This is a genomic window from Bradyrhizobium sp. Kon58 (assembly GCF_055807455.1).
The window spans coordinates 223,447-280,694 of sequence record NZ_JBVVOT010000003.1 but is presented as its reverse complement, the minus strand read 5'-3'; the positions used below and the strand labels follow the sequence as shown (position 1 = coordinate 280,694).

At 63.5% G+C, this 57,248-nt stretch carries 54 protein-coding genes, 1 tRNA gene and 1 pseudogene (2 of these 56 only partly in view); 27 read left to right on the top strand and 29 right to left on the bottom strand.

Annotation, left to right across the window (positions count from 1 at the left end; all coding sequences use genetic code 11):
• From AC0L20_RS07775 to greA, 3 genes are all read left to right on the top strand, one after another.
• Positions 1-316, top strand: the 3' portion of a protein-coding gene (locus AC0L20_RS07775) for an MFS transporter (RefSeq protein ID WP_473288058.1). Its footprint begins 854 nt before the window's first position; 316 of the gene's 1,170 nt are visible here — the last part of the coding sequence; its start codon lies beyond the left edge, outside the window; the stop codon is at positions 314-316.
• A gap of 145 nt (positions 317-461) precedes the next feature.
• On the top strand, positions 462-3,926 hold the full coding sequence (carB, locus tag AC0L20_RS07770; RefSeq protein WP_473288057.1) for a carbamoyl-phosphate synthase large subunit: 3,465 nt from the start codon (positions 462-464) through the stop codon (positions 3,924-3,926).
• Positions 3,927-4,138: 212 nt separating this feature from the next.
• Positions 4,139-4,612 (top strand): transcription elongation factor GreA, encoded by a 474-nt coding sequence (greA, locus tag AC0L20_RS07765; RefSeq protein WP_007596674.1) that lies wholly within the window; start codon positions 4,139-4,141, stop codon positions 4,610-4,612.
• Between the two features lie 88 nt (positions 4,613-4,700).
• On the opposite strand, the gene AC0L20_RS07760 is transcribed toward greA, so the two are convergent.
• Entirely contained in the window at positions 4,701-5,180 is a 480-nt protein-coding gene (locus tag AC0L20_RS07760) for an Lrp/AsnC family transcriptional regulator (protein ID WP_007596676.1), read from the bottom strand.
• A 265-nt stretch (positions 5,181-5,445) separates the two neighbouring features.
• On the opposite strand from AC0L20_RS07760, the gene trxB reads away from it, so the two are divergent.
• The 5 genes from trxB to AC0L20_RS07735 all read left to right on the top strand — a co-directional run bounded on the left by trxB (position 5,446) and on the right by AC0L20_RS07735 (position 9,415).
• Positions 5,446-6,411, top strand: a complete 966-nt coding sequence (trxB, locus tag AC0L20_RS07755; protein WP_354169327.1) for a thioredoxin-disulfide reductase — start codon at positions 5,446-5,448, stop codon at positions 6,409-6,411.
• A 5-nt stretch (positions 6,412-6,416) separates the two neighbouring features.
• Positions 6,417-7,340 carry a LysR family transcriptional regulator gene (locus tag AC0L20_RS07750; RefSeq protein ID WP_007614700.1) on the top strand — a complete coding sequence of 308 codons (924 nt, stop codon included), beginning with the start codon at positions 6,417-6,419 and terminating at the stop codon, positions 7,338-7,340.
• 462 nt (positions 7,341-7,802) lie between these two features.
• Positions 7,803-8,711, top strand: a complete 909-nt coding sequence (locus AC0L20_RS07745; RefSeq protein ID WP_473288056.1) for a 4-hydroxy-tetrahydrodipicolinate synthase family protein — start codon at positions 7,803-7,805, stop codon at positions 8,709-8,711.
• Positions 8,712-8,869: 158 nt separating this feature from the next.
• The gene (locus AC0L20_RS07740; protein WP_473288055.1) at positions 8,870-9,136 is read left to right on the top strand and encodes a hypothetical protein; all 267 of its coding nucleotides are present in this window, start codon (positions 8,870-8,872) and stop codon (positions 9,134-9,136) included.
• A gap of 132 nt (positions 9,137-9,268) precedes the next feature.
• Entirely contained in the window at positions 9,269-9,415 is a 147-nt protein-coding gene (locus AC0L20_RS07735; RefSeq protein ID WP_473288207.1) for a hypothetical protein, read from the top strand.
• Positions 9,416-9,492: 77 nt separating this feature from the next.
• Here AC0L20_RS07735 and AC0L20_RS07730 read toward each other — a convergent pair whose 3' ends face one another.
• Both AC0L20_RS07730 and AC0L20_RS07725 read right to left on the bottom strand, forming a co-directional pair.
• Positions 9,493-10,170, bottom strand: a complete 678-nt coding sequence (locus tag AC0L20_RS07730) for a ParA family protein (protein ID WP_007596685.1) — start codon at positions 10,168-10,170, stop codon at positions 9,493-9,495.
• Between the two features lie 448 nt (positions 10,171-10,618).
• Entirely contained in the window at positions 10,619-10,981 is a 363-nt protein-coding gene (locus AC0L20_RS07725) for a hypothetical protein (RefSeq protein WP_473288054.1), read from the bottom strand.
• A 322-nt stretch (positions 10,982-11,303) separates the two neighbouring features.
• On the opposite strand from AC0L20_RS07725, the gene AC0L20_RS07720 reads away from it, so the two are divergent.
• The 3 genes from AC0L20_RS07720 to AC0L20_RS07710 are packed head-to-tail and all read left to right on the top strand — an operon-like array spanning position 11,304 to position 14,341.
• Complete coding sequence (locus AC0L20_RS07720; RefSeq protein ID WP_473288053.1) at positions 11,304-12,470, top strand: CaiB/BaiF CoA transferase family protein; 1,167 nt, start codon at positions 11,304-11,306, stop codon at positions 12,468-12,470.
• A gap of 2 nt (positions 12,471-12,472) precedes the next feature.
• Positions 12,473-13,396, top strand: coding sequence for an HpcH/HpaI aldolase/citrate lyase family protein (locus tag AC0L20_RS07715; RefSeq protein ID WP_473288052.1), 924 nt, complete (start codon positions 12,473-12,475; stop codon positions 13,394-13,396).
• A gap of 6 nt (positions 13,397-13,402) precedes the next feature.
• Positions 13,403-14,341, top strand: a complete 939-nt coding sequence (locus tag AC0L20_RS07710; RefSeq protein ID WP_473288051.1) for an AEC family transporter — start codon at positions 13,403-13,405, stop codon at positions 14,339-14,341.
• Between the two features lie 240 nt (positions 14,342-14,581).
• Here AC0L20_RS07710 and AC0L20_RS07705 read toward each other — a convergent pair whose 3' ends face one another.
• From AC0L20_RS07705 to tenA, 3 genes and pseudogenes are all read right to left on the bottom strand, one after another.
• Positions 14,582-14,857, bottom strand: coding sequence for an antitoxin Xre/MbcA/ParS toxin-binding domain-containing protein (locus AC0L20_RS07705; RefSeq protein ID WP_473288050.1), 276 nt, complete (start codon positions 14,855-14,857; stop codon positions 14,582-14,584).
• A gap of 84 nt (positions 14,858-14,941) precedes the next feature.
• The gene (locus AC0L20_RS07700) at positions 14,942-15,745 is read right to left on the bottom strand and encodes a hypothetical protein (RefSeq protein ID WP_473288049.1); all 804 of its coding nucleotides are present in this window, start codon (positions 15,743-15,745) and stop codon (positions 14,942-14,944) included.
• A 94-nt stretch (positions 15,746-15,839) separates the two neighbouring features.
• A pseudogene (gene tenA, locus AC0L20_RS07695) lies at positions 15,840-16,512 on the bottom strand (thiaminase II).
• Between the two features lie 234 nt (positions 16,513-16,746).
• Here tenA and AC0L20_RS07690 point away from each other — a divergent pair.
• The 3 genes from AC0L20_RS07690 (at position 16,747) to AC0L20_RS07680 (ending at position 19,744) form a co-directional block, all read left to right on the top strand.
• Entirely contained in the window at positions 16,747-17,478 is a 732-nt protein-coding gene (locus AC0L20_RS07690) for a hypothetical protein (RefSeq protein ID WP_473288048.1), read from the top strand.
• A gap of 622 nt (positions 17,479-18,100) precedes the next feature.
• Positions 18,101-18,715, top strand: a complete 615-nt coding sequence (locus AC0L20_RS07685; RefSeq protein WP_473288047.1) for a hypothetical protein — start codon at positions 18,101-18,103, stop codon at positions 18,713-18,715.
• 9 nt (positions 18,716-18,724) lie between these two features.
• Positions 18,725-19,744, top strand: coding sequence for a hypothetical protein (locus tag AC0L20_RS07680; protein WP_473288046.1), 1,020 nt, complete (start codon positions 18,725-18,727; stop codon positions 19,742-19,744).
• A gap of 104 nt (positions 19,745-19,848) precedes the next feature.
• Here the strand turns inward: AC0L20_RS07680 and AC0L20_RS07675 are convergent.
• Together AC0L20_RS07675 and AC0L20_RS07670 are read right to left on the bottom strand one after the other, a co-directional pair.
• A tRNA-His gene (locus AC0L20_RS07675) sits at positions 19,849-19,925 on the bottom strand.
• A 194-nt stretch (positions 19,926-20,119) separates the two neighbouring features.
• Positions 20,120-20,551, bottom strand: coding sequence for a phasin (locus AC0L20_RS07670; RefSeq protein WP_456767805.1), 432 nt, complete (start codon positions 20,549-20,551; stop codon positions 20,120-20,122).
• Positions 20,552-21,240: 689 nt separating this feature from the next.
• Here AC0L20_RS07670 and AC0L20_RS07665 point away from each other — a divergent pair.
• From AC0L20_RS07665 to AC0L20_RS07655, 3 genes are all read left to right on the top strand, one after another.
• The gene (locus AC0L20_RS07665) at positions 21,241-24,699 is read left to right on the top strand and encodes a PAS domain-containing sensor histidine kinase (RefSeq protein ID WP_473288045.1); all 3,459 of its coding nucleotides are present in this window, start codon (positions 21,241-21,243) and stop codon (positions 24,697-24,699) included.
• Between the two features lie 196 nt (positions 24,700-24,895).
• Positions 24,896-26,044 (top strand): AI-2E family transporter, encoded by a 1,149-nt coding sequence (locus tag AC0L20_RS07660; protein ID WP_473288044.1) that lies wholly within the window; start codon positions 24,896-24,898, stop codon positions 26,042-26,044.
• 125 nt (positions 26,045-26,169) lie between these two features.
• Entirely contained in the window at positions 26,170-26,664 is a 495-nt protein-coding gene (locus tag AC0L20_RS07655; RefSeq protein WP_018453569.1) for an MAPEG family protein, read from the top strand.
• A 3-nt stretch (positions 26,665-26,667) separates the two neighbouring features.
• Here AC0L20_RS07655 and AC0L20_RS07650 read toward each other — a convergent pair whose 3' ends face one another.
• The gene (locus AC0L20_RS07650; protein ID WP_473288043.1) at positions 26,668-28,740 is read right to left on the bottom strand and encodes a BTAD domain-containing putative transcriptional regulator; all 2,073 of its coding nucleotides are present in this window, start codon (positions 28,738-28,740) and stop codon (positions 26,668-26,670) included.
• Positions 28,741-28,822: 82 nt separating this feature from the next.
• Here AC0L20_RS07650 and AC0L20_RS07645 point away from each other — a divergent pair, with 82 nt between their 5' ends.
• The 3 genes from AC0L20_RS07645 to AC0L20_RS07635 all read left to right on the top strand — a co-directional run bounded on the left by AC0L20_RS07645 (position 28,823) and on the right by AC0L20_RS07635 (position 30,757).
• On the top strand, positions 28,823-29,011 hold the full coding sequence (locus AC0L20_RS07645) for a hypothetical protein (RefSeq protein ID WP_473288042.1): 189 nt from the start codon (positions 28,823-28,825) through the stop codon (positions 29,009-29,011).
• Positions 29,012-29,053: 42 nt separating this feature from the next.
• Positions 29,054-29,281, top strand: coding sequence for a hypothetical protein (locus tag AC0L20_RS07640; RefSeq protein WP_473288041.1), 228 nt, complete (start codon positions 29,054-29,056; stop codon positions 29,279-29,281).
• 570 nt (positions 29,282-29,851) lie between these two features.
• Complete coding sequence (locus tag AC0L20_RS07635) at positions 29,852-30,757, top strand: hypothetical protein (RefSeq protein ID WP_473288040.1); 906 nt, start codon at positions 29,852-29,854, stop codon at positions 30,755-30,757.
• A gap of 86 nt (positions 30,758-30,843) precedes the next feature.
• On the opposite strand, the gene AC0L20_RS07630 is transcribed toward AC0L20_RS07635, so the two are convergent.
• The 11 genes from AC0L20_RS07630 to AC0L20_RS07580 form a co-directional block, all read right to left on the bottom strand.
• Positions 30,844-32,016, bottom strand: coding sequence for a thiolase family protein (locus AC0L20_RS07630; RefSeq protein ID WP_473288039.1), 1,173 nt, complete (start codon positions 32,014-32,016; stop codon positions 30,844-30,846).
• A gap of 153 nt (positions 32,017-32,169) precedes the next feature.
• On the bottom strand, positions 32,170-33,759 hold the full coding sequence (gene serA / locus AC0L20_RS07625) for a phosphoglycerate dehydrogenase (protein ID WP_473288038.1): 1,590 nt from the start codon (positions 33,757-33,759) through the stop codon (positions 32,170-32,172).
• 220 nt (positions 33,760-33,979) lie between these two features.
• Entirely contained in the window at positions 33,980-35,152 is a 1,173-nt protein-coding gene (locus AC0L20_RS07620; RefSeq protein WP_473288037.1) for a phosphoserine transaminase, read from the bottom strand.
• A 79-nt stretch (positions 35,153-35,231) separates the two neighbouring features.
• Complete coding sequence (locus AC0L20_RS07615) at positions 35,232-35,438, bottom strand: hypothetical protein (RefSeq protein WP_007614735.1); 207 nt, start codon at positions 35,436-35,438, stop codon at positions 35,232-35,234.
• Positions 35,439-35,594: 156 nt separating this feature from the next.
• A complete protein-coding gene (locus tag AC0L20_RS07610; protein ID WP_473288036.1) occupies positions 35,595-36,059 on the bottom strand; it encodes a GNAT family N-acetyltransferase in 465 nt (154 codons plus the stop codon).
• A 25-nt stretch (positions 36,060-36,084) separates the two neighbouring features.
• Positions 36,085-36,675, bottom strand: a complete 591-nt coding sequence (locus tag AC0L20_RS07605; protein WP_473288035.1) for a glutathione S-transferase family protein — start codon at positions 36,673-36,675, stop codon at positions 36,085-36,087.
• Between the two features lie 69 nt (positions 36,676-36,744).
• Entirely contained in the window at positions 36,745-37,572 is an 828-nt protein-coding gene (locus tag AC0L20_RS07600) for an outer membrane protein (RefSeq protein WP_473288034.1), read from the bottom strand.
• Positions 37,573-37,740: 168 nt separating this feature from the next.
• Positions 37,741-38,574, bottom strand: coding sequence for an outer membrane protein (locus AC0L20_RS07595; RefSeq protein WP_456767791.1), 834 nt, complete (start codon positions 38,572-38,574; stop codon positions 37,741-37,743).
• A gap of 234 nt (positions 38,575-38,808) precedes the next feature.
• The gene (locus AC0L20_RS07590) at positions 38,809-40,056 is read right to left on the bottom strand and encodes an MFS transporter (protein WP_473288033.1); all 1,248 of its coding nucleotides are present in this window, start codon (positions 40,054-40,056) and stop codon (positions 38,809-38,811) included.
• Positions 40,057-40,363: 307 nt separating this feature from the next.
• Positions 40,364-41,707, bottom strand: a complete 1,344-nt coding sequence (glmM, locus tag AC0L20_RS07585; protein ID WP_027565344.1) for a phosphoglucosamine mutase — start codon at positions 41,705-41,707, stop codon at positions 40,364-40,366.
• A gap of 220 nt (positions 41,708-41,927) precedes the next feature.
• On the bottom strand, positions 41,928-42,095 hold the full coding sequence (locus AC0L20_RS07580; protein ID WP_473288032.1) for a hypothetical protein: 168 nt from the start codon (positions 42,093-42,095) through the stop codon (positions 41,928-41,930).
• 144 nt (positions 42,096-42,239) lie between these two features.
• Here AC0L20_RS07580 and AC0L20_RS07575 point away from each other — a divergent pair, with 144 nt between their 5' ends.
• Positions 42,240-43,376 carry an alpha-hydroxy acid oxidase gene (locus AC0L20_RS07575; RefSeq protein WP_027520331.1) on the top strand — a complete coding sequence of 379 codons (1,137 nt, stop codon included), beginning with the start codon at positions 42,240-42,242 and terminating at the stop codon, positions 43,374-43,376.
• Positions 43,377-43,499: 123 nt separating this feature from the next.
• Here AC0L20_RS07575 and AC0L20_RS07570 read toward each other — a convergent pair whose 3' ends face one another.
• The 8 genes from AC0L20_RS07570 to AC0L20_RS07535 all read right to left on the bottom strand — a co-directional run bounded on the left by AC0L20_RS07570 (position 43,500) and on the right by AC0L20_RS07535 (position 52,434).
• Positions 43,500-44,123, bottom strand: a complete 624-nt coding sequence (locus AC0L20_RS07570) for a single stranded DNA-binding domain-containing protein (protein WP_473288031.1) — start codon at positions 44,121-44,123, stop codon at positions 43,500-43,502.
• A gap of 15 nt (positions 44,124-44,138) precedes the next feature.
• A complete protein-coding gene (locus AC0L20_RS07565) occupies positions 44,139-44,765 on the bottom strand; it encodes a hypothetical protein (RefSeq protein WP_473288030.1) in 627 nt (208 codons plus the stop codon).
• Between the two features lie 65 nt (positions 44,766-44,830).
• Complete coding sequence (locus tag AC0L20_RS07560) at positions 44,831-45,664, bottom strand: shikimate dehydrogenase (RefSeq protein ID WP_473288029.1); 834 nt, start codon at positions 45,662-45,664, stop codon at positions 44,831-44,833.
• A 93-nt stretch (positions 45,665-45,757) separates the two neighbouring features.
• Entirely contained in the window at positions 45,758-47,512 is a 1,755-nt protein-coding gene (locus AC0L20_RS07555; protein WP_473288028.1) for a SulP family inorganic anion transporter, read from the bottom strand.
• A gap of 109 nt (positions 47,513-47,621) precedes the next feature.
• Complete coding sequence (locus AC0L20_RS07550) at positions 47,622-47,894, bottom strand: helix-turn-helix domain-containing protein (protein WP_027520336.1); 273 nt, start codon at positions 47,892-47,894, stop codon at positions 47,622-47,624.
• 360 nt (positions 47,895-48,254) lie between these two features.
• Positions 48,255-50,303: an elongation factor G gene (locus tag AC0L20_RS07545; RefSeq protein ID WP_456767784.1), complete on the bottom strand. Its 2,049-nt coding sequence runs from the start codon at positions 50,301-50,303 to the stop codon at positions 48,255-48,257.
• A 152-nt stretch (positions 50,304-50,455) separates the two neighbouring features.
• Positions 50,456-50,935, bottom strand: coding sequence for a DUF992 domain-containing protein (locus tag AC0L20_RS07540; protein ID WP_473288027.1), 480 nt, complete (start codon positions 50,933-50,935; stop codon positions 50,456-50,458).
• 296 nt (positions 50,936-51,231) lie between these two features.
• On the bottom strand, positions 51,232-52,434 hold the full coding sequence (locus AC0L20_RS07535) for a pyridoxal phosphate-dependent aminotransferase (protein WP_007596745.1): 1,203 nt from the start codon (positions 52,432-52,434) through the stop codon (positions 51,232-51,234).
• Between the two features lie 598 nt (positions 52,435-53,032).
• Between AC0L20_RS07535 and AC0L20_RS07530 the strand changes: the two genes are divergently transcribed.
• The 6 genes from AC0L20_RS07530 (at position 53,033) to AC0L20_RS07505 (ending at position 57,071) form a co-directional block, all read left to right on the top strand.
• Positions 53,033-53,683 carry a glutathione S-transferase family protein gene (locus tag AC0L20_RS07530; RefSeq protein WP_007596746.1) on the top strand — a complete coding sequence of 217 codons (651 nt, stop codon included), beginning with the start codon at positions 53,033-53,035 and terminating at the stop codon, positions 53,681-53,683.
• Positions 53,684-53,838: 155 nt separating this feature from the next.
• Positions 53,839-54,015, top strand: coding sequence for a hypothetical protein (locus tag AC0L20_RS07525; RefSeq protein WP_456767782.1), 177 nt, complete (start codon positions 53,839-53,841; stop codon positions 54,013-54,015).
• Positions 54,016-54,052: 37 nt separating this feature from the next.
• Positions 54,053-54,247 carry a hypothetical protein gene (locus tag AC0L20_RS07520; RefSeq protein ID WP_473288206.1) on the top strand — a complete coding sequence of 65 codons (195 nt, stop codon included), beginning with the start codon at positions 54,053-54,055 and terminating at the stop codon, positions 54,245-54,247.
• Positions 54,248-54,376: 129 nt separating this feature from the next.
• The gene (locus tag AC0L20_RS07515) at positions 54,377-55,189 is read left to right on the top strand and encodes a PAS-domain containing protein (RefSeq protein ID WP_473288026.1); all 813 of its coding nucleotides are present in this window, start codon (positions 54,377-54,379) and stop codon (positions 55,187-55,189) included.
• A gap of 208 nt (positions 55,190-55,397) precedes the next feature.
• Positions 55,398-55,853 (top strand): GNAT family N-acetyltransferase, encoded by a 456-nt coding sequence (locus tag AC0L20_RS07510; protein WP_473288025.1) that lies wholly within the window; start codon positions 55,398-55,400, stop codon positions 55,851-55,853.
• A gap of 276 nt (positions 55,854-56,129) precedes the next feature.
• Positions 56,130-57,071, top strand: coding sequence for an aldo/keto reductase (locus AC0L20_RS07505; protein ID WP_473288024.1), 942 nt, complete (start codon positions 56,130-56,132; stop codon positions 57,069-57,071).
• An 18-nt stretch (positions 57,072-57,089) separates the two neighbouring features.
• Here the strand turns inward: AC0L20_RS07505 and hmuQ are convergent, their stop codons facing one another.
• Positions 57,090-57,248, bottom strand: the 3' portion of a protein-coding gene (gene hmuQ, locus AC0L20_RS07500; RefSeq protein ID WP_473288023.1) for a heme-degrading protein HmuQ. It continues 165 nt past the right edge of the window; only the last 159 of its 324 coding nucleotides appear in the window; its start codon lies off the right edge, out of view; it ends in the stop codon at positions 57,090-57,092.

Here is a 57,248-nt window from a genome sequence, read left to right as displayed (position 1 = left end):
GATGCCGGGACAGGCGCATTATGCGGTGCTGGGCGCGATCTTCCTCTGGGGCATCTCGGGATGGGCGTTCTACCCGGCTCAGGTCGCCAGCATCATCCGGATCGAGCCGCAGGCCTCGATGATCGCGCTCTCACTCAACGCCTCGGCCATGTATCTCGGCTTTGCGATCGGCGGAGCCGTGGGCGGCGCCGTGCTCGCGGCGTGGAGCCCGGCGGATCTGGGCTGGGTCGGCGGATTGAGCGTTTCGGCGGCTCTTCTGGTCCATCTCGCCCGCGGCTGGCAGGCCCGGCCAAAACCGGTCAAAATTGCCGGTTGATGGGCGTTTTTCGGGGTTTCGCCGCCCTGAAAACTGGTCTAAGACCCACCCCGCGCGCGAGGGGGGACCACCGCGCTCTCGGCCAAAGGGACGCGCAGCAGGCGCGCCCTTTTTTTGTGCCCAAATTCCACTTCGGCGAGAGTTGATGCCCAAACGTACAGACATCACCACCATCCTGATCATCGGCGCCGGTCCCATCGTGATCGGCCAGGCCTGCGAGTTCGACTATTCGGGCACCCAGGCGGTGAAGACGCTGAAGGAAGAGGGCTATCGCATCGTCCTCGTCAATTCCAATCCGGCCACCATCATGACCGACCCGGAATTGGCCGATGCGACCTATATCGAGCCGATCACGCCCGAGATCGTCGCGAAAATCATCGAGAAGGAACGGCACGTCATTCCCGGCGGCTTCGCGCTGCTGCCGACCATGGGCGGACAGACCGCGCTGAACTGCGCACTCTCGCTGCGCCAGCAAGGCACGCTGGAAAAGTTCGACGTCGAGATGATCGGCGCGACCGCGGATGCGATCGACAAGGCCGAGGACCGCCAGCTGTTCCGCGAGGCCATGACCAAGATCGGGCTCGAGACGCCGAAGTCGCGGCTCGCCAACGCCTCCGCCCTGAAGAAGTCCTTCCGCGACAAGTACCAGGCCGATCGCGCAAAGGCATCAGGCGCGGAGCTCGCAGAGCTGGAGCGGCAGTGGACGCTCGGCGAGAGCGACCGCCGCAAGCGCTATCAGGAATATGCGCTCGGCCAGGCGCTGATGGCGCTCTCCGAGATCGGCCTGCCCGCGATCATCCGCCCGTCCTTCACCATGGGCGGCACCGGCGGCGGGATTGCCTACAACAAGGAAGAGTTCCTCGACATCATCGAGCGCGGCCTGGATGCGTCTCCTACCAACGAAGTGCTGATCGAAGAATCCGTGCTCGGCTGGAAAGAGTACGAGATGGAGGTGGTGCGCGACAAGAAAGACAATTGCATCATCGTCTGCTCGATCGAGAACCTCGATCCGATGGGCGTGCACACCGGCGATTCCATCACGGTGGCGCCGGCGCTGACGCTGACCGACAAGGAATACCAGATCATGCGCGACGCCTCGCTGGCGGTGCTGCGCGAGATCGGCGTCGAGACCGGCGGCTCCAACGTGCAGTTCGGCGTCAACCCCGAGGACGGCCGCATGGTCGTCATCGAGATGAATCCGCGCGTGTCGCGTTCCTCCGCCCTGGCTTCGAAAGCCACTGGATTTCCGATCGCAAAGGTCGCCGCCAAGCTTGCGGTCGGCTACACGCTCGACGAAATCGCCAACGACATCACCGGCGGCGCCACGCCGGCCTCGTTCGAGCCGACGATCGACTATGTCGTCACCAAGGTGCCGCGTTTCGCATTCGAGAAATTCCCCGGTGCCTCCACCACGCTGACCACGTCGATGAAGTCGGTCGGCGAAGTCATGGCGATCGGCCGCACCTTCCAGGAAAGCCTTCAGAAGGCCTTGCGCGGGCTCGAGACCGGCCTCACCGGCCTTGACGAGATCGAGATCGAAGGTCTCGGCCGCGACGACGACAAGAATGCGATCCGCGCTGCGCTGGGCACGCCGACGCCGAACCGGCTGCTCCAGGTCGCGCAGGCGATGCGGCTCGGCTGGTCGGACGAGGAGATCTTCAATTCCTGCAAGATCGATCCGTGGTTCCTCAGCGAGATGCGCGGCATCGTCGAGATGGAAGCGAAGGTCCGCAAGAACGGCCTGCCGGGCAACGCCTTCGGCATGCGCACGCTCAAGGCCATGGGCTTCTCCGATGCCAGGCTCGCGGTGATCGCGGAGACGACTGAGGCCGAGGTCACGGCGAAGCGCCACGCGCTCGGCGTTCGCCCGGTCTACAAGCGCATCGACACCTGCGCGGCCGAGTTCGCTTCGCCCACCGCCTACATGTACTCGACCTATGAGGCGCCGTTCGCGGGCGCGCCTGCGGACGAGAGCTCGCCGTCCGACAAGAAGAAGGTCATCATCCTCGGCGGCGGCCCGAACCGCATCGGCCAGGGCATTGAATTCGACTATTGCTGCTGTCACGCCTGCTTCGCGCTCCACGACGCCGGCTACGAATCCATCATGGTCAACTGCAACCCGGAGACGGTGTCGACCGACTACGACACTGCCGACCGGCTCTATTTCGAGCCGCTCACCGCCGAGGACGTGCTGGAGATCATCGCGAAGGAACGCACCAACGGTACGCTTCACGGCGTAATCGTGCAGTTCGGCGGCCAGACCCCGCTCAAGCTCGCGCGTGCGTTGGAAGCCGCCGAAGTGCCGATCCTCGGCACCTCGCCCGACGCCATCGACCTTGCGGAAGACCGCGACCGCTTCAAGCGGGTGCTCGACAAGCTGCGGCTGAAGCAGCCCAAGAACGGCATCGCCTATTCGGTCGAGCAAGCGCGCCTGGTCGCGACCGATCTCGGCCTGCCGCTGGTGGTGCGCCCGTCCTACGTGCTCGGCGGCCGCGCGATGCAAATCATCCGCGAGGAGAACCAGCTCAGCGATTACCTGCTCGGCACGCTGCCGGAGCTGGTGCCGGGGGACGTCAAGGCGCGCTACCCGAACGACAAGACCGGCCAGATCAACACCGTGCTCGGCAAGAATCCGCTGCTGTTCGACCGCTATCTGTCCGACGCGACCGAGATCGACGTCGACTGCCTCTGCGACGGCAAGGACACCTTCATCGTCGGCATCATGGAGCACATCGAGGAAGCCGGCATCCATTCCGGCGACAGCGCCTGCTCGTTGCCGCCGCACTCGCTGGACGACAAGATGATCGGGGAGCTGGAGCGGCAGACCCGCGAGCTGGCGCTCGGCCTCGACGTCGTCGGCCTCATGAATGTGCAATACGCCATCAAGGACGGCGAGATCTACGTGCTCGAAGTCAATCCGCGCGCCTCGCGCACGGTGCCCTTTGTCGCCAAGGTGGTCGGTACGCCGGTCGCGAAGATCGCGGCGCGTATCATGGCCGGCGAGAAGCTTGCCGATTTCAAGCTGAAGAAGGCGAACTTCGATCATGTCGGCGTGAAGGAATCGGTGTTTCCGTTCGCCCGCTTCCCCGGCGTCGATACCGTGCTCGGCCCCGAGATGCGCTCGACCGGCGAGGTCATGGGCATCGATCGCTCCTTCGCGGTGGCGTTCGCCAAGAGCCAGCTCGGCGGCGGCACGCGGGTGCCGCGCAAGGGCACGGTGTTCGTCTCGGTCCGCGAGAGCGACAAGACGCGCATCACCGAGGCCGTTCGCGAGCTGCATTCGCTCGGCTTCAAGGTGCTGGCGACGTCGGGCACGGCCCGCTTCCTGACCGACCAGGGCATCCCGACCGAGAAGGTGAACAAGGTGCTGGAGGGCCGGCCGCACATCGTCGACGCCATCACCAATGGCGAGGTCCAGCTCGTCTTCAACACCACCGAGGGCCCGCAGGCGCTCGCCGACAGCCGTTCGTTGCGGCGCGCGGCCCTCTTGCATAAAGTACCGTATTACACCACTCTTTCCGGGGCCGTGGCGGCCGCGCAGGGCATCCGCGCCTATCTGGGCGGGGACCTTGAGGTTCGGACCCTGCAGAGCTACTTTTCGGAAACCTGATCGCGAGCGGGAGGCCCAACCTTCCGCTAAGTGATTGGCGATGAAGCCACTATGACCGGAGGAACTGTCCGGCCATATGGTTGTTCTGTTCCGGCGCCAAGCCCATATGAACGTTCGGCGGCACGCGCGTTGAGCCCCCGGACAGACTGACGAATCAAGTTGCGTGCGCGTTGACATGTCAGGGCGCGCGCGACCGAAGGACGAGAGAAGAGATGGAAAAGGTACCGATGACTGCGGGCGGCTTTGCCGCGCTCGGGGAAGAACTGAAGAAGCGCCAGTCGGAGGACCGTCCGCGGATCATCGAGCATATCGCCGAGGCGCGCTCGCACGGCGACCTGTCGGAGAACGCGGAATACCACGCCGCGAAGGAAGAGCAGTCCCACAATGAAGGCCGCATCGCCGAGCTCGAGGACAAGCTCGCGCGCGCCGACATCATCGACATCTCGAAGCTGTCCGGCGACACCATCAAGTTCGGCGCCACCGTGACGCTGGTCGACGAGGACACCGAAAAGAAGACGGTGTGGCAGATCGTCGGCGAGGTCGAGGCCGACGCCAAGAAGGGCCGCATCTCCATCACCTCGCCGCTCGCGCGCGCGCTGATCGGCAAGAAGAAGGGCTCAACCGTCGAGGTCAACGCACCCGGCGGCGCCAAGGCTTATGAGATCACCAAGGTGGAGTGGCGGTAACGATTCGCCGTTGCGTGTGATTTGAAAAGGCCGCGCACTGCGCGGCCTTTTTTGTATCTGCGTGTTGCTCGCAATGACGGAGGAGACGTTACCTTCTTCCCCTCACATCGAGCGGCACGGCCGCCTCGTATTTCGAATTGTGCAGCACCAGCGACGTCCGCACGTTGCGGACGTGCGGGGCGGCGGTCAAATGGGTGACGAAATCCTGGAAGGTGGCCATGTCGGGTGCGACGCATTTCAGGATGAAATCGACTTCGCCCGACAGCATCCAGCACTCGCGCACCAGCGGCTCGGCGCGGACGAACTCCTCGAAGGCGCGCAAATCGGCCTCGGCCTGGCTGGAGAGGTGCACTGCGGCAAACACGGTGACGTCGAAGCCGAGCTTGCGCGCGTCCAAGAGCCCGCGATAGCCATGGATATACCCCTCCTCCTCCAGCGCCCGGACTCGGCGCAGGCAGGGCGGTGGCGAAATGCCGACGCGCTTGGCCAGCTCGACATTCGTGATTCGACCGTCGGCCTGAATCTCGGTGAGAATTTTCAGGTCGATCTCGTCTAGGTTCCGCGACACGTGATTGGAACTCCTGGCCTTTACGGCGGTATTGGTGGGTCTGTCGCAATCCTCATAGCCCAGACCGCGCACTCGGCGCAATTTTATTGCGCGTGCAGCGCAATCGACTTTTGTTCCCTGTTGGAAAAATCCGCCGACAGGGAATGCAATTCTTGCATAGCTCACCAGAAGGCTTAGATTACCTCTGATATTTCAGCGCCTCCGCGAGGCCTCCCGGCACGTTCCGCGCCCGCGCTGCAGTCCCCCGTGAAAGGCATCTGTCGAAATGTCCGCCGCTGTCCATGCAAAGGTCGTCATCATCGGCTCCGGCCCCGCCGGCTACACGGCGGCGATCTACGCCGCGCGCGCGATGCTCGAGCCGATCCTGATCCAGGGCATCCAGGCGGGCGGCCAGCTCACCATCACCACCGACGTCGAGAACTATCCTGGTTTCGCCGACGTGATCCAAGGCCCCTGGCTTATGGAGCAGATGGAGAAGCAGGCGCTGCATGTGGGCACCCAGATCAAGACCGATCTGGTGACCAAGCTCGACACCTCGCAGCGACCCTTTCGCCTGACCTGCGATAGCGGTGACGTCTATCTCGCCGACACTGTCATCCTCGCCACCGGCGCCCAGGCGCGCTGGCTCGGGCTGCCGTCCGAAGCGAAATTCCAGGGCGGCGGCGTCTCGGCCTGTGCCACCTGTGATGGCTTCTTCTACCGCAACAAGGACGTCGTGGTGGTCGGCGGCGGCAATACCGCGGTCGAGGAAGCGCTGTACCTCACCAACCATGCCTCGCAGGTCACCATCGTGCATCGTCGCGATCACTTCCGCGCCGAACGCATCCTGCAGGAGCGTCTGTTCAAGCACCCGAAGATCAAGGTGGTCTGGGACTCAGCCGTCGACGAAATCTGCGGCACCGAGAACCCGAACAAGGTCACCCATGTGCGGCTGAAGAACGTCAAGACCGGCGCCTTGACCGATGTGCCGACCGACGGCGTCTTCGTCGCCATCGGGCACGCCCCGGCGACCGAACTCGTGGCGGGACAGATCAAGCTGAAACCGTCGGGCTATGTCGAGGTCGCCCCGAACTCGACCGCCACCTCGGTCCCCGGACTGTTCGCCGCCGGCGACGTCGCCGACGAGACCTATCGTCAAGCGGTGACGGCGGCCGGCCTCGGCTGCATGGCAGCGCTCGAGGCGGAACGATTTTTGGCCCTGCGCGCCAGCGAGCGCGCGGCAGCGGAATAGACATCATGGCAAGAACACGCGACGGATTTACGGATATGGACTGGGACAAGCTGAAGGTGTTTCACGCCGCGGCGGAAGCGGGCAGCTTCACGCACGCGGGCGAGCAGCTCGGCCTGTCGCAATCGGCGGTGTCACGCCAGGTCTCGGCACTGGAGCAGGAGCTCTCGGTCTCGCTGTTCCACCGCCACGCCCGTGGCCTGATCCTCACCGAACAGGGCGACCTCTTGTTCCGCACCGCTCATGACGTGTTCATGCAGCTGCAGGCGGCGCGCGCGAAACTGACCGACAGCCGCGAGCGGCCGAGCGGCGATCTCAAGATCACCACCACGCCCGGCGTCGGCATCAACTGGCTGATCCCCCGGCTCGGCGAATTCACCGCGCTCTATCCGGAAATCCGGATCTCGCTGATCGTCACCGACGAGGAGCTTGACCTGTCGATGCGCGAGGCGGACGTCGCGATCCGCACCCGCAAGCCGACGCAGCCGGATCTCATCCAGCGCAAGCTGTTCGCGATGGGCTTCCACGCTTATTGCTCGCCCGATTACATCAAGCGCTTCGGCACGCCGCGCACGCTGGAGGAGCTCGACTCCCACCGCATCATCACGCTCTCCGACGGCAACTTCGCGCCGCATCTCCAGAACCGCAACTGGCTGGTCGAAGCGGGGCGCAACGGCTCGGGTCCGCGCGAAGCCTATTTCAGGGTCAACAACATTCTCGGCCTCGTCCGCGCCTGTCAGCAGGGCCTCGGCATCGCGGCGCTGCCGGACTATCTGATCGAAGAGCAGAGCCGCCTCGTGCAGCTGTTCGGCGAATCGGATTCGATCCAGCTCGATACGTATTTTGTTTATCCGGAAGAGCTGAAGACGGTCGCGCGCGTGCAAGTGTTCCGCGACTTCGTGGTGAGCAAGGCGCAGCGCTGGCCGTCCTGATTTCCGCATGTCTGACATGCGGCTTGGACGCTTGATGCATGGCGCGAAGCTAGCCCATAATCTCTACATGCTGAGCCTTCGCGTTGCGCATTTGTCCCCCTCCTCCAGTGGCGCGGGAGTTCAGTAATCCCTCTTGGAAGGTGATTGTGTCGGCCTCACGTGGCCAATACCTTAAGCCGGGCTCGATCGAGCCCGGCTTTTTTTTGACGGATTCGGCCTTCGCCCTCCACGTGTGTTGACAGTTCCATGCTTACCCCGCATCATTTGCGAATGATCACGAAGTCGTGCGCAATCTCCTCGCAGGCAGTCGCCTCGAAAAAAGGCCCCCATCTGGGGACCTCGGATTTTTGCGCGCGCTAACAGCCTTCGTCATCGCGAGCCGAAACTTCGAAAACCCCGCCGCCTGGACGGGGTTTTTTCATGTGCCCTCGTCTCAGGTTTTTCCCGAGAAGGAGATGGAACATGACCGGACTACAGGAACATTTGCACGGGCTCTGGCTGCCGCTGGTGACGCCGTTTCGCGACGGCGCTCTCGACGAGAGGTCGCTGCGCCGGCTGACACGGCATTACAGCGGACCGGCCGTCGACGGCTTCATCCTGGGGGCGACCTCCGGTGAAGGCATGACGCTGCGCGACGCCGAGCTCGAACGCCTCGTCGCCATCGTGCGCGACGAGCTGGCCACCGGCCACAGCAAGATTCCGATCTGCCTCGGACTTTCAGGCGCGGACACTTCGCGGCTGAAGGAGCGTCTCGACGCGACCGCGGACTGGCCGATCGACGGTTATCTGATCGCGAGCCCGTATTATGTGCGGCCGTCGCAGCGCGGGTTGCTGGCGCATTTCGAGGCGCTCGCCGATCACGCCGCCTGGCCACTCGCGCTCTACAACATTCCCTATCGCACCTCGGTCAACATCAGCAACCAGACGCTGCTGCGGCTTGCCGGGCATCCGAACATCATCGGCCTGAAGGATTGCGGTGCGAGCCGCGAGCAATCCATCGCGCTGCTGCGCGATAGGCCTTCGGACTTTCGCGTGCTGACCGGCGAGGATGCGAATTATTTCGAGGCGCTCAGCGACGGCGCTGACGGCGGCATCGTGCTGTCAGCTCATCTCGAGACCGCGACGTTTGCGGCTGTTCATGCCGAGCTGAAGCGCGGCAACCATGATGCGGCGCTGGCGCGCTGGCAGGAGGTCGCGGACCTGACGCGCCTGTTGTTCACCGAGCCCAGTCCCGCGCCGGCAAAATACTGGCTGTGGCGCACGGGTCTGATCGACAGCCCCGAAGTGCGCCTGCCGATGGTCGAGATCGGCAGCGAACTCGCCGTCCAGCTCGACCGCGAGATCGAGCGACGCATGCAAGTCGCGGCGTAGCTGTTCTTTCGCCTCTCCCCGCTTGCGGGGAGAGGCCGATGCGCGAAGCGCGGCGGGTGAGGGGGAGTCTCCGCGGGTCCGACTCTCAATGTGCTTGTGGAGATAGCCCCTCACCCCCACCCTCTCCCCGTAAGAACGGGGAGAGGGAGTGAGAGAGCGTGCCCGTGGTTAACCGCGCCCCAACGGCCTTCGCTGCTGCCGCATGGGGCATCCACGGCTCGTTTACGCAATCGCGCCTATCGTCTTCATTCAAAGTCTTTTCAAATGGGGGAATGATCATGGGGCAGCGCATCCGCCCAACGGCGGCAGACATGTTCGCGTCCGCTGATTTCTTGCGGGGAATTGTGGTGGTGTCGTCGTTCGGCTTCTGGGCGGTGATGCTCGGCCTGATGCCGGTGCTGGTGTTTCGGGTCTGGCTGGCGTGATGGAAGCGCGCGGCCGGATGGTTAATCCGTGGTAGCAGCTGTGTTCAAAAGCGCGCTAAACTGCGACCCGGAATTTTAAAATATCTCACGTAGCGTTCATGCCCATAAAGCGAAGAAATCGCGGGGGCGTTTGTGAATAGTCATAACGAGATGGCGTCGCATTACGACGCTGGAGAGCAGGGCTTCACCACCGAGGACATTCTCTGGGCCGCCGGCATCTGGTCGGTGATCCTCACTCTGTCGCCGGTGATCGTGTTCTACATGCTGATGGTCGCCTAGCGGCAAGTCATCTTCCCAAAAACGCAAAACGCGCGGAGGTCCGCGCGTTTTTCGTCCGGGGAATGATTTATGAAAAATTACGCCGCCTGCTTGTGCATTGCGCCGGAAGCCGACGCCGTGCCGCGAATAGCCTTCACCGAACGTTCGATCGCCGCCCACAGCCTTGCGATCTCCTGAGCCGCACGACTCTCGGCCTGATATTCCCGCGCGCCTTCGCCGTGGCTCAACGCCATCAGCAGATCCGAACGGTTGGTGATCTGGCCGCCCCACACCGGAGCACGGAACTTCGCCAGCGCCTCGCGGGCGATGGTGACGATCGGGCTTTCGGACTCGTCGCGGCGCGCCGGCGCACCGTTGAGCACGACCGCGTAGGGCTTGCGCGCCGCACGGCACATCTGGATGGTTTCCTGCACCGCGTTGACGTCGAACACGCCGGGGCGGGCGGGAATCACCACCATGGTGGCATTGCGGATGGCGTCGTCGACGACGGCCGACAGGTTCGGCGGCGTGTCGATCAACACCCATTCATAACCGTCGCGCTTGGCAGCGGAGACGATGCCGCTGACCGAGTTCACCGCGGACTTGATCGGCGGCTCGTTGGTGCCACGCAGCTTGTGCCACAGCGTGAGCGAGCCTTGCGGATCCGCATCGACGAGCAGGATCGGCTTGGTCGCCTTGATCTGCGCGGCGAGATGCGCGGCCAGCGTACTCTTGCCTGAGCCACCTTTACGCGATGCAAAAACAATAACGTTCATACCTCTGCCTCCAGATTGACCCCAGGCGGCGAAAATGAATCACCGCGGTGATTCGGGAAAGAAAAATTTATCATAAGTTATGCTGGCGCCATGAAATAACAAAGCGCGTTGGCTTTTGAGTCACACTGCTGCGTGCGACGACGGCTTCACGCCGGCAATCGTGCATTTATTGAGCAGTCCGGCGGGAAAAAATGGGATGCAACCTCGCCGCGCAATCCGTTTCGCGACTCGTTTCCATCCCCACATGATCGCAATTGTCGCAAGCGTCCGCACGCGGAGGCGAACAAAAGGAGTCCGGTGGCTGGTGCGGGGCTGATGCCTGGGTCAGTTTGACTCAAGGGGCGAGCGAACGAGGAGCCGGACACGCAAATGCCCGGGACGTCAAACGCACTGCGCGCTGTGGCCGCGGGCATGATCGAGTTTCAAAAAGGGAACGCGGTGCCCGCGCTCAGCCTTCGCTGGCTTTCTTCTTCTTGGCCGGCTTGGTGCTCTTCTTCGCCGTCCGGGCCGAGTTCTTGGGCGCGATGCTGGTCGGCTTGCCGGCGCGGGGCGCCGCCGCCATGCCCGGCTCCGGTCCCGGCCGGAAGAAGGCCCGGCACTGCGGCGAGAGCTGCGACTTCTTCTGGATCATGCAGGCGGTGATGGCGTCGACGTTCGGAACGAACTCGCCGCACAGCCGCATCGCATCGGGGGTGCAGGCCTGCTGCTCCTCCTGGGAGTAGGCAAAGCCTTCACCCGGGTGGATCAGGACGGCCAGGGCCATCCCCATGATCGCAGCAGCGAAAGATTTCTTGAAACGGAACGCCGGCATCGATCCCCCAAATGTCGAGTCGGAGACGATAGTGGGTGAACGGGCGTTCGTTGGCAACCGAGGGGAGATGCGAAAGCCGGGACGTGTGCGGTCTCGGCAACAGGGCCCCCCTAAAACAAAAAACGCGAAAACAACCCCATGCACAGTAGCCAAGTCCATGTACCGATTGAACTTTGCCGATCGCGATTTGCGGATTTTACGAAATGAAGTTTGACTCGTCGGGCAAAACAGGAGCATGATGCCATCATCACAGAACGTGCGTGGGGCGGTCGGCTTGTCTCCTGCGCTGGTCGAAAGCGTGAGCGGGAGCGGAGACGATTGCATGGAGCGAAGTGAGGCGGAGCTGCCGCTGTCGGGCGTGACGGTGGTCTCGCTCGAGCAGGCGATCGCGGCTCCTCTGGCCAGCCGGCATCTTGCGGACTGGGGTGCGCGCGTCATCAAGATCGAGCGGCCGGGGGATGGCGATTTCTGCCGCGACTACGATCACGTGATGAACGGGATGTCGAGCCAGTTCGTCTGGACCAACCGGTCGAAGGAGAGCCTCGCCATCGACATCAAAAGCCCCGAAGGCCAGAAGGTGCTCGAGGCCCTGCTGCCGCAGGCCGACGTCTTCATCCAGAACCTGGCGCCGGGCGCGGCGGAGCGGCTGGGCCTCGATGCCGCATCGCTGCTGCGGAAATATCCCCGGATCATCGCCTGCGACGTATCGGGCTATGGCGCGGGCGGTCCCTACAGCAACAAGAAGGCCTACGATCTCCTGGTGCAGTGCGAGGCCGGCGTCCTCGCCATCAACGGCACCGAGGCCGAGCCCGCCAAGGTCGGACTGTCCGTTGTCGATATCGCCACCGGCATGTACATCCTCAACGGCGTGCTGATGGCGCTGTATCGCCGCGAGCGCACCGGCAAGGGCACCGCCTTCCAGGCCTCGCTGTTCGATTCCATCACGGACTGGATGAGCTATCCCGCCTTCTACACGCAGAGTACGGGCCGGCCGCTGCCGCGCACCGGGGCAAGGCATGCAACGATAGCGCCGTATGGCCCTTTCCGGGTCGGCGACGGCAACACGATCTTCTTCGGCATCCAGAACGACCGGGAATGGCGATCGCTGTGCGCCATCGTGCTTGGCGACGCCGCCTTTGCCGACCACGCCCGCTTCCGCACCAACCCGCTGCGCATGCAGAACAGGGACGATCTGCAGGTCCATATCGAGCAGCGTTTTGCCGCGATGAGCAGCGACGAGGTGCTGCGGCTGCTCGACGAGGCCTCGATCGCCAACGCGCATCTGAATTCGGTCGAGGCTTTCCTGGAGCACGAGCAACTCCGCGCCCGCTCCCGGGTGCAAACGGTGGGGTCTCCGAGCGGACCGGTGATGAGCTTCCTGCCGGCTCTCACCATTCCGGGCCTGTCGCCCCGAATGGATCCGGTGCCTGACGTCGGGCAGCACAACCAATCCATCCTCAGCGAGCTCGGTCTCGCAAAGGAGACCTGACGATGGCGCCTCAGCGGCCGACGCGGGTCTATCTGGCCGTTCCCGCGCATCGCTCCCGTCTCGTCGCCAAGGCCGCGGCGTCGGCCGCAGATGCGGTGTTCATGGACCTCGAGGACGCGGTGCCGCCGTCCGAGAAGAGCGTGGCGCTGGAGGAGGCTGCGCGGGCGTTGTCCGCGCTGGATTGGGGCAACAAGGTCGTCGCCGTCAGGATCAACGCGGTCGACAGCCCCTTCATCGCGCAGGAAATCCGCAAGCTCGCTGCGCTGCCCCGGCTGGATTCGCTGATCGTGCCGAAGGCGGAGCGCCCGAGCGACATCGCCGCCATTGCCGATCAGTTGCGCGCGGCCGCGGCCGGTCGCACTTCCCCTGTTGCGCTCGAACTGCTGATCGAGACCGCGCTGGGCCTCGTCAATGTCGACGCGCTCGCCGCCGCGCACGACAGCGTCGCCGCCCTTCATCTCGGTGTCGGCGATTTCGCGGCGTCGATCGGCGCCCGCTCCTCGGAAATCGGCGCGTCGCCGGACGGCTACCGCCACGTCGGCTCCGCCGAGAGCGGCTATGCCTCCGCCCCGCTCGATTTGTTCGCCTATCCGATGATGCGCCTGCTGGTGGCCGCGCGCGCCTTCGGCCTGCGCGCCATCGACGGTCCGTGCGGCGCGTTCCGCGATGCCAGGCTGACCGAAAGCAGCGCGCTCAAGGCGGCTGCGATGGGTTTTGACGGCAAGCAGGTGATCCATCCCGACCAGATCGAACCGACGCTGCGAGCCTTCGTCCCGTCCGACACTGAGCTCGCGCACGCGCGGCGGGTGGTCGAGGCCATGGAGCAGGCCGAGGCGCAGGGTCAGGGCGCGGTGACGCTCGACGGCAAGATGATCGACTACGCCAATGTGCGCATGGCGCGCAGGATCATCGAGATGGGATCGTAGCGGCGCATGTCTACAGTGCTGATCGTCGCGCCGGTGTTTGCGCTGATCGCGGCCGGTTATGCCGCGGTGCTGTTTCGCTTCGTCTCCGAGACCGCGCACAAGGGCATCGGCGAGTTCGCCTTCAGCATCGCGATTCCCGCGCTGCTGTTCCGCACCATCGTCGTGTCGGAATTTTCCGGTGTCAGCCCGTGGCGGATGTGGGGCGCCTATTACGGCGCGCTCGCGCTGACCTGGATCGCGGCGCTGGCGCTGTCGGCGCTGCTGCGGCAACGGCGCGAGGACCGCGAGGACGGCGTCGTTTTCGCGATTGGCTCGGTCTACGGCAACATCGTGATGCTCGGCATTCCCCTCACGCTCTCGGCGCTGGGCAACGAGGCGGCGGGACCGATGGCGCTGATCCTGTCGGTGAACACGCCGCTGCTGTGGCTCTGCGGCACGCTGCAGATGGAGCTGGTCGACCGCAAGCAGACCGCGTCAGCCGCGTCGCTGATCGTGCCGGTGCTGCTGGATCTCGCCCGCAACCCGATCATGCTGGCGATCGGCTTCGGCCTCGTCTGGCGCCTCACCGGCCTCGGCCTGCATCCCGTCGTCGACCGGACCGTCGAGCTGCTGGCGCAGGCGGGCTCGCCGGCGGCGCTGATCGCGCTCGGGATCAATTTGTTTCGGTTTGAGGTCAAGGGCGAGAAGCTCGGCATCCTCGCGATGAGCGCGCTAAAACTGCTGGTGTTGCCGGCCGCCGCCTTCGTGCTGGCAAGACTGTTCGACCTGCCGCCGCTCGCGGCCGGCGTCGTCGTGCTGTTCGCGGCCATGCCGACCGGCGCGAATGCGTACATCTTCGCGGTTCAGTATCAGCGGCTGGTGAACCCGGTGTCGGGCGCGGTGGCGCTGGGCACGCTGCTGGCGGCGGTGACGTTGCCGGTGGTGGTGATGATCGTGGCGGGGTGAGGTAGGGAGCACGTTCTCGCCCCGGGCGAAACACAGGAAAATGGCTGCTTTTGCAGGTTTCAAAAGGCTACGGTCGGTGGCGTATACTCATACGTATCCGCCAAAAGGGGTTTTGGATACGTATAAAGATACGATGATCGGACAGTCCGCGGCGCAGACCGCGTGACGGCCGAGATGATGCCAGTGACTTCCGACCGCGGCGTCCGAAAGATCGTCGAAATCTGGCCATCCGCCAAATCCTTACGCGAAGATGCCGTGATCGATCCGGTGCAACATCTCCTCGACCACCCGCGCGCCCGCCTCCGTCGCGAGGTAAGCCAGCGGTGTTTCACCGCGAAGCAGCCTCTTGCGCTTGCGCAGCCAGCGGTGCGCCTTCGCCGCATCGCCGAACACGTTTGCGGCGAGATGATCGACTCGCGCCAGCCGCACGGCTTTGTCAGCCTCTTCGACCATCAACGGCTCGCCTTCCGATAGCCATCCCAGCCAATTGGCAGAAAAGCATATCTGTAGGTCCATTCAAGCAAAGTCCGACAGATTGAGAATGTGCTGACGCGGGGAGTTTGGTGCACCGTAATACCACTTCAAATTGGAATCCGCCTTCTAGGCTTGCTGAGGACCCCCAAACGACGCGGCGACAACGTCGAACAGCTCAATGTAAGCGCGGATTCCAAGAACATGATCGCTGGGAGTTGCACACGCTGAGTATAACCAGCTTCCGTAAATGAGACGCTCGAACGGAGAATTTCCTGTCATCTCAAAGGCAAATTCCGGATCATCTTCGTGGAAAATCTTGAATATCAAAGGTGATCCGATACGTTGAGGATCGCCCCCAAGATCAAGGCTAACCTCGAAGACAGCATGGCAATCCAGTTTTTTTTGCCAACGATTGCGGCGATGTGCAAAACCAAGCGTAGTACAGAACTCACCAACAAAAGGAATAATGCCCCGCTTCTTTCCGGTCCATCCTGTCGTTTGGATTCGCAGGCGCTCACCCTCACGCTTCTGTAGCTCTCTTATGAAGGCCATCTCACCATCCCGAAATTCCGCATCAGAATTATTTCTCTTCATGTATTCGAAGAGGCACTTTACAAGCGGCGGGTTCCGGTATGGAAGTTCGACAAAATCTCTGGCAGCAAAAAGTCCGTCCAAAAAGGCAGATCGATATTTCGGTTCAATACTGAATATACGCGAGTCCGAATTAACCTTTCCCGCCGATTGCACCGCTTCTAGTGCGACTTCATCCCAATATCGATGGAGCAGATTAGTCTGATGTCCTCCACAAAATTCGATCATCCTGTCCTGCCGCGCCCTCGGGATTGAAAAGCCGCGCGCCTCAAAGGCAAGCTGGGTTGAAACCCGGCCCGGCCAGCTTGCCAGCACTTCCAGAATGGGATGATCGTCCATTTAGTAAACCTCATCGAAACGCAAAGCGACCAGGTGCCCCCAGAAACATGAAACCAATTGACCTTGGTTTTGGGTTGCTAGACTGCCGAAAGGGCTATTGAACACGCTGGCCCTCGCGCCAGGCCATCTCCCAGAAGTCCGCCTCGAGCCGTGGCTTCCTTGAAGATCACGATCAGCTCCGCCTCGCGCGCCGGCGTGGCGTAGAGATCGGCGAGATGCTCCATGTGCGCCCGCGCTTTGGCGGCGACCTCCTGGTACGGCGCGCCGGCGTATTCGGCGATCCAGACGCGGTAGGCGTTCGTCGCAGCGTCCGCGAGGGGGAGCGAGGCGAGCCGCGTTGCGATCTCCGCGTACCCGATCACGCAGGGGGCAAGCGCCACCTTGAGTGCCAGCAGGTCGCCGCGCATTCCCGCGTCGAGCACGTAGCGAGTATAGGCCAGCATCTCGGCCGCCGGAGGGGCCTGTTCAAGATCGGTCGGCGATAGACCCCAATCGGCACAGAGCTTCACATGCAGGTTCATCTCGACATCAAGGATGGCCGAAAGGCCGGCTGCTGCTTCACGCATGTCGGCGAGCTTGGGCGACTTGTAGACCGCGAGCGCGTAGGCGCGAGCAAACTCGATGAGGAACAAATAGTCCTGAACGAGGTAGTGACGAAACGCCGCTTCGGGAAGCGAGCCGTCCGCCAGTCCGTTCGTGAAGCGATGCTCGGTGTAAGCCCGCCACTCGACGGATGCTGCTGTCTTGAGACGCTCGAAGAAACTCACGATATTTTCGCCTGGCTTGCTTGTCCATAAACGTCTTTGGCAAGCTACCGATAGCGCATTGCGAACTGGGGAGCTACGGTGACGGCGGACAAACTGGCTTTGAGCAGCGTTGCGGATGGGGCACTCCCCGCGTCGGGAGTTTTGTGCACAGTCACCGTAATTCCGAAAGCGATTTAGGTCGACCAAATTTAGGAGTATGTATCTAAGTCATAGACCTCGGGCCACGAAGGTGACATGAGCGGCAACACATCAGACCTCAACCCGGTTCGCGGGTGGCATCCAGGCTTTTTCCGGAAGATCGTGCTCGCGACAACTAACAAGTTGTCAGAGCACGGAATCCCGATTCCGGATGCCGGCTTTTATGAAGCGGTCGCGGAGCGTGGTGAAGAAGTCATTGTTGACGCCATTGCCGAAGCAATTGCTGCAAGCCGCAATGATACCGGTACTGTGATCGCAAATATTCAAGCTGCGCGAGGGCTGCTTGAGAGATTCGGAGATGATCTTTTTCTCGCAACCGAAGAAGCGGATGACCCGCTTCTTGCTCGGCTTGCCGCGTACCTCGTGTTGGAAGGAACCGACGGGTATAACGAAATCCGCTATCAGTGTGCTTGGGGGGCACAAAGTAGCCCCGACTGGGGCACGTTATGGGGCGTCAAACAGAGGATTCGGGATTTCACACCAGCTTTCGTGCTGAAGGTCTGCATGAAGGGTGATTTCAGATGGCTGGGAGTTGAGTGCCATGCACCTAACCGCGCGCTGCCCGAGGACCTTCACACCCGAGTCCGAGCCCGAACAATGGTTGTCTCTGGTATTCCTGTCCTCGCCTTCTCGCCGACCGAAGTCGAGACAGGCGCGTCCGCTTGTGTTGAGGAGATCGGTTACGCAACATCGATTCTCGCACAGGAGCTGCTTGCGATGCACGAGATTGAACCGCAACCGCGGCGGGATTTTCGTCCGCGCAACTAGCCCGTAGGATGAGTGGAGCCTTTGCAATCCCATCTAATCTATTTCGTCGCAGCGTCACACAGTAACAGCGACACCGCCGCAACTTCGTTCCGGGTACATCCTACTTCACCTTCAATCTAGCGGAACGGAAGCAGCCGTTGCTCACGCATTATGACGGGCTCACGGACCGGGCGGCCAAGAAGAGATGGGTTTCGCAAGAGCTCAACTACGAGCTACGAGCACTGGCAGCGCACTTGATCGCTCGCTCATTTTCGGAGAGGCCTAGGGCCGGCTCCGCTACGAGCACATCGAGCACAACTTAGCACCATTCAGCACATCAGCACATCGAGTACAGGGCCGCCCTCCTTAAGGCGCTGTGCTCGCTACATTTTTTTGCCCAAACGCGATCGATCTGACAAAACTCGGTAGGATGAGTTACGCTGGTTCATGAAAATTCGATGGCATGAAGTGCAATTGACTGCAACTCGATCGCGATAAGTAAATATCTAAGTCATTGATTTTATTGAACTTTGCTTTAAATTCCATTTTTAAGCATCGGGATCCAAACTCGATGCCGAGGGAACCTCACCTAGGAGCCGGTCTCCACCCCGGCCCCGCCCCCTCTTTAGGAAGGACGTCTTCTATGGCAGTCGCGCCCACAGTCGCCGCAGGCAAGGCGATCGTCGCAAAGCAGCTTGCCCAGCGCGAAGCGTTGTGGCCGGGAGCAGACGCGTGGCTCTGGCATCGCAAGGCCAACAAAGGCTTTGCCACCATCCCGAAGACTATGCCTCTGATCCTTCGGATCATGGATGACCTGAGTAACGGAAAGCCGCTCTCTTCGACGTATCTCGCCCTCTGGTGCGACACGTGGGACAACTCGATGGTCAATCTGTCGAAGCACCAGGAGATGGCTCATGCCGCCGGGTTCACTGGTCAGCGTGCCGTCTACACATGGCGAACGCGAATGCTTCTGCTCAAGGAGCTGTTCTTCATTGACATCAAACCCGGCAAGTCGGGCGACATCAGCCATGTGCTGATTTGGAATCCGCACCACATCATTCGGATGCATCAGCAAAGAAAAACGCCAGGTCTCACTGAAGCGGCATTCAACGCCCTGCTTGAGAGAGCCCTGGACATCGGCGCCAAGGATATTGTGGAGCCCTTTCCCGTCGTGACCACGCCACCTCCGCAGCCAGCGTCGACTGAAGCACCTTCCGTTGAGACGGCTTCGACCGACGCGAAACAACCGACTACCTGAGCCCCATCCATGTCAAAAAACCCGAAGCGCCTCGCTTCTCAACAAAGAATAGCTGGGTTCGCAAGACGCAGAGGCGGCGCTACTTATCATGACGCCGCCGGAGTTGCAGAAGAACGTCTTTGGCAGCTCAAAGAAGATTACGCGAGTGCACCCTCATCTTACCGGAAGTACCTTCTTGTTGGGATTTGTACCTGCCTCGAAAGCCACATTAAGTACTTCTACGCAGCCGCAGCGGAAGCATTTGACGACTTTCCGGACATGCTGCGAGTACTCTACAAAGACATTCAAGTAGATACTGACACTTTGATATCGGCGACAAGTAAGACGTTCGGCCTTGCAGACATCATCGCAGCAAACATATCCGTCTCGACGCTGGAAAGTTATCGCGAGAGGGCAAGCCACTTCTTTTCTGTGCTTCTTGGCAAACAGCACGATTTTCCCTGGGACTTTGTAAACATCGGCACGAACGGCGACTCCGAATTAAATAGGCAGTATGCGGCGAAGCTTGATCGGCTAGAGCGTGTATTCGATGCGCGTCATAGGTTCATTCACGAGACTGATATACTTGGTTTGCCCGAAGAGAGAGAAGATGACCCGCTTGAGTGCGTAGAGGATGCGCTTTGGTTGATTTCCCAATTCGAAAAGGAGTACGGCGATATCTTGATGAGTCCAAAGTTTGCCTCGATCAAGGACGATGAAGGCATGGAAGAGGCCCTTCACCGAGTGACTAAGGAGATTGAGGGCGCGTTTGAGCACATCAAGGCTCAGTGCGCCGACCGTCAACACGAATCCCTTGGTCACCTCAAGACAGCCTTTTTCGAGTACCTTTGGGCTCGCTGCGATTTTCTGGCCAGCGTGTTCATAGTGCAGCAGAGCGAATGGGCAAAAGCTCAATTCCTAGATCTGGCACCCGCATATAAGCCTATGCTTGCGGACCTCGCGCTCAAGCAAAAATATGCGCTCTCCAAGTATCCCATCGACGAACAGGAAGCTGATTTGCTGAACATGGATGGAGAGGTCAGCGACTAGTCGTGGGGTGCATTTAGGCGGCGCCTGCAACTTCAAGAAACTTGGCTGCAACAGCTGCTTGAGCTCAGATCCGTTCAACAAGCTGCTGGCACGGTTGATTGCACTGGTACAGTTGGGTGGGCTCGAACCACCGACCTCCTGTTCCACAGACAGGCGCTCTAACCAACTGAGCTACAACTGCATCCTTGCGAGCCGCCCGAGGGGCACCCTTGATAGGGCCGGTCACCGAGGGGGGCTGGACGGGGCGGAAACTAGGTGCAACGGGCGTTTTTGGCAAGGCCGCAACACCCTCAAAACGTCCCGCAAACGAGGTTATTTCCAAAGCAAAACCCGGGCTTTCGGCCCGGGTTTCTTAATTGAGACGGCCGCGCCGGATCAGGCGGCGGGGTAGAGCTTCGCGGCGGAGGCCTTGATCGGCTCGACGGTCGCGGTGGCGACGCGCTGGGTCAGCTCGGCCAGCTCCCGGGCCTGGGTCTGGAACGTCTCGAGCTGCGCCTTGGAATGGTTGGTCCACAGCGCGAACGCATCCTGCGGCGCCTTCACGCTGAACAGCTCCTGGGTGAAGTCGAGATGGGCCTTGGTGTTGGCCTTCGCGAACTCCATCAGCTTGGCGGTGTATTCGCTCACGCCCTTGTGGGCGGACGAGAACACGGCCTCGACGGTGCCGTTGTGGGTTTCGGCGGCGTCCTTGAACTTGGCGTAGTTCTCGCGGGCCTGCGACACGCCCTTTTCGGCGAACGCACGCACCTGCTCGGGGACCTCGAACGGAATGATCGAGGCAGAAAACGGATCAGTCGCACCTGTCATGGGTATCCCTCACACTAATGAAAAAACGGAGTGAGCCTTCAGGCGCGCCCGCCGGCCAACCGGGTGACGGGTGCGAAGACTGGAAACACAAAACGAATGATGGCTCGCCCAGCGCCCGAACCAATGCCTGCCTAAAATGTCAACATTGTGCAACGCAACGGGTTTTGGGGTGCGTTGCGCAAATTTAATCTCGGGGAGGATGAGGTTCCCGGGCTGGGGAACCGGTGGTTGAGGTGTTTGGGCGCGACCCAGAAGGCGGTCCGCTCCCTCTCCCGCTTGCGGGAGAGGGTTGGGGAGAGGGTATCTCCGCAATGGGAAAGCCCCAACGCGGAGAGAGCCCTCACCCGCGCCTTCGGCAATAGCCGAGGCTTCGCCTCGGCGTTCCCTAAGAGACGGCCGCCGTAGGCGGCCTGTGCTCTCCCGCAAGCGGGCGAGGTTAGACCGAGCCCGGAGCACCCACCGGTCCAAGCCAGATTCTCCAGCTCACTTCTTCCCCGACGTGCGAATCCTGCGGATGCAGTGTCGGCCCGCCTTGCGGGCCTGGGGACATTAAGGTTATCGCGGCTTTAGGCCTTGGCGCATAGGCTGGGGCCGTGGACCTGCCCGCGGCTGCGGGCGATACTAACCCTTTCTTAAGGCTGCCATTCCCGGCAGCCTGATGCGCACAAGCGGGACGCGAAGCCGGTCGGATGACGAGTTCGGATTTCCAGTTGCGAGGCGTGGGCGATCCCCGGCTGGCCGTGCACGCGACCTCGCCGCTGCCCGCCTGGCTCTGGTCGATCGACGGCACGCGCGTGCTCTGGGCCAATCCGGTCGGCGCAAGGCTGTTCGGCGCGGCCAATGCCACGGCGTTGGCAGAGAAGAACTTCGGTCCGGCCGACAGCCACCGCCGCCAGATCATCCGGCTTGCCGGCCGGTTGCCTCCGAACGGGGCGATCCGGCTCGAACGGCTGCGCGGCTTCGGCGCCCGGCTCGGAACGCTGATGACCTGCGCCTGTGCCCGGCTCGACTTCGCCGATGGCGGCCGCGCCGTGCTCGTCACCGCGATGGACCCGGGCTTGCGCACCATGCCGCTGGTCGAGCGGCTGCTGCGTCTGGTCGACGGCGCCAAGACGCCGATGGCGGCGTTCGCGCCCGACGGTCTGTTCGTCGGCGCCAGCGAAACCGCCCGTACCCTGCTTGGCTTCCGCGATCTAGGCGAAGCCGGCCTCGAACAGGCGCGCAGCGATGCGCTTCGCCAGGGCCGCGCCGAGACGCCGATCGGCATCGGCCAGATGGTGCTGCAGCGGGTCGGCAGCGGGGCCGATATCGGCCTGGTCGCGCTGATCGAGCCTGCGGTGCAGCAGGCGGCGGCTGCGACTGATGATTTCGAACCGGAGGCCGCTGAAGAGGCCGCGCGCGAAGACATTGCTCAGCCAGAGCCTGCGCCGCCGCCTGCTCCAGCCGCGGCGCCGGAGCATGTTCAAGCAGCGCCGTCGCAGGAGGCGCCATCCGAAATCGCGCTGTTCGACGCGTTTGCCGAGCCGGTCGACGCGCCGGAAGCAAGCGCGACGATCGCGCACGAACCGCCCGCGCGCGAGCCGGCGACCGAGATCGTGACGATCCAGCAAGCCGTCGAGGAAGCGGCCGAAGCCGCGCCAGAAACTCCGGTTGAAAACTCGGCCGAAGCCATGGTGTCGCCGCAGGCCGCGCCGACCGTGAGCGGCATGGTCGAACCGCCGTCGGGCCACGAAGAGCCGCCCGCACCGCGTCAGCATCCGCTGCGCTTCCTCTGGAAGGTGGATGCAGAGGGCCGCTTTGCGCTTCTCTCCGACGAATTCATCCACCTGATCGGTCCGCGCACGGCCGCCGGCTTCGACCGCCCCTGGCACGAGATCGCCGACGCATTCGCGCTCGACCCTGAAGGCCGCGTGGCGCAGGCGCTTGCCAGCAAGGATACATGGGCCGGGATCACCGTGAACTGGCCGGCCGACGGCGGCGAGCATCTGCCGGTCGAGCTTGCCGGGCTTCCGGTTTACGACGGCGAACGCAATTTCGCGGGCTTCAGGGGTTTTGGGGTCTGCCGCGATCTCGACGGCCTCAACCGGCTCGATGCGCTCCGGCGTTTTGAGCTTTTGGCCGAACCGGCGGCGCCGCAAAGCCTGTCGGCCGATGTGGTCGAGCCGGAGCCCGAGCCAAAGCTAGAGGCGCCGCCGCCTCCGCCGATCGAGCCGCCCGCGCCTGAGCCTGAGCCTGAGCCTGAGCCTGAGCCTGAGCCTGAGCCTGAGCCTGAGCCTGAGCCTGAAGCTGAACTGCCCGACCCCATCACCGACGCGAATTCACATCCAACCGATCCGGAAACGCCAGTGGAAACGCCTCCCAATGTCCTGCCGTTCCGCGCGCCTGGCGACACGCGATCGCCGACGCTGACGCCGGTCGAGAACAGCGCATTCAACGAGCTCGCCCGGCAATTGTCCGAGCGCCTCGAACGCGACAAGGAAACCATCGCGGCGTCGGCCGAGCCGGCGGATGCCGAGATCACGCCCGAGGCGCCGACGCCGGAGCCCAAGTCTGAGGCTGAACCGCCGCACGCGCCGGCCGAATGGCTGAGCGCGCCCGCGCCGCCCGCACACGGCCACAGCACGCGCGACCGCGCGCTGGTTGATCTGCTGCCGACCGGCATCCTGATCTACCGGCTCGACCGCCTGCTCTACGCCAACCCCGCCTTTCTCGCGCGCATGGGCTATGCCAGCCTGAGCGCACTGGAGAACGCCGGCGGGCTGGATGCGCTCTATGTCGAGCCGGGCGTGTCGGCGGCCAGCAGCACGTCGCAAGCAGGCACGCCTGTCACGATCAGCGCGACGCTCGCCAATGGCGAAGCGCCGCTGCCGACCACCGAGGCGCATCTGCACGCGATCGACTGGGACGGCGAGAGCGCGCATGCGCTGATCTGCGCGCTGCCGCAGGCAGCGGCCGTTGCGCCCGTGATCGCCGAGACCGTCATCGCCGAGACCATTGTCCCCGAGACTTTCCCCACCGCGCCGGAGCCCGACGCCGGCGAGGCGGCGGCGGAAGATCTCGCCGCGATCCTCGACACCACGGCCGAGGGCATCGTCATGTTCGACGCCGAAGGCAACATCCACGCCTGCAACCGCAGCGCCGAGGCGCTGTTCGGCTATGAGGGCGAGGCGCTGATGCAGCAGAATCTGGTGACGCTGTTCGCGCCGGAGAGCCAGCATGTGGTCATCGACTATCTGGAAAACCTCAAGAGCCAGGACATCGCGAGCCTGCTCGACCACGGCCGCGAGGTGCTGGGACGCGAGAAGAAGGGCGGCGTCATTCCGCTCGCGATGATCATGGGCCGCACCAGGCCCGACGGCCCGAACTTCTTCGCCGTGTTCCGCGACCTCTCGCACAGCAAGCAAGGCGAGAGCGAGCTGACACAGGCGCGACGTCTGGTCGAAGGCACGGCGAACGCCAAGGCCGACATGCTGGCGCGGATCAGCCACGAGATCCGCACGCCGCTCAACGCCATCATCGGCTTTTCGGAGGTGATGATCTCGGAGCGCTTCGGCACGCTCGGCAACGAGCGCTACGGCGAGTACATGAAGGACATCCGCGCCTCCGGCGAGCGCGTCATCGCCATCATCGACGACCTGCTCGAGCTGTCGCGGATCGAGACCGGCAAGCTCGACCTCAACTTCGCCAACCTCAACCTCAACGACCTCGTCGAGGCCTGCGTGGTGGTGATGCAGCCGCAGGCCAATCGCGAGCGCATCATCATCCGCACCTCGCTCGGCCACGCGCTGCCGCAGGTGAGCGCGGATGCGCGCGCGATGCGGCAGATCACCATGAACCTGATCTCGAACTCGATCCGGCTCGCCAGCGCCGGCGGCCAGGTGATCGTCTCGACCGCGCTCACCGATCGCGGCGAGGTCGCACTTCGCATCCGCGACACCGGCCATGGCCTCAGCGAGCGCGAAGTCGCCGCCGCGATGGAGCCGTTCCGGACCCCACCGCCTGGCGATGCCGAAGACAATTCAGCGCTGAGCCTGTCGCTGACCAAGGCCCTCGTCGAAGCCAACCGCGCCCGCTTCAACATCAAGAGCGCGGCGAACTCCGGCTCACTGATCGAGGTGGTGTTCGCACCGGCGCTGGCGCAGGCGTAAACCGCGAACGCGATTTCCAGCCGGCGGTGCACGGTGGCGCCCGATGCAGGGCGCTACCTCATTGCGACTTCTTCCCGAGCGGGAACCGAAGCCCCTCGTTGCGGCTTGAAGCCTGGACCCGGCGTTTCTCCTGCTGACAGTTCGACACTGCAGCTCCCGCACCCAGTGACTTCAAATGGCCGAACGAGTGAAATCCGTGGCATCGAAGCAGCGTCCGCCCAAGCGGAGCGACGCCGTGCGGAGCGAGGGCGGCCCGAACACGACTGAGCGAAAGCCGCTGCCCACGGGCGCGGGCGCGCGCATGAACGCACGGGTCGTGCTTGCCCTCGCGCTCGTCGCACTGGCGTTGTGGACGGCGGCGGGATTTCTCCCCGCATTGATCTGGGCCGCGATTCTCGCAACCAGCCTGTGGCCGCTCTACACCAAGTTTGCGGCACGCGTGAGCTCCGGCCGGTCCAGCCTGGCCCCACTGGTCTTCACGCTCGTCGTCGCCCTCATCCTGTTTACGCCGATGTCGCTTGCCGTCTATCAGATCGCGCAACAAGGCGATCTGCTCGTGGGCTGGATGAAACAGGCCGGAGAGAGCGGGATCGAAGTGCCCGATTGGCTCGCCCGCCTTCCGATCGCCGCAGACAGCATCGAGCAGTGGTGGCGCAGCAATCTTTCCGATCCCAAAGCCGCGACCGCATGGCTGAAAAGCGTCAATGCAGACAACGCATCGGAACTGTTTCGAACGTTCGGCGGACAGCTGCTTCATCGCCTGTTTCTTCTGTTCTTTTCGCTGGTGGCCTTGTTCGTCCTGCTGCGCAACGGCCGGTCGATCTCGGGCCGCGTGCTGGAAACCTGCGATCGACTTTTCGGTGAGGCGGGAGAGGGTCTCGCCGAGCAAATGGTCGATGCGATCCGCGGCACCGTGAACGGCACGGTGCTGGTCGCCGCGGGCGAGGGATTATTGATCGGCGTGGCCTATTTCGTCGCGGGCGTGCCGCACGCCATCGTATTCACGATATTGACCACGGCCTTCGCGATGCTTCCCTTCGGCGCCTGGCTGGCTTTCACCGCCGCGGCGGTGGTCCTGGTTTCTGGCGGAGGCAGCGGCTTCGCAGCCGCGGGCGTCTTCTTCTGGGGCGCGATCGTCATGTTGGCCGGCGATCATTTCGTATGGCCGACCCTGGTCGGCGATTCGGCGCGGCTGCCGTTTCTGTTCGCGTTCGTCGGAATCTTCGGGGGCCTGGCTGCCTTCGGCCTCCTGGGCTTGTTTTTGGGTCCCGTGATCATGTCGGCGTTGCTGGTGGTCTGGCGCGAGTGGGTGTTTCGACCTGTCGCGATCGAGAAGCACGGCTGAGTCGCCGCGTAAGCACGCGCCGAAAGCAAAAGGCACGGCGCTGGCGAAGGCGTAAGGCGAGATCAGGCTGGGACTGGACTGGCGGCTGCCTTTACGTAGTGGCGCAACCCGCTCGGACATGTAGTATGGCCCTGCCGGAGCGGGGTACCAAATTGGACGGAATCAATCTTCACGATCCCCTCTTCGCTACCTATGTCGTTGCCGCCAGCTTGATCATCCTCAAGGCCGTGGCGATGTCGTGGCTCACCGTAGTCCGGATGGTGAGGGCCCAAGGCGGCTACCGTTCGCCGGAGGACATCAAGAAGACACCACTGAATCCCGCACCCGATCCGGCGCAGCTTCTTCCCAACGAAGATGTGGAGCGGATCCGCCGGATCCAGATGAACGATCTCGAGAGCCTGCCGTATTTCCTGGTCGCGGGCTTTCTTTATGTTCTCACAAAGCCGTCGCTGCTTCTCGCGCAATGCCTGCTCTACGGCTACGTTGCCTCACGCCTGCTGCATTTTCTCGCCTATCTCACCGGGCAAATTCACGACATTCGCGCAATGCTGTGGACCGTAGGCTCGGTCATCCTGGTCTTCATGACCGTGCGCACACTGCTCGTTGCACTCGGCGCTTGAGGCTCAGTCGGCCACGCCGGCTATCTGCTGGGCCGAAAGGTAGCGTTCAAGCGCCTCGTGCTGCTTGAAAAAGCGCATGGCGCGCAGATCGCGGATCGTCGTTTTTTGTGCCGCATCGCGAACCCGGGTGACCTCGCGGGCTTCCTCCAGCCGGCCGACCCCGACCAGGTTTGCCGCGAGCATGCGATGCCCGGTGCCGTTGCTCGGATTGTGCCGAACCGACTTGCGCGCCCAGGCAACGCCCTCCTCGTACTGCCCGAGAGCAAAGTAGGACGCGGTCAATCCCGTCATCCACATATGGAGCATGCTGTCCTCGGGGCTGAGGACGAGAGACCGATGCAGGCATGCGAGTGCGTTGGCATAATCGCCTCCCATGCTGTCGATCATTCCGAGTACACCCCATGCGAAGGCCGAACTCGGATTGAGCCTTGCGGCTTCGCTGGCGTGAATGCGCCCCTGATCGTTGTCGCCGGCGGGCCCAAACAGCGTGAAGCCATAGACAGCGTGGGCGAAAGCGTCCCCACTATCCTGCTCGACGGCGCGGCGCGCCAGACCGACCGCCTCGGACGCGGCATCCGCAGACATGTTGGCGCCGAGCGGCGGAGCCATCACGAGTCCCCAAGCCAGCGCCGCCAGCGTCGCCGTTCGCTCCTGATCGAGGCTCAGAGACCGCCGAAGCAGATCGATGGCCTTGACGATGCCTTCGCGGGTGCCGCCCCATAAGTGGTGAAGGCCGCGCAAATACAGATCATAGGCCGAAAGATCAGTTGGCGGCTTGCGGCGTGCACGTTCGATCTCGGCGCTACGAACGGCGGGATCGACGACTGCGGCAACACTGCTGCTGACGTCGTCCTGCAGGTCGAAGATGTCGATCAGGGGGCGATCGTAGCGATTGGACCAGACCTGGGCCTCGCTTCCGGTATGAGTGAGCTCGGTCGAGACGCGAATGCGGTTGCCCGCTTTGCGAATATGACCGCTCAGGACGTATTGCGCACCGAGTTGCTGCGCAATCTGCCGGCTGGTCATTCCCTTGTCCCGAAGGGCAAAGCTCGATCCGGCCGCGATCACCACCAGCTCGCGAAAGCGCGATAGAGCGGTGATGATGTCTGCAGTGACGCCATCGGCGAAGTAGTCCTGTTCGGCGTCACCACCCATGTTGCGGAACGGAAGCACCGCCACGGAGGGCCTGTCGTTGCCGATCACGTGCTCCGCCCGGTGCGAAAGGTCTGCCGTCGCCTCCGCTGCCGGCAGAACGATCTTCTGCTCCTGGACCTTGCGCAACTCCGCAGCCAGGGCGGTGGTCGCCGCATCGGGCACGGTGCCGAGCTCTTGCTTCAGCAAGGCAACGACGGCCTGATAATATTTGAGTGCCTCGGCGTTGCGGCCGGCCGCGGACAACGCGCGCATGATCAGGCGGTGCGCATCCTCGCGCATGCTGTTGAGGGCATTGGCACGCTGGCCGGCGAGCAGAGCATCGCCGGCACGTCCCTCGGACAGTTCATGCTCGCCGAGCGCCACCATCGCGCCGACAGCCAGCTCCGATAACCGCTCGCGTTCGCCGGCCAGCCACTCGCTCCAGCCCTCCGCGTTGACCACGATGTCATCGACGAGGCGCCCGCGATAGAGATCTGCCGCCGCGGACAGCGCGTCACGGCTGTCCTTTCTGACAAGCCGCTCGAATTGCGGCACATCGCAGGTGATCACAACGGCATTCAACGAAATGAATTCGCCGTCACTCCTGAGAGCACTCTGACCAAGAACTTGACGTAGCTTGAACAGCGCCTGTCGCAGGTTTTGCTTCGCCTGCGCTTCGAAGTGCGATCCCCACAGCAAGGTCGAGAGTTTTTCGCGGTGCTGAGGCTGAGGTGCCGTGCAGGCCAGATAGGCCAGCAATCCCGCGAGCTTCTTGTTCGGCAAGCTGACGGCGCCGTCCGGCCCGATCAGTTCAAAACGTCCAAGAAGTGCGAGAGTAAAATTTGGGCTGGGCGCGGGTGCAGTTTCGGTCATTCCGCCTCGAAAATAAGCAGATGCGCTCACGGATATACATCCTACACGAATTGCCGCCTTAGCGAACAATATTAACGCTGCAGTGACGGCCGAGTGACGCCGGCGACGACGACAGTGGGTTCAGATCGCATCGCGACGAGATGCCGGTTGGTTGATCGACGCGGAGCAATTTCATCCGGAAATCAGCGTGCGCGCGCATCACCTCATCATGATCGTCGTTGGCTTGTTCGTGGTCCTCGCCGGATTCGACGCAGCGTTGACGACCTTTGCACACCCGACACTCAGGGCCGCTTCGCAGTCGGCGCCGCCCGTCGCACCGCTCCTTTTCGGAGACGACTGATCGCACGCCGGCATCACAACAGCCATCAAACAGGAGGTCGCATTGACCGACATCGCACAGCAGGGAAAACAATCGCAGAGGTTTCTCGCGTCCGACCAAGAACAGCGATTGGTTTCGATGTGGAGACTTGGAGTGGTCGCCTTCTATGGCTCGCTCCTGGCGCTGGTGATTGCCTTCGCGGCAATGAGCAAGGCGCCCCGAGAGCGCCAAGCCAACCTCGCCTCCGACGATTTCGTTACCCACTACATTTCGAACCCGCCGGCGCCGTAGGCGATCGGGACGAGCGACAGCAAAGCATATGAGGACAATCGTGAACAATCACAACCGTGCTGCGTCTCCAATTCGGGTCAGATCTCCGGCATCGCATGACAGAAAGCGAGCAGGCGGCGAGACGCGCCTGATGATCCTCATTCTGCTGGGATTCGGCATCGTTCATGTGATCGGCGCGATCCTCATTCAGCGCGCGTCGACCGAGCGAGGTGATCCGCCCCTGATCCTCGCTTCGCACACCGACTGACGGCCGCGACATGCAGCCGATTCATGGGATTTGAAAAACCAGGAGGCAACATGCCAGCAATCATACGCACGATTTCCCGCACGGTCCTCTCGGTCATCGGTGCCGAATTGGCGAAGCACGCCCTCTTGTTGTGCGCAGCGTGCGCCTTTGTGTTCGTGCTCTCACGAACCTACGGCCTGGATTTGAGCGCCGGATTCTTCTGACGTTCGCAATGGCGGCCGACATGACTGAAATCAGAAGACGCATCGTCGTCGATGCGCAAGTCCTGAGGAGCTGATATGTACGTTGGCCGGATATTGTCCACGCTTGGCGGACAAGGACCCATGCTCCTGGTGATCTCGCTTTGCGCAGGGCTGGTGATCACTCCCTTCGCTCGTCTCGGCTACGATCTTTTGCCTTTTTCGGCATTTCTTCTGACGCTGGGCTCGTTTCTTACGGCGGGTCTTGCCCCCTCTGAAGCCAGCATTCGTCCGCTCCTGATGGGCGTGGTGCTTGCCTGGGTTGGCCTGGTGCTGCCATTCGCTGCTGCGATTCTGCTGTCCTTTGCTCCGCTTGATCCTGCGCTGCGGGCCGGCGTTCTGCTTTCACTGCTGGCGCCGCCGGTCGGAAGCGCCGCTGCGATCGCCGGAATGCTCGGTTTGCGACCACGTCTCGCACTGCTCGTTTCCATCGCACTGACCTTGCTCACGCCGATCTCGATTCCGAGTTTTGCCACGGTGCTCGGACTTGGAATTGCATTCGACATGGCCGGGCTGGCGATCCGGCTCTTCAGCATTATCGGCGCTGCAGGCCTGGTGGCCTTCTTAGCCATGAGGTTTCGTCGTCATGTGATTCCCGTTCTGCCCGATCAAAGCGCCGCCACCGGGATCGCCGTTGTCGGGCTCATGATCGTGGGGCTTGCCACCTCGCAAGGCATACGGGCGCAATGGACCAGCAACGCCCTGCGTTTCGACGTGATGCTCGCCGCGGCGATCGTGTTCAATTTCGGTCTGTGCGTCCTCGCTGCCATGACGTTCGCGAGACTGGGGTGGCAAACCGCCGGTACCATCGGTCTCGTGAGCGGAAACCGCAACGTCACGCTCGTGTGGGCAGCGGCGAGCTTCGGTCTGCCGTCGCTGGCGGAAGGTTATGTCGCTGCGTGCGTCATCCCGGTCCTCGCCCTTCCTCTCATCATCAAGCTTTGTCTTAGACTACCATCCTTCAGCCGCTTGATCCCACAAAACCGGTGACCCAAAGAGTACACGCCTGACCTGGTGCTCAAACAAAAGGGCACGGCGCTTGCCGCGCCGTGCCCTTCGCAGTCCTGTCGGCTGTCTCAGCTATAAATCTCGAACAGTCCCGCGCCGCCCTGGCCGCCGCCGATGCACATCGTCACGACGCCCCACTTGGCCTTGCGGCGCTTGCCTTCCTGGAGGATGTGGCCGGTGAGACGTGCGCCGGTCATGCCGAAGGGATGACCGATCGCGATCGAGCCGCCATTGACGTTGTACTTGGCGGGATCGATGCCGAGCTTGTCGCGCGAATAGAGGCACTGGCTGGCGAAGGCTTCGTTGAGCTCCCAGAGATCGATGTCGTCGATCTTCAGGCCATGACGCTTCAACAACTTCGGCACGGCAAAGATCGGGCCGATGCCCATCTCGTCCGGCTCGCAGCCCGCCGCCGCCCAGGCGACGAAGCGGCCCATGGGATTGAGGCCGCGCTTCTCCGCGTCCTTGGCTTCCATCAGCACCACGGCCGCGGCACCGTCCGACAATTGGCTGGCATTGCCGGCGGTGACGAACTTGCCGGGGCCCCTGACGGGCTCGAGCTTGGCGAGACCTTCCAGCGTGGTCTCGGGCCGGTTGCACTCGTCGCGATCGACGACGTAGTCGACGATCGACTCGGCCTTGGTTGCCTTGTCGACCACTTTCATCTTGGTCTTCATCGGGACGATCTCGTCCTTGAACTTGCCCGCCTGCTGCGCGGAGGCCATGCGGCGCTGCGACTCCAGCGAATATTCGTCCTGATATTCACGGCTGAGATTGTAACGCTCGGCGACGATATCGGCGGTGTCGATCATCGCCATGAAGATCGCCGGCGCCGTCTTGAGCAGCTCGGGATCGATCGATTCCTTTGGCGTGCCGCCGCCCGGCATCGAGATGCTTTCGACGCCGCCTGCGACGATGCAGTCGGAACCGTCCGAGCGGATCGAGTTGGCGGCCATCGCAATGGTCTGGAGACCGGACGAGCAGAACCGGTTCACCGAGACGCCCCCGGTCGATTTCGGCATTCCTGCCAGCAGCGCGGCCTGGCGGCCGATGTTCGGCGCGCCATGGGCGCAATTGCCGAGATAGCAATCCTCGACATAGTCCTTCTCGACGCCGGCGCGCTCGACCGCGTGCTGGATGGCGTGGGCCGCGAGCGACATCGGCGGGGTGATGTTGAACCCGCCGCGGCCGGATTTCGCGAGGCCCGTGCGTGCATAGGAAACGATGACGGCTTCACGCATTGTTTTCTCCCTTTTCGAACGATTTTGACCGGAGCGTCGGTCCAGGTCTTCTCGGCGCCATTGGTACACAATGTCCGGCGGTCGCGGGAGAAATAAAAACGCCGCCCTCGCGAGAGGGCGGCGTTGTTCCGCGGGTCGGAATATGCCGACGGATCAGAACGTCAGCGCCTTGACCTGCTTGACCTGCGGCAGGGCCTGCACCTTGGCGAGCAGATCGGCCGGCACCGCGCCGTCGACCTCGATCAGCGCGATGGCATCGGAGCCCGGCGCGACGCGGCCGAGATGGAAGGTCGCGATGTTGATCTTGGCATCGCCGAGCAGGCTCGCGAACTTGCCGATGAAGCCCGGCTTGTCCTCGTTGGTCACGTAGATCATCGACTTGCCGAATTCAGCGTCGACGCGGATGCCCTTGATGTCGACCAGGCGCGGCTTGCCGTCGGCATAGACCGTGCCCGAGACCGACCGCTCCTGCCGCTCGGTCGTGACGGTGACGGTGATCAGGCTTTCATAGTCGCTCTGGGCGGCGCGGACGATCTCGTCCACCACCATGCCGCGCTCCTTGGCGACGACGGGCGCGGAGACGACGTTGACCTCGCCCAGCATCGGCCGCAGCAGGCCGGACAGCACGGCGGAGGTGATCGCCTTGATCTTCATCTCGGCGACATGGCCTTCATAGGTGATCTCGACCTTGAGGATGCCGCTCTCGGTGAGCTGTCCCGCGAACGAGCCGAGCTTTTCGGCGAGCGCGATGAACGGCCTCAGCTTCGGCGCCTCTTCCGCGGTGATCGAGGGGAAGTTGACGGCATTCGAGATCGCGCCGGTGAGCAGGTAATCCGACATCTGCTCGGCGACCTGGAGCGCGACGTTCTCCTGCGCTTCGGTGGTGGACGCGCCGAGATGCGGCGTGCAGATCACGTTGGGATGACCGAACAGCACGTTCGCGGTGGCAGGCTCCTCGACGAAGACGTCGAAGGCGGCGCCTGCGATGTGCTTGGAATTCAAAGCGTCGACCACGGCATGCTCGTCGACGAGGCCGCCGCGGGCGCAGTTGATCAGGCGCACGCCCTTCTTCATCTTGGTGATCGCGGCTGCGTCGATGATGTTCTTGGTCTTCTCGGTCAGCGGGGTGTGCAGCGTGATGAAGTCGGCGCGCTTCAAGAGGTCGTCGAGCTCGACCTTCTCGACGCCGATGTCCCTGGCGCGCTCCGGCGACAGGAACGGATCGAACGCGATCACCTTCATGCGCAGGCCGAGCGCGCGGTCGGCGACGATCGAGCCGATGTTGCCGCAGCCGACCACGCCGAGCACCTTGCCGGTGATCTCGACGCCCATGAAGCGGTTCTTCTCCCATTTGCCGGCCTGGGTCGAAGCGTCCGCCTGCGGAATCTCGCGCGCCAGCGCCAGCATCAGGGTGATGGCGTGCTCGGCGGTCGTGATCGAATTGCCGAACGGCGTGTTCATCACGATGATGCCCTTGGCCGTGGCGGCGGGAATCTCGACGTTGTCGACGCCGATGCCAGCGCGGCCGATCACCTTGAGATTGGTCGCCTTCTCGAGGATCTTCGCGGTCGCCTTGGTCGCCGAGCGGATCGCGAGGCCGTCGTAATTGCCGATGATCTCGGCGAGCTTGTCCTTGTCCTTGCCGAGATTGGGCTGGAAGTCGACCTCGACGCCGCGGTCTTTGAAGATCTGCACGGCGGCGGGAGAGAGCGCGTCGGAAATGAGAACTTTGGGTTTGGTCATGGGGATGTGTCCTTCGCCGTCCCTGAGGGAGGATCGGCCCGAGGGCCGGAATGAGGAATTGCTCAGAAGCTCTTTGATCTCCCTCTCCCCGTTCTTACGGGGAGAGGGTTGGGGTGAGGGGCAGCCACGGGCGAAGTGCTCGTGGAGAGAGCCCCTCACCCGGATCGCTGCGCGACCCGGCCTCTCCCCGTAAGAACGGGGAGAGGCGAAGAAAGAAAACTTACGCCGCCTTGGCGAGCGTGGCCTTGGTCTCGGCGAAGGCCCAATCGATCCACTGGGTCAGCAGCGCGACATCACTGGCCTCGACGGTGGCGCCGCACCAGATGCGCAGGCCGGCGGGCGCATCGCGGTAGTAGGCGAAGTCGTAGCCCGCGCCTTCCTTCTCGACCAGCGCCACCAGCTTCTTCGAGAAGTCGGCCTGCGCGTCCTCGGAGAGCGAGGTGATCGCGGGATCGGTGAACTTCAGGCACACCGAAGTGTTGGAGCGGATCGCGGCGTCCTTGGCGAGGAAGTCGATCCAGGGCGTCTTCGCCTTCCAGTCGGCGAGCACCTTGGTGTTGGCGTCGGCGCGGGCGATCAGCGCCTTCAGGCCGCCAATCGACTTGGCCCAGTTCAGCGCGTCGAGATAATCCTCGACGCAGAGCATCGACGGCGTGTTGATGGTCTCGCCGACGAAAATGCCTTCGTTGATCTTGCCGCCCTTGGTCATGCGGAAAATCTTCGGCAGCGGCCAGGCCGGCTTGTAGGTTTCGAGCCGCTCCACCGCGTGGGGCGACAGGATCAGCATGCCGTGCGCGGCTTCGCCGCCGAGCGCCTTCTGCCAGGAGAAGGTGACGACGTCGAGCTTGGCCCAGTCGAGCGGTTGCGCGAACGCGGCCGAGGTGGCGTCGCAGATGGTCAGGCCTTCGCGGGTCGCGCTGATCCAGTCGGCGTTCGGCACACGCACGCCCGAGGTGGTGCCGTTCCAGGTGAAGACGACGTCGGACTTCGGATCGACCTTGGAGAGGTCGGGGATCTCACCGTAAGCCGCGTTGAGCTTGGTGACGTCCTTGAGCTTCAATTCCTTGACGATGTCGCTGACCCAGCCCTCGCCGAAGGATTCCCAGGCGAGCGTGGTGACGGGCCGCGCCCCTAGCATCGACCACAGCGCCATCTCGACCGCGCCGGTATCGGAGGCCGGCACGATGCCGATGCGATAATCAGCGGGCACTTCGAGCACCTCGCGCGTCAAATCGATCGCGAGCTTGAGCTTGGTCTTGCCGACCTTCGCGCGATGCGAACGGCCGAGCGCTGCGTCCTTGAGATTTTGGGCATTCCATCCGGGGCGCTTGGCGCAGGGGCCGGAGGAAAAATGCGGCACGTTCGGCCGCGAAGCGGGCTTCGCTACAGTCATCGTCTACCCTTCCAGATAGTAAGCCTCCCGTTGGGGGGAGGTGTCCCGCCGCGGCTGATACGGGAATCGGGAAGACCAGTCAAGGAAGTTCCGGGGCCTCACGCGCGAGTGATGGCGCTTCCGGTGCGATTTTGGGGGATTCGACGGCGGCAAGCGCGTTCAACAAGTCCGTGGCTTCGCTGATCAATTGCGCCGCGCGGCGGCGGCTGCCGACTTTCAAAATGCATTTGTCATTGGCCTGCACAACGTAGTCGTTGCCGACCTTGATCATCGAATAGCTTGTCATCGAAATCCCCGAACCGATCGAGCCCGGTTTCGACGTCCCGTAGCACCGTTCGTTCCTTCACCAACGTGAACGCCTTGGCGGTGGTTTATCAGCTCTTAATATGAACGTACTCGCGATCCGATTTCGCTGATCGCGCAAGGCTCATAGCGTGCTGCGTCAAAAGCGGACAGTCATGCCGACGTGACTCGCCGTGAACCCAAGCCGCTTGTAGAAGCGCTGCGCATCCGTTCGCGTCTGATGCGTCAGCAGTTCGACCAGATTGCAGCCGCGCGCTTTGGCTTCCGTCACCGCCCATTGCACCAATTGCTCGCCGATGCCGCGGCTGCGGCAATCGGAAGCAACGCGGACGTCTTCGAGCAGACCGCGCAAGCCGCCTTGCGAGCTGAGACCCGGCAGGATCGCGAGCTGCAGGCAGCCGACCACCCTGCCCTCGCTCTCGGCAACCACGAGCTGGATATTTTGATCGCGCTCGACCCGCGCGAATGCCTCGTAATAGGACGCCGGCAGCGGATCCTCGACGCGCTCGCGAGCGCTTCCGAGATGATCGTCGGCGAGCATCGCCACGATCGCAGCAACATCCTCGCGGCGCGCGGGACGAATGGAGATGGATTCGGCGTTCATAAAGTTACTCCTGCCTCAGCGCGCCTTAACGCACCTTGGGAAGCCCGAAAGAGGTCTCGGCTTCGCCGATCCAGCGGCGGATGGCGGCATAACGACCGAGATCGAAGCCGCCTTCATGCGCGACGCGCGTATAGGCAAGCAGCGAGACGTCGGCAAGCGAAACGTCATCACCGGCGAAGAAGCGGTTTGCCGCCAGATGCTGCTCCATGCGATCGAGCGCCGCATAACCGCGCTTGACCTTTTCAGGATCGAGCTCGGAGGCGTCCTTGCCGAGATAGACGAGCTGGAAGCGGCACACCGCAATGTAGGGCTCGTGGCTGTATTGTTCCCAGAACAGCCATTCGTCCATCTTGGCGGCGGTGAAGGCATCGCGCGGAATGAGCGCGCTGTCGCGCGCGAGATAGCGGATGATGGCATTGGATTGCGCCAGCGTGCGGCCGTCGTCGAAAGCGACGGTGGGCACCTGGCCGGCACCGTTCATCTCGAGGAATTGCGACGTGCGGCTTTCGCCCTTGCGAGTGTCGATCTCGATCCACTGGTAGGGCAGCGCGAGCTTGTCGCAGACCCACTTCACCTTCAGACAATTGCCGGAATTGGTATCGCCGTAGATCCGCATCGCTGCCCCCGCTTCTGGAGACAGAGCAGCAGGACTGACCGGGCCTGTCAATTGCCCCAGCGCGCAGGATCAGAACTTGTAGCCGAGGCCAGCACGGACGGTGTTGATGCTGGTGTCAACTGCGGAAGAGAAGCGGATGTATTCGTACTCCGCACGCATGAACAAGCCACCGACCAGATTGACATCGACACCAAGGCCGGCGGTGTAGCCGTAGATCAGGTGATTATGCTGGGCGTTGGTCGAGCTCAACGGCTGTAGCGCCGTGTAAGTCCCCAGCTGGGTCGTGCTCACGCGATCCTGCACATGGGCCGTCTGCACGATATCGGCATTGCCGAGCGCGGCACCCGCGAACATGTACGGCAGGAAACATCCCCAGGCGTAACCAGCGCGACCGCGAAACGTCCCCATGTCGCTGATGCTGATCGACGATGTGGAGGTCGCCGTGACGTCATGGAAGTTGCCGTCAGACAGCGCAACGGGGCTGACGCGTCGCTCGCTGGCCGACGCCATTCCACCGAACTTGCCGTGCAACCAACTCACTTCGAGACCCATCACGACGTCGTCCCACTGCGCGTTGTACCCGACGAAGGCACCGTAGCGGGTCGTGCGCTGCGAAGCCTTGCCGAGCCCGAGATTCCACTGCGAGACGCCCATTTCCGCCTCGATCAACGTGTCGGCCAGCAATGAAGCCATCATGTTTTTGGTCGAGCCGTTGAAGTTCTCGTCGGACGAACCATAGCCAGCCTGGGCGCCGATATAGCTGCCTTGCCAGTTGACGTTGGACTTGCTCAGACCGTCGGTGAAGCTGCCGCGCAGGATGGGAAGATCGGAGAGATCAGCCGCGTGCGCGGCAGACACCGTCCCTAACATCGCCGCCGCCAACATCAGCCTACGCATTGCAACGCTCCATCGAACTCGAACTTTCAGCCATGATGATGGCTCGTTAACCTTAACCAATGGTTGCACCGGAGGCTTTCATCGCCGCACGCCATGAAAAATACGCAAAACAAAACGGCGCGGGATGATCCCGCGCCGTTAAGATGTCTTAAGCGATGAGGCCGTCGATCAGCCCTTGGTGACGAGCGGCGGCATGTAGGCCGGCGTCGGGCTGTTCAGCTCCCAGCGCACGCCGAGCTTGACGTCGTGCGAGGTGATCTCCTTGACCTTGATCGAGGTCGGGCCGGAGGCGCTGTTGTCGAACAAGCGATAGTTGCCGGGCGCGCCGTCGCCGAGGTTCATATAGCTGTAGGCCAGTTCGACGGTGAAGCCGGGATTGACCTTGTAAGCGAGACCCGCATGTGCGGCGTACGCCAAGTTCCACTTTCCGTTGTCGGCGAAGTAGGCGACGCTGTTGGACAGCACGCCGCCGCTGTACGACACGCCGTCATCGCGGAAGCCGCTGATCTTGTTGTAGGAGCCGCCGACGCCGGCGCCGATGAACGGGGTGATGCACCACCAGGTGCCGAGGTCAACGTAGGCGTTGGCCATCACGACCCACTCGGACTTGCTACCGGTGTAGTTGTTGACGCCGACGAAGCCGGGTCCAACGACGTTGTCGCTGCCGTGCAGATTGGCTTTGCCACGGTACTGGCCGATCACATCCGTGCGGAACCAGTTATTGAAGCGGTAGCCAACGCCGAGATCGAACAGCGGCGAGGAGTCGAAGCCGAGCCCCTCCGTCGTCTTCGAATACCCAGCCGGCAGGGCGCCGTCGATGCGCTTGGCGCTCTGGTTGGTCATGCCGACGTCGCCGCGCAGATACCAGCCGCCGAAGTCGGCGGGCGGTGCCGGGGGCGCGTACATCGGAGGGGGCGCCGCGATCGGCATGTCGGCGGCGAACGCCATCGAGGAGATCAGGGTTGCCGCACCCGCGGCAAGGAGAGACTTAACGCTACGCATTGGCTTCGTCCTTTTGGCCGGTGAGGCAATACGGCGCCTCACGTTCTGGAAACTCACGGCCCGGACGATGCCAGCAAATGTTTAAGCGCCACTTAACCCTAATTTTTAAGGTTGATTTTTTCTAACCGCAGACGCGCGTGCGGCGCGAGCGTTGCAAAAATGCAGCGCAAATGCGGCGCCGTCGCCGCATGTCCTAACGATGTATGAAGCCGCGCTGCAGCAAGACAGGATATGTTAACGCGCGTGCCGCGGCAGCTTGGGCAGGAACACCGCAAGCAGGCCGATCGCCGGGAGGTAAGCGCAGACCTGGTAGACGAATTCGATCGAGGTGTGGTCGGCGAGCTTGCCGAGCACGGCGGCGCCTAGGCCGCCGATGCCGAACGCGACACCGAAGAACACGCCGGAGATCATGCCGAAGCGATGCGGCACCAGCTCCTGCGCGAACACGATGATCGACGACGTCGTCGAGGAGATGATCAGGCCGATGACGACTGATAGCACCGCGCTCGCATAGAGCCCGGCATAGGGCAGCGCCAGCGTGAACGGCAGCGCCCCCAGGATCGAGATCCAGATCACGATCTTGCGGCCGAAGCGATCGCCCAGGGGACCGCCGAGAAAAGCCCCGACCGCATTCGCCGCGAGGAAAATAAAGAGATACATCTGCGCGGCTTGCGTCGACACGCCAAAGCGGTCGATCAGATAGAAGATGTAGTAGCTCGACAGGCTCGAGACGTAGAGCTGTTTCGAGAACAGCAGCGCGACCAGCACGAGGAGCGCAACCGTGACGCGGCGCGAGCTCGGCGCGTCGGGATGGGCTTGAGCCACCGCGGTCTTCTTCGCCTTGATCTGCGGTTCGTACCAGCGGCCGATGCGCCAGAGGATGAGGATCGCGAGGAAGGCGATCGAGGAGAACCAGGCGATGCTGCCCTGCCCGAACGGCACGACGATGAGCGCGGCCAGCACCGGTCCCATCGAGGTGCCAAAACTGCCGCCGAGCTGGAACACCGATTGCGCAAAACCGTAGCGGCCGCCGGAGGCGAGCCGCGCGATGCGCGCCGATTCCGGGTGAAACACCGCCGAGCCGAGGCCGACCAGCGCGGCGGCGACGAGGATGACGAGATATTGGTGGGCGGCACTGAGCAGCAGCAGACCGAAGAAGGTCGAGGCCATGCCGATCGACAGCGAATAGGGCTGCGCCTTCTTGTCGGTGTAGTGGCCGACCACCGGCTGGAGCAGCGAGGCCGTGAACTGGAAGGCCAGCGTGATCATGCCGATCTGCGCGAAGTCGAGCGCATAGGTGTCCTTCAGGATCGGATACACCGAGGCGATCAGCGACTGCATGGTGTCGTTGAGGAAGTGCGAGAAGCTGATGCCGGCAAGCACGACATAGGCCGGCCCTGCGGTCTTCGCTCCGGGTGCCACGTCGCTGACGATGACGGGCTCGGTCAGCACTTCCTCTGAGACGACGACTGGCTTGTTCAATGGATCGATCCGGACGCGGCACATTGCCGCGACAAGCTAGTTACGCTGCAGGGAGTGGTGGAACCACCGCCAATCGCAAATGGCTGCGATGCATCTCTTACCCTCTCCCCTTGTGGGAGAGGGTGGATCGCCGCGTTAGCGGCGAGACGGGTGAGGGGTATCTCTCCGCGCATGAGCCTCTCACGATCTGAGCTCGTGGAGACAACCCTCATCCGGCGCCATAGCCGAAGCTTTGCTTCGGCGTTCCTAAGAACGGCCGCCAAAGGCCGCCTACGCCACCTTCTCCCACAAGGGGAGAAGGAAGAATTTAAGCCGCGGCCTGCCCGAGCGCCGAGACGATGGTATCGACGACGTCCTCGACCAGGATGCGATCCTCGCCCTCGCCCATGACGCGGATCACCGGCTCGGTGCCGGAGGAGCGGATCAGCAGGCGGCCGTGGCCGTTGAGCCGCTGCTCACCGTCGGAGATCGCCGATTTGACGTCGGAATTGTCGAGCGGCTTGCCGCCCTTGTGACGGACGTTCTTCAGGATCTGCGGCAGCGGATCGAAACGGTGGCAGACTTCCGACACCGGGCGGCGCAGCTTCTGCACCACGGCAAGCACCTGCAACGCGGCAACGAAGCCGTCGCCGGTGGTGGCGTAGTCGGACAGGATGATGTGGCCGGACTGCTCGCCGCCGAGATTGTAGCCGCCGTTCAGCATCTGCTCCAGCACGTAGCGATCGCCGACCGGCGTGCGCACGAGATCGAGTCCCTGCGCATTGAGGAAGCGCTCGAGCCCGAGGTTCGACATCACGGTGGCGACGATGCCCGATCGCGACAGCCGGCCGTCTTCCTTCCAGCTCTGCGCGATCACCGCGAGCAGCTGGTCGCCGTCAACGATGTGGCCGCGCTCGTCGACCAGGATGACGCGATCGGCGTCGCCGTCGAGCGCAATGCCGATGTCGGCGCGCATCTCGCGGACCTTCTTCGACAGCGCTTCCGGCGAGGTGGAGCCGCATTCCTTGTTGATGTTGAAGCCGTCGGGCTCGACGCCGATCGGAATCACGTCGGCGCCCAGCTCCCACAGCGCTTCCGGCACCACCTTGTAGGCGGCGCCATTGGCGCAATCGACCACGACGCGCAAGCCGTCGAGCGACAGATCGCGCGGCAGCGTGCGCTTGGCGAACTCGATGTAGCGGTCATGCACGCCGTCGATGCGGCGGGCGCGGCCGAGACTGGCGCTCTGGGCGAGACGCTTGTCGATGGGCTCGTCGAGCAGCTGCTCGATCTGCTTCTCGACGTCGTCGGAGAGCTTGAAGCCCTGCGGGCCGAACAGCTTGATGCCGTTGTCCTCGAACAGATTGTGCGAGGCGGAGATCATCACGCCGAGATCGGCGCGCATCGACTTGGTCAACATCGCAACCGCCGGCGTCGGCATCGGGCCGACCAGCAGCACGTCCATCCCGACCGAGGTGAAGCCCGCGACCATGGCGTATTCGATCATGTAGCCGGACAGGCGGGTATCCTTGCCGATCACGACCCTGTGGCGGTGGTCACCGCGCTGAAATGCCAGGCCTGCGGCCTGGCCGACCTTGAGCGCGAGCTCCGGCGTGATCAGTCCGTTGGCGCGGCCCCGGATCCCGTCCGTCCCGAAATATTTGCGGCTCATCTCGTCCCCCACGCGACAACCAGGGACCCCCAATACAACCTGCGGGTGCCTTGGCGGGACCCGCATCCCTGATGTGCTGAGGTCTTATAAAGCCATCGCGGCTAACTTGGCTTCAAAAAATATGATGAATCATTACGGAACCGGGCAGGCCCCGGCGCTGATAACGTCTTGTTAACATTATATTTCCAGCGAGGACGCCGGAACAGGGTGGAACCCGCGCCTAGCCCGAGCGCTTCACATGGCCGTCCCCGCGGCTCGGCGCCGGCTGGGTGACATTGACGGGATCGGAGCCCGGAAAGGTCTCTTCCAGACCTTCTTCCAGCGCTTCCTCGAGATCATGCTTCTCCTTGATCTCTTCCGGCGTCGGTCCGGTGTGCGGCCTGGTCATGGCGCCCTCCTCTCCACAAAGGATTTGCAAACGATTTGGCTGTGCATCCAACCATGCTAGATGACCCCTCGATCTTCCGATGCAAGACTCATCCGCTACTTCGATGCAGACTCTTCCGATACAAGACGGGCCGGGGAAACGTTCATGAAGCACATCACCTGTATCGACGATCTTCGCACACTGCATCAGCGCCGCGTGCCGAAGGCGTTTTTCGATTATTGCGACCGCGGCTCTTACGCCGAGGAAACGCTGCGCGCCAACCGCGACGACATGCAGGCGATCAAGTTCCGCCAGCGCATTCTGGTCGACGTCTCCAAGCGCGATACCGCGACCACGATCCTCGGCGAGCCCTCGACCATGCCGCTGATGCTCGCGCCTGTGGGCCTGCTCGGCATGCAGCATGGCGATGGCGAGATCCATGCCTGCCGCGCCGCGCAAGCCGCCGGTATCCCGTTCACGCAGTCGACGATGTCGATCTGCTCAATCGAGGACATCGCGGCCAGTGTCGAGAAGCCGTTCTGGTTCCAGCTCTACGTGATGAAGGACCGCGGCTTCATCAAGGAATTGATCCAGCGCGCGATCGCGGCGAAATGCTCCGCGCTGGTGCTGACCGTCGATCTCCAGGTGATCGGCCAACGCCACGCCGATATCAAGAACGGCATGACGGTTCCGCCGGAATGGTCGCTCTCGAAGCTGTTGGATTTCGCCAGCAAGCCCACCTGGGTCTCCGGCGTGCTGCAAGGCAAGCGCCGCACCTTCGGTAACATCGCCGGCCATGTGAAGAACACCGGGGACCTCAATCGCCTCGCCGAGTGGACGGCGTCGCAGTTCGACACGTCGTTGAATTGGAAAGACGTCGAGTGGGTCCGAAGCATCTGGCCGGGCAAGCTGATCATCAAGGGCATTCTGGACGTCGAGGACGCCGAGGAAGCCGCCAAGACTGGCGCGCAGGCGCTCGTCGTATCGAACCATGGCGGCCGCCAGCTCGACGGTGCGCCGTCATCGATCGAGGTGCTGCCCGAGATCGCCGAGGCGGTCGGTGACAGGATGGAGATCATGTTCGACGGCGGCATTCGCTCCGGCCAGGACGTGATGCGCGCGCTCGCGCTCGGCGCAAAGTCCTGCATGATCGGCCGCGCCTACGCCTATGGCCTCGGCGCCGGCGGCCAGGCCGGCGTCGCCAAGGCGATCGACATCATCCAGAAGGAGCTGCTCACCACCATGGGCCTGTGCGGCGTCAACAGGATCGACGAGATCGACGAGCATATCATTGCGATGTGAGGCGCAGCGGCAGTGCCGTAGGGTGGGCAAAGCGAAGCGTGCCCACCAATTCGCAAAATCGCAGGAAAGTGGTGGGCACGGCGCTTCGCGCCTTTGCCCACCCTACGATTTCAGCGTTCGCCCTCACATCGGCGGCGTCACCCCGTCGCGGCCGACATTGACGCGGTTGGCTTCCAGCGAACCATCGTCCTTCTTCACCGCACCGAAAATGATCAGCTTGGCGCCGGGCTTGAGCTCGGATTTGTCGCTGGCCACGAAGGTGACGATCGGCGTGTCCGGGGGCACCACGACTTTCTTCTCACCGTCCTTGTACTTGACCGTGATGTTCTGGCCGTCGGTGCCCTTCACCGTCTGCGCCACGGTGGCGTTGGTCATGGTCGAGTTGGCGCGCGCATCCCAGGGACGAAAACCTTCGGCCGCGCCACGCTGGTTTTCGGGGAAGATGTGCACCGCGATCGCCTTCTGGGTGCCGTCGGGCTCGGGCAGGCCGGTGACGCCGATATAGGAGCCGTCCTTGATCTCCGACAGCGACGTCTTCACCACCGCAAAGACGGCGACGTTGTCGGTCATGCGTACCTTCACGTCGCTGCCTTCGCGGGTCTTGATGCCGAGCGTGTTGCCATCGACGCTCTCGATGGTGCCGCGGATACGCACCGTCGGCGTCTGCTGCGCCAGGGAAGATGACGTGACGATGCAGGCGGCGAATGCGGCCACGCCAACGCGTGATATCCAGCTTCTCTTCGACATGTTGTTAGTCTCCATTTACATCGGCGGCGTCAGGCCGTTGCGGCCGACGCTGACGCGGTTGGTTTCGAACGAGCCGTCCGGCAGCTGCTTCATGAAGGCAATCACCTTGGCGCCGGCCTTCAGATCGGATTTGTCGCCGGGCACGAAGGTCACCACCGGCGTATTGTCGGCGACGAACACCTTCTTCTCGCCGTCCTTGTACTTGACCAGCAGCGTATGGCCGTCATTGCCGACCACGCTCTCCGACACGGTCGCATTGGTCATGCTGGAGTTGGGCTTGAGGTCATAGGGGCGCGAGCCCTCGCCGGTGCCGCGCATGCTCTCCGGAAACACGTGCACCTCGACCGCGTTCGCGCCGCCGTCCGGTCCCGGCACGGTGGTGGCGCCGACGAAGGCGCCGGGCTTGATGTCGGCAAGTGAAATCCTGGTAATGCCCGACACGTTCACGTCGGAGGCGATGTGCAGCTTGACATCCTCGCCGCTGCGCGCCTTGACCTGCATCGTGTCACCATTGACGCTTTCGATCGTGCCGCGCACGCGCGTCGGCACCGGCGCCCTTTGCGCAAGTGCCGAGAGGGTCGAGACGGCCACCATCGCGACGGCGATGAGCGGACGTGTGAAAGTTGCACGTTGAACAGACATGATGGTCTCCGATTGTCCCTATCGCCCTTACGGACATAGAACTCCGGAGGTTACGCGCTATTCTCTCAAGTCTTTGTGAGATCGGCCTCGACCAGCGCGCGCAGCTCGGCCGTGACCTCCGGCCGCTGGCCGAACCACAGCTCGAAGCCGCGGACCGCCTGATGCAGCAGCATGCCGAGCCCATCGGCGGTCTTCAGCCCGCGCGCCTGTGCGGCCGCGAGCAGCGGCGTTGCCAGCGGGACATAGACGAGATCGGCGACCACGGCGCCATCCGGCAGGCGCGCCACGTCAAGGTCGAGTGAAGGCTGGCCGTCCATGCCGAGCGAGGTCGTGTTCACGAGAAGTTTTGCACGCGGCAGGATGTCGTCGATGCCGTCCCAAGCAACAGGATGCACCTTCGGCCCGAACTGCTCTGCAAGCATCTCGGCCCGGGCGATGGTGCGATTGGCGAGATGCACGCAGCTGATGCCGCGTTCGAGCAACCCGAACACGATGGCGCGCGCCGAGCCGCCGGCGCCGAGCACCAGCGCCTCGCTGGCTCCGTCCCAGCCGGGCGCGCTGGCATCGAGATTGCCGATAAAGCCCTCGACGTCGGTGTTGGTCGAGCGCAGCTCGCCGTCCGCAAACCACAGCGTGTTGGCCGCACCGACCGCCCGCGCGCGGGCATCGGGCGTCGAGAGCTCGAGCACGCCCTCCTTGTGCGGGATGGTGACGTTGGCGCCGACGAAGCCGCGCAGCGACAGCCGCAGCACAAAGTCGCGCAGATTATCGGGTGGAACCGCCTCGATGACATAGCCGCCCTCGATCCCGAGCGTGCGCAGCCAGTAACGATGGATCAGCGGCGAGCGCGAATGCGCGGCCGGCCATCCGATCAGACAGGCTGCGGGAGCCTTGGTCACGGTCGTCCTCCCCTGGGGTCGTTTCGGAGGCGATCCATTTCGCGTCCCGCAGGCGCTGTCAAGCGCGCGGGCCGTCTCGGGAGAGGCTCGACGTCAGGTCGTGCCCGCGTCGTCGCCCGCGGGCTGGGCCGCGCCGCCCTTGATGTCGGCGACCGCACGCGCGATGGTCTCGCGATAGCGGGCGCGTGGCGGCGTGACGCCATGGGTGAGCAGCGCGCGGCGAACCGTTGGCGATGCCCCAGTGATGAACAGCCGGATGCCCTGGCGGTGGGCCTTGGCGGCGACGCGGCCGAGCACGTTGGCCGCGGTCGAATCCAGGAACGGCACCGCGGCGAAATCGACCACGAATCCCTTGCGCTTGTCGGCGATGCCGTCGAGCACGCTGCCGATCGCCGAGGCCGCGCCGAAGAAGAACGCGCCGGTGATGCGATAGACCAGCACGTCGCGATCGACCGCGAGCGCGGGGTCGTAAGGCACGCGCTCGCCATTTTCGTCGTCGGGACGATCGGCGGCCACCATCGGCGAACGTTCCTCGATGCCCGTCATTTCCGCCATGCGATGGATGAACAGCACTGCGCCAAGCGCGAAGCCGACCAGAATGCCTTCGGTCAGATCGCGGAAGATGGTGAGCAGGAAGGTTGCGAGCAGCACGACGGCATCGCCCCATGACGAGCGAAGGAGCGTCGCGAATTCGTGCTTCTCCGCCATGGTCCAGGCCACCACGACGAGCACGGCGGCGAGCGCGGCCAGCGGGATGTAGCTCGCGAGCGGCGCTGCGATGAGCATGAACAGCAGCAGGAAGACCGAATGCAGCATGCCCGCGAGCGGCCCCCGCGCGCCGGCGCGGATGTTGGTCGCGGTACGCGCGATCAGCCCCGTGACGCAAATGCCGCCGAACAGCGCCGCGCCGACATTGGCGGCGCCTTGCGCCACCAGCTCACAATTGGAGCGGTGACGGCGTCCGGTCATGCCGTCTGCCACCACCGCCGACAGCAGCGATTCGATGGCGGCGAGCAACGCGAAGGAGATCGCATCCGGCAGCACGGCGGTCGCCTTTGCGAGCGAGAACGCAGGCAAGGCCGGCGAGGGCAGTTCGCGCGGAATGCCGCCGAAGCGCGAGCCGACGGTCTCGACCGGCAGCGACAGCACGGCACATGCGACCGCCGCGAGCACGACCGCAATCAGGATACCCGGCCAGGACGGCAGCCAGCGTCGCAGGCCCGCGATGATGGCAATGCTGACGATCGCGACTGCGACGGCCGACGGATTGACGGTGTGCAGGCCCCCGGCAAGCGCGACCAGTTTCGGAACGAACTCGCTCGGCTCCTTGGCGAGAAGCGTGATCCCGCCGAGATCGCGCAGCTGGCTTGCGAAGATGATGACGGCGATGCCGGCCGTGAAGCCGACCGTCACCGGGTACGGAATGAACTTGATATAGGTGCCGATCCGCAGGAAGCCCGCAGCGATCAGGAACAGGCCCGCCATCAGCGTGGCCAGGATCACGCCGTCGACCCCGTGACGGTCGGCAGTCGCCGCAACCAGCACAATGAAGGCGCCGGCGGGACCGCCGATCTGGAACCGGCTGCCGCCGAGCAGTGACGCAATGAAGCCGCCGACAACAGCGGTGTAGAGTCCGCGGTCCGGCGTCACGCCCGAGGCGATCGCGATCGCCATCGACAGCGGCAACGCGACGATCGCGACCGTGAGGCCCGCGAACACATCGGCGCGGAAATCCGATAGGCCATAGCCCTCGCGCCATACGGTGACGAGCTTTGGCAGATAGAGTTCGGTGAAGGTCGGCCGACGAAGCTGGTGCAGCTTGCCTGCGTGTTCGCCTGTGATGCTCATTTCAGCAAAATGCTCCGCTGCCCACGACGCTCCGATGCATCGTGCGGCCGCGTATCGGGGCGCGACGGTGCGTTAGTTAAGACTGCTCCCGAGCATGATCATTGCGGGATCATGCTCCCACCCGACGCGGCGGCCCCGGCTCCCTCAGCCGAACGCCACGTCCGCCGCCTTCGCTGCGCGCCTGTTCGCCGATCAGCTCGACGCCGGCCCGATCAAAGGCTTCGACCACCTTCATCAAGGTCTCGACCACGCCGCGGACGTTGCCGGTGCTCGCCTCCATTCGCTGAATGGTCGGCAGCGAAACGCCTGCGAGCTCCGCCAAGGCCCTCTGGTCAATGCCGAGCAGCGCGCGCGCTGCCCGCATCTGGAACGACGTGATCACCTTGGCCTCACGTATGAACGGTTATAAATGATGTCTGGAGCATGCACAATGATGTAAAATACATCATTCCAAGGCCAGTGCAAGGGGAAGCTCGCCATGCGAGCCATCCGTCTCCACCGTCATTGCGAGGAGCGAAGCGACGAAGCAATCCAGAATTCCTCCGCGGAAAGACTGGATTGCTTCCGCCTTCGCTAAGGCTTCGGCGGACAAGTCGCTGCGCTCGCAATGGCGGTTGGGAGGAGCAGCGTGAGTCCAACCTTCACCACCCGAATGGCGACAGCCCCTCACCCCATCCCTCTCCCCGTAAGAACGGGGAGAGGGAGTGAGAGAGCGGTTGCGTCCCTTACTTCGGCAGACCGATCACGCCGCGTGCTGATGCGCTGCGATGATCTGGTCGGCGGCGCGGCCCGTGACTTCGGCCATGTGGTCGAACTGGCGGGTGAAGCTGCCGGCGCCTGCCGTGGCCGAACGCAATTCGACGATCAACTCGCCGATCTCGGCTTCCGGCATCATGGCGCGGACGCAGTCCCATCCGCTCCAGCCGTCGCGGGTGTCGAAGCCGAGGATCTGGCCGCGCCGTGCCGACAGGATCGCGTTGATCTTGGCGGTGGCGTCGGTCGGGCAGACGATCTCGACCACGTGGATCGGCTCCAGCAGCACCGACTGGCATTGCGGCAGGCCTTCGTTGAGCCCGACCCGCGCCGCCGTGCGAAAGGCGAGGTCGGAGGAATCGACGCTGTGATAGGAGCCGTCGGTCAGCGTCACCTGCAAATCGGTGACCGGGAAACCGAGCGGGCCACGCGCAAGCCCGTCGACGACGCCCTCTTCCACCGCGCCGATATAGTTGCGGGGCACCGCACCGCCGACCACCTTCTCGGCGAATTTGAAGCCCTCGCCGCGCGGCAGCGGCCTGATGTCGAGCACGACATCGCCGAACTGGCCATGGCCGCCGGACTGCTTCTTGTGGCGGCCGCGCTGGACGATCGGCTTGCGGATGGTTTCCTGATAGCCGATCGCGGGCGGATGCGAGGCAACCTTGACGCCGAAACGGTCGCGCAGCCGCTCGCTCGCGACGCGCAAATGCATCTCGCCCTGCCCCCACAGCACCGTGTCGTGGGTCTGCGCGTTCATCACGAAGACGAGCGATGGATCCTCCTCGTGCAGCCGCATCAGCGCCTGGCCGAGCTTGACGTCGTCCTTGCGGTCGGTGGCCGCAACCGAGATCGCGAGCACCGGCGGAGTGGGCTCGCTGGCGGCAAGCGCTGCGGGCTGGGTCTTGCCGTTCGAGACCGTGTCGCCGGTCTTGATCGGGTCGAGCTTGGCGAGCGCCACCGTGTCGCCGGCTTCCGCCGCGGCACGCTTGGTGTCGTAGGCTCCAGTGACGGCGAGGATGCCGGAGATGCGGCTGGCCCCGCCGGAGGAGGATTGCAGCGTGGCACCGTCGTCGAGATGGCCGGCGAGCATCCGCGTCAGCGACAGCTTGCCACCGTGCTGCGAATGCAGCGTCTTGAAGACGAAGCCGAGGGCGTCCCTGGTCTCGGGAACGCCGAGACGTTTTGCGGTCTCCGCGATACCGGGCGCCTCGTGGCGCAACGCTTTCATCAAGCGCAGCACGCCGTTTTCGCGTGCGGCGGCGCCGAGCAACACGGGGCAGATCAGCCCGTCGCGCAATTCGCGGGCGAGATCGTCGAACACGGCATCGCGCGGCGGCTGGATGTCCTCGAGCAGCTGCTCCATCAGCGCATCGTCGTGATCGGCGAGCTTCTCCAGCATCGAGAAGCGGGCCTCCTTCTCGCGATCGAGATCGCCGCCTTGGAGCGCGACCACTTCGGAGGCCTTGTGCTCGCGGTAAATGAACGCGCGCTCCAGCGCGAGATCGACGAAGCCCTCGATCAGCTCGTCCTTCCAGATCGGGATCTGGCGCAGCACCAGCGGCACGCGCGAGGCGGGCTGGAGCATCTCGAGCGTCTCGCGGATGCGCTTGTTGGCGCGGTCGATCTTGTTGAGGAACAGGAAACGCGGGATCTTCAGCTCCTCCAGTTCGCGCAGGATGATCTGAAGCTGCGGCAGCTTCTTCTCGTCGGCTTCGCAGACCACGATTGCGGCATCGACCGCGGGCAGCGCGGCGCGCATGTCGTGGGCAAATTCGACGGAACCGGGACAATCGAGGAAGGTGTAGCTGTCGCCCATGAAACTCGTGGTGACGGCAGTCAGCCCGACGGTCATCTTGTGATGACGGGCCTCTGGCGTGGCGTCGCCGACGGAGGTACCGGCGTCGACGCTGCCGGCGCGCGGGATTGCGCCGGTTCGTGCCATGATGGCTTCGAGAAGTGTGGTTTTACCGCTTTGGAAAGGGCCCACCAGCGCGATGCACCGTGGACCTCGGGGACTTCTGACGTCTTGTCCCATTCGCCGCCTCCTTGGTGTGGAGCTCGGCCCATGATTGGGTCGGCAAACGCCGATGCTCTGCCCGTCCCCGAGATTTGGCAAGCATCAAACGTCGCTGCGGTGCGTCGTTGCCGGAATCGCGTCGGAGCGACGGGATTCGCACACGGGAGTTGTTAACGGCCCGGGCGGAGTTCCAGGCTCTCGAGGCCGGCGGCGACGTTGAGGCCGACCTGGCCCTGCACGCTGAGCGGCTGGAGCGCGATCGAATTATTGGAGCCGCCGACCAGCACGTTGCCGCCAAGGCCGACACCGACCGAGGCGCTGCCCTGCGCACCGGCATAGGTGCCGGCGAGGTCGCCCGGTCCGAGTCGGTTCACCGGCGCGAACACGCCCCAGGCGAGTGCGGTCTCCTGGGTAATGCCAATGTCGAGGCCGACCTTGCGGATCGTCGCGACGTAACGGTCGTCCGGCAAACCATCGACTCGCAGCACGCAGCCGAGATTGGTCACCGATCCCACAATGAAGCCCACGCTGGCGCCGCCGCGGCATTCGAGCACGCCCACCTGCACCATCCGCGACTGCGCGCTGGCGCCCGCAACGGAGGCAAAGAGGCTCGCAACGGCAAACCCGGCGAGGAGGAGTGAACGGCGCATGAATATCTCCGGCGATGAATGTGATGCGAGCAGAGAGAGCGCCCTACCCGTGATGCGCGACGGTCTATGCCACAAGAGTTCTGTGCGTGCCAGAACGAACGCAGAGAATTGGTGCGCTGTCCTCCCTTCTCCCCTTGTGGGAGAAGGTGGCGCGAAGCGCCGGATGAGGGGTTATCTCCGCGAATGTTGTCGCGAGAGGATCACGTGCGGAGATAACCCCTCACCCGTCTCGCCGCTTCGCGGCGATCCACCCTCTCCCACAAGGGGAGAGGGGAACACCGCGTGTCACGAGTGCCTTACCGTAGATTGCCGCAGAAGCGCTGGATGCGCTTGCAGGCGTCTTCTAGGTCCGAGGTCTTGGTCGCGTAGGAGATGCGGAACGCGGGGCCGAGGCCGAAGGCCGAACCCTGCACCACGGCGACGCCTTCGGTCTCGAGCAGCTCGGTCACGAACGTCTCGTCATTGTCGATCACCTTGCCCGACGGCGCGGTCTTGCCGATGGTGCCGGCGCAGGACGGATAGACGTAGAAGGCACCCTCGGGACGCGGGCACTCGATGCCCTTGGCCTGGTTGAGCATGGAGACGACGAGGTCGCGGCGCTCCTTGAAGACCTTGTTGTTGGCGGGGATGAAGTCCTGCGGACCGTTCAGCGCCTCGACCGCGGCCCATTGCGCAATCGACGACGGGTTCGAGGTCGACTGCGACTGGATCGTCGACATCGCCTTGATCAGCTGCGCCGGGCCGCCGGCATAGCCGATGCGCCAGCCGGTCATGCAATAGGCCTTCGACACGCCGTTCACGGTGAGCGTGCGGTCGTAGAGTTTCGGCTCGACCTGCGCGACCGTGGTGAACTGGAAGTCGTCATAGACGAGATGCTCGTACATGTCGTCGGTCATCACCCAGACGTGGGGATGCTTGACCAGGACGTCGGTGAGCGCCTTGAGCTCGGTCCTGGTGTAGGCAGCTCCCGTCGGGTTCGACGGCGAGCACAGGATCACCCATTTGGTCTTCGGCGTGATCGCGCGCTCCAGCGCCTCGGCCTGGAGCTTGAAGCCGGTCGCGGCGGTGCAGACCACCGGCACCGGCTCGCCGCCGGCGAGCGCCACCATCTCGGGATAGCTGACCCAGTACGGCGCGGGGATGATCACCTCGTCGCCCGGATTGATGGTTGCCATCAGCGCGTTGTAAAGCACCTGCTTGCCGCCGGTGCCGACGATGATTTGGTTCGCCTTGTAGACGACGCCATTCTCGCGCTGAAACTTGGCGATGATGGCTTCCTTCAACTCGGGAATGCCGTCGACCGCGGTGTACTTGGTCTTGCCAGCTTCGATGGCGTGGATCGCGGCCAGCTTGATGTTCGCGGGCGTGTCGAAGTCGGGCTCGCCGGCGCCAAGACCGATAACGTTGCGGCCCGCCGCTTTCAGCGCACGTGCTTTATCCGTGACCGCGATGGTCGCGGACGGCTTCACACGGTCGAGCGCAGCGGCAAGGAAGGACATCGTCATCTCCTGACAAGCGTCGTGAACCCTTTGGCTTCACGACTCCGATTGTGGGAATGCGCCACCCTAAAACGAGTGCCGTTGCACCGCAAGAAACTTCGGTCCGATCCCTCAAAAGTTTACGTGTCTGGCGCGCATCAAGTCGTGATTTTCCGCAATTTTCCGCAACTTTGCCAGGCAAATCCCACATATCCGACAAGGCGTGTCCTCGGAGCAATTTTGCGCCCTTCGAGGCCCATGAAACGAGAACGTCGTCATGCCCGGGCCTGTCCCGGGCATCCAGGTTCTTCGTGCCGTGTGCAGCGCGTAGAGGGCCGGGACAAGCCCGGCCATGACGGTGTGGAAGCTTCAGTGCCCAAAACGCGACCGCCGTGCCTTGCACACGATCGCGTCGAGCAACGCACTTCCGCGTTGACGCAAGCGTGAACTGAGTTGGATGGTCGCACGGAAATGATCTTCCGCCGCATTGCAATGCGGTAGGGTTTTCGAGTTTTTCTATTGGCCGGGTCTTGCGGCGGATTCGCATCGGCATCATTGTTTAGCCGCGTTGCGAGGCAACAAGCGCCGCGCCCTCCCGTCTTCCGGAATCACCCCCAGAATGTACAAGCTCTATTCGATGCAGCGCTCGGGCAACAGCTACAAGGTCCGCCTTGCGCTGGCGCTGCTGAACTTGCCTTACGAAGCGGTCGAGGTGGACATTCTGCGCGGCGAGAGCCGCACCCCGGATTTCCTGGCCAAGAACCCGTCAGGCCAGGTGCCGCTGCTCGAGGTCGGCGACGATCGCTATCTCGCCGAGTCCAACGCCATTCTCTGGTATGTCGCCGTCGGCACGCCGCTCGCGCCGGAGAACCGCATCGATCGCGCCGACGCGCTGCAATGGATGTTCTTCGAGCAGCACGCGCTGGAGCCGAACATCGGCGCGGCCTATTTCTGGCTGTCGCTGGTGAGGGGCGGCCGCGACCTCCAGACTCATTCGCTGGAGGACTGGATGGAGCGCGGCTATGGCGCGCTCCAGGTGATGGAGAATCACCTCAAGACCAACGCCTATTTCGCGGCCCGCCAGCTCACGGTCGCCGACATCGCGCTGTACGGCTATACCCACCTCGCCGACCGCTGCGACTTCGACCTCTCGACCTTCCCGGCGATCCGGGACTGGCTGAAGCGCGTGGAAGCGGCCCCCGGCTTCGTCGCAATGGACTGGCGGCCGGCCGATATCGAGGACCCCGCCAGCATCGCCGCTGGCGCCTGAGGGGCGATCGTGCTCTGGCGAATAGCGGGCACAAGGGTCACCATTGCCGCAATCTCGCCATTTTCGCTTGATCGGCCGCCGCAATATCGCCGATTGCAACAGTGAAATTGTTCGATGTCGCGGGTGATTCGCTCGCGCATTGAAGGATTTAGACCATGATTCGGGCGTCCGGCACGGCAGGCTTTCAGGGCCCACCCGCTACCGTTTCGTCTTCCCGGCTGACCAACGCGGTCGCGGCCTCGCTCGCCGTCGCCGCGCTCTCGCTGTGCCTGATCGTTACCCTGACGGTGCTGTCGACCAGGGCGACCATGGCGATGGGCCTGCCGGTCTGATTCCCGTTTCATCCTGGACCCGCCTTCAAGGCGCCGCGTGGCCCGCACCGACCGGCATCGCGACAGGATTTCGATGAAATCACCTGTGGTCATCGTTGCAATTACCCTGACCGCGGCCATCCTCGTCGCGGCATCGCTGTTGATCTTCGTCGGCACGCGCAAGGGCCAGGGGACGTCGACGCTGAATGCGCCCGCGCTGCAACAACGTCTCAAGCACGCGCATTTGGTCTAAAATCATCCGAAAGCTTTGCGCATGAACCAAAGCGCACCTTAAGCACACCGCGCGAAACCGCATCGCAATGGCGCAATGTTCGGTCAGTGTTGCCGCCTTACCTCGTCCAGGGAGGAGCGAGACAGGCCCATGCGGTTGGGATGGCGTGCGATCTCCGGTCCGGCGCTGACGGCAGCGACTTTGCTGCTGGCGTTGTTTTTCGATCGCTTCGTCCCCATTCCCTCGCCCGCTCCGCTGCTCGTCTGCATCGTGGCGCTCGCCGGCGCGCTCTCGGGCCCCGCTTCCGCCGTCGCCAGCGCAGCCATCGCCGTCATCGGCGCGACACTGCTGCTCCTCAGCCGGCACGGTGTTTCAGGCCTGACCACTGCGGATATGATCCGGCTCGGCCTCCTCGCCGCGACGGCCGCGGGCACCGCAGGCATCACCGGCCTGATGCGCCAGCGGCTGCTCGGCACGTTTGCCGCCGAGCGTCGGAGCCACGCCATCGCCGCGCGGCTGTCGGCCGCGCTCGACCAGGTCGATATCGGCATCGTGCTGCTCGACGCCGAGACGCGCGCCGAATTCATCAACCGGGCGTTCCGCGATTATTTTGCGGTGCCGGACGACATCGCCGACGGCAAGCCGCCGTTCATCGCCCTGATGTATCACGGTCGCGACACCGGCGCGTTCGAATTGCCCGAGGACGAGCTCGGCACCTTCATCGCACAGCGCATGGAGATGGTGCGGATCGGCGATACCACGCCGATCAACATCGCCCTGCGCAATGGCGAGGTGTTGCGCTTCGTCTGTGCCGCGCTGCCCGATGGCGGGCGCATGCTGAGCTACACGCCCGTGACCGACCTCGTGCGTCACACCGATGCACCGTCCCGCGCCGACTACTACCGCTCACTGCGCGATCCCGCGGGCCGCAAGCTGATCCGTTATCTGCGCGTGGCGGAGTGATGCGAGAGCCCGGCCTTATGGTTCGAGACGCGCCGCAAGCGGCGCTCCTCACCATGAGGGTCTGAGATTTCGCCGCGCAACAAGACCTCATCCTGAGGAGCCCGCCAAAGGCGGGCGTCTCGAAGGATGGCCGCACGACAGCATCCTGATTGATCGACGCCTCCATCATCACGTATGAAGGACGCCTCATCGCTCGCGGGAATTTCATATGTCGCTCACCATTCGCCCCGTCACCAGGCAGGACTACGAACAATGGCTGCCGCTGTGGGACGGCTACAACGCCTTCTACGGCCGCTCCGGCCCGACCGCGCTCTCGCCCGACATCACGCGCGTGACATGGCAGCGCTTTTTTGATGCCTATGAGCCGGTGCACGGATTGGTCGCCGAGAGCGACGGCCGCCTGCTCGGGATGACGAATTATCTGTTTCACCGCAGCACCACCGCGATCGAGCCGTCCTGCTATCTGCAGGACCTGTTCACGACCGAGGCCGCTCGCGGCAAAGGTGTCGGCTCGGCGTTGATCCACGGGGTCTACGAGCGCGCGAAGCTCGCCGGCTCCCCGCGCGTCTATTGGCAGACGCATGAGACCAACGTCACGGCGCAGCGCCTGTACGACAAGGTCGCCGAGCGTTCCGGGTTCATCGTCTATCGCAAGGTCTTCTGATCCTCGCGATCGCGAACGCCTGTGGATAACCTTGCCTGTCACCCGCGCGTAACATAGCGGGACTAGGCTGCAGCTGCGTCTGGTCAGCCCCCCGTCACCGATCAAGCGCCCCAAAGCGGTCCCCGTCAGTCGCCGCGTCTGACAGGGGCCGCATTTTTTTGTCGGCAGTCCTTGTCGGCAGTTCCTTGTCAGCATGGCAGCAACGCGGCGCGCGGCTTGCTGCAGCGGCGCACCGCAGTCACAATACGCCCCTGCCATCTCCGACAGGGATCTCCCATGGAAATTCGTAATCTCGGCGCCTCCGGCCTGCGCGTGTCTGCGGTCGGCCTCGGCTGCAACAATTTCGGCCAGCGCACGGATTTGGAGACCTCGCGCAAGGTCATCCATCGCGCGCTCGATCTCGGCATCACGCTGTTCGACACCGCCGACATCTATGCCGGCATGGGCGGTTCGGAAACGGTGCTCGGCGCCGTGCTCGGCGACCGACGCAAGGACATCGTGCTCGCCACCAAATTTTCCAAGCCGATGGCGACCGACGGAACCAAGCAGGGCGCTTCGCGCCGCTACATCATGAACGCAGTCGAGGCGAGCCTGACGCGGCTCAAGACCGACTACATCGATCTTTATCAGCAGCACGATTACGACCCGCTGACGCCGATGGAGGAGACGCTGCGCGCGCTCGACGATCTCATCCGTCAAGGCAAGGTGCGCTACATCGGCAATTCCAACTTTCCGGCTTGGCGCCTGGCGGAAGCCGAATTCACCGCGCGCGCGATGAATGTCAGCCGCTTCGTCTCCTGCCAGGATGAATACAGCCTGCTGGTGCGCGACATCGAAAAGGACCTGCTGCCGGCCGCACAGGAGTACAAGCTCGGCCTCCTGCCGTTCTTCCCGCTCGCAAGCGGGCTCCTCACCGGCAAGTACCAGCGCGGCGCCGCCGCCCCGACCGATACGCGCTTCGGCAAGGTGCCGGCGTTGCGGGACCGCTACGTCACGCCGCGCAACGAGGACATCGTCGAGAAGCTCGCGGCCTTCGCGAAAGCGCGCGGCCACAGCATGCTCGAGCTCGCCTTCTCCTGGCTCGCCGCGCGCCCGCAAGTATCGAGCGTGATTGCCGGCGCCACCCGCGTCGCGCAGGTCGAGGAGAACGTGAAGGCGATTGCGTGGAAGCTCAGTGCGGAGGAGATGGCGGAGATCGACAAGATCACGCTGGGCTGATCTTTGCGGCGTCGCGCGCTACTTGGCGCCGCGCCCGACCGTCTGCATCACCTCGAAGCCCTCGAACTGGGGATGGCCGAGATAGGTCGGCTTGGTGTCGCCGGCCCGCGCATGCGCGGCACGAAAAGCATCCGATTTGGTCCAGGACTCGAATGCCGCATGGTTCGCCCAAACCGT

Coding starts and splice junctions, on each gene's coding strand:
- carB (WP_473288057.1), top strand. CDS start 462: ATGCCCAAACGTACAGACATCACCACCATCCTGATCATCGGCGCCGGT.
- greA (WP_007596674.1), top strand. CDS start 4,139: ATGGAAAAGGTACCGATGACTGCGGGCGGCTTTGCCGCGCTCGGGGAA.
- trxB (WP_354169327.1), top strand. CDS start 5,446: ATGTCCGCCGCTGTCCATGCAAAGGTCGTCATCATCGGCTCCGGCCCC.
- AC0L20_RS07750 (WP_007614700.1), top strand. CDS start 6,417: ATGGCAAGAACACGCGACGGATTTACGGATATGGACTGGGACAAGCTG.
- AC0L20_RS07745 (WP_473288056.1), top strand. CDS start 7,803: ATGACCGGACTACAGGAACATTTGCACGGGCTCTGGCTGCCGCTGGTG.
- AC0L20_RS07730 (WP_007596685.1), bottom strand. CDS start 10,170: ATGAACGTTATTGTTTTTGCATCGCGTAAAGGTGGCTCAGGCAAGAGT.
- AC0L20_RS07725 (WP_473288054.1), bottom strand. CDS start 10,981: ATGCCGGCGTTCCGTTTCAAGAAATCTTTCGCTGCTGCGATCATGGGG.
- AC0L20_RS07720 (WP_473288053.1), top strand. CDS start 11,304: ATGGAGCGAAGTGAGGCGGAGCTGCCGCTGTCGGGCGTGACGGTGGTC.
- AC0L20_RS07715 (WP_473288052.1), top strand. CDS start 12,473: ATGGCGCCTCAGCGGCCGACGCGGGTCTATCTGGCCGTTCCCGCGCAT.
- AC0L20_RS07710 (WP_473288051.1), top strand. CDS start 13,403: ATGTCTACAGTGCTGATCGTCGCGCCGGTGTTTGCGCTGATCGCGGCC.
- AC0L20_RS07705 (WP_473288050.1), bottom strand. CDS start 14,857: ATGGACCTACAGATATGCTTTTCTGCCAATTGGCTGGGATGGCTATCG.
- AC0L20_RS07700 (WP_473288049.1), bottom strand. CDS start 15,745: ATGGACGATCATCCCATTCTGGAAGTGCTGGCAAGCTGGCCGGGCCGG.
- AC0L20_RS07690 (WP_473288048.1), top strand. CDS start 16,747: ATGAGCGGCAACACATCAGACCTCAACCCGGTTCGCGGGTGGCATCCA.
- AC0L20_RS07685 (WP_473288047.1), top strand. CDS start 18,101: ATGGCAGTCGCGCCCACAGTCGCCGCAGGCAAGGCGATCGTCGCAAAG.
- AC0L20_RS07680 (WP_473288046.1), top strand. CDS start 18,725: ATGTCAAAAAACCCGAAGCGCCTCGCTTCTCAACAAAGAATAGCTGGG.
- AC0L20_RS07670 (WP_456767805.1), bottom strand. CDS start 20,551: ATGACAGGTGCGACTGATCCGTTTTCTGCCTCGATCATTCCGTTCGAG.
- AC0L20_RS07665 (WP_473288045.1), top strand. CDS start 21,241: ATGACGAGTTCGGATTTCCAGTTGCGAGGCGTGGGCGATCCCCGGCTG.
- AC0L20_RS07655 (WP_018453569.1), top strand. CDS start 26,170: ATGGCCCTGCCGGAGCGGGGTACCAAATTGGACGGAATCAATCTTCAC.
- AC0L20_RS07635 (WP_473288040.1), top strand. CDS start 29,852: ATGCTCCTGGTGATCTCGCTTTGCGCAGGGCTGGTGATCACTCCCTTC.
- AC0L20_RS07630 (WP_473288039.1), bottom strand. CDS start 32,016: ATGCGTGAAGCCGTCATCGTTTCCTATGCACGCACGGGCCTCGCGAAA.
- serA (WP_473288038.1), bottom strand. CDS start 33,759: ATGACCAAACCCAAAGTTCTCATTTCCGACGCGCTCTCTCCCGCCGCC.
- AC0L20_RS07620 (WP_473288037.1), bottom strand. CDS start 35,152: ATGACTGTAGCGAAGCCCGCTTCGCGGCCGAACGTGCCGCATTTTTCC.
- AC0L20_RS07615 (WP_007614735.1), bottom strand. CDS start 35,438: ATGACAAGCTATTCGATGATCAAGGTCGGCAACGACTACGTTGTGCAG.
- AC0L20_RS07610 (WP_473288036.1), bottom strand. CDS start 36,059: ATGAACGCCGAATCCATCTCCATTCGTCCCGCGCGCCGCGAGGATGTT.
- AC0L20_RS07605 (WP_473288035.1), bottom strand. CDS start 36,675: ATGCGGATCTACGGCGATACCAATTCCGGCAATTGTCTGAAGGTGAAG.
- AC0L20_RS07600 (WP_473288034.1), bottom strand. CDS start 37,572: ATGCGTAGGCTGATGTTGGCGGCGGCGATGTTAGGGACGGTGTCTGCC.
- AC0L20_RS07595 (WP_456767791.1), bottom strand. CDS start 38,574: ATGCGTAGCGTTAAGTCTCTCCTTGCCGCGGGTGCGGCAACCCTGATC.
- glmM (WP_027565344.1), bottom strand. CDS start 41,707: ATGAGCCGCAAATATTTCGGGACGGACGGGATCCGGGGCCGCGCCAAC.
- AC0L20_RS07580 (WP_473288032.1), bottom strand. CDS start 42,095: ATGACCAGGCCGCACACCGGACCGACGCCGGAAGAGATCAAGGAGAAG.
- AC0L20_RS07575 (WP_027520331.1), top strand. CDS start 42,240: ATGAAGCACATCACCTGTATCGACGATCTTCGCACACTGCATCAGCGC.
- AC0L20_RS07570 (WP_473288031.1), bottom strand. CDS start 44,123: ATGTCGAAGAGAAGCTGGATATCACGCGTTGGCGTGGCCGCATTCGCC.
- AC0L20_RS07565 (WP_473288030.1), bottom strand. CDS start 44,765: ATGTCTGTTCAACGTGCAACTTTCACACGTCCGCTCATCGCCGTCGCG.
- AC0L20_RS07555 (WP_473288028.1), bottom strand. CDS start 47,512: ATGAGCATCACAGGCGAACACGCAGGCAAGCTGCACCAGCTTCGTCGG.
- AC0L20_RS07545 (WP_456767784.1), bottom strand. CDS start 50,303: ATGGGACAAGACGTCAGAAGTCCCCGAGGTCCACGGTGCATCGCGCTG.
- AC0L20_RS07540 (WP_473288027.1), bottom strand. CDS start 50,935: ATGCGCCGTTCACTCCTCCTCGCCGGGTTTGCCGTTGCGAGCCTCTTT.
- AC0L20_RS07535 (WP_007596745.1), bottom strand. CDS start 52,434: ATGTCCTTCCTTGCCGCTGCGCTCGACCGTGTGAAGCCGTCCGCGACC.
- AC0L20_RS07530 (WP_007596746.1), top strand. CDS start 53,033: ATGTACAAGCTCTATTCGATGCAGCGCTCGGGCAACAGCTACAAGGTC.
- AC0L20_RS07525 (WP_456767782.1), top strand. CDS start 53,839: ATGATTCGGGCGTCCGGCACGGCAGGCTTTCAGGGCCCACCCGCTACC.
- AC0L20_RS07515 (WP_473288026.1), top strand. CDS start 54,377: ATGCGGTTGGGATGGCGTGCGATCTCCGGTCCGGCGCTGACGGCAGCG.
- AC0L20_RS07510 (WP_473288025.1), top strand. CDS start 55,398: ATGTCGCTCACCATTCGCCCCGTCACCAGGCAGGACTACGAACAATGG.
- AC0L20_RS07505 (WP_473288024.1), top strand. CDS start 56,130: ATGGAAATTCGTAATCTCGGCGCCTCCGGCCTGCGCGTGTCTGCGGTC.